Source organism: Serpentinimonas maccroryi (assembly GCF_000828915.1).
In the GTDB taxonomy this organism is placed as follows: domain Bacteria; phylum Pseudomonadota; class Gammaproteobacteria; order Burkholderiales; family Burkholderiaceae_C; genus Serpentinimonas; species Serpentinimonas maccroryi.
On record NZ_AP014569.1, the window covers coordinates 2,195,626 to 2,251,269 of the forward strand.

General features: G+C 65.5%; 53 protein-coding genes, 4 tRNA genes, 1 other RNA gene and 2 pseudogenes (2 of these 60 cut by a window edge). 20 read left to right on the forward strand and 40 right to left on the reverse strand.

Annotation, left to right across the window (positions count from 1 at the left end):
• From SMCB_RS10080 to SMCB_RS10150, 15 genes are all read right to left on the reverse strand, one after another.
• A protein-coding gene (locus tag SMCB_RS10080) for a UDP-N-acetylmuramoyl-L-alanyl-D-glutamate--2,6-diaminopimelate ligase (protein ID WP_045536754.1) crosses the window boundary here: on the reverse strand, nt 1–41 show its 5' portion. The gene continues 1,555 nt to the left of window position 1, outside the view; only the first 41 of its 1,596 coding nucleotides appear in the window; the start codon lies at nt 39–41; its stop codon lies off the left edge, out of view.
• On the reverse strand, nt 38–1,768 hold the full coding sequence (locus tag SMCB_RS10085) for a peptidoglycan D,D-transpeptidase FtsI family protein (RefSeq protein WP_045536755.1): 1,731 nt from the start codon (nt 1,766–1,768) through the stop codon (nt 38–40). The genes SMCB_RS10080 and SMCB_RS10085 overlap by 4 nt, the downstream gene beginning before the upstream one ends.
• Complete coding sequence (gene ftsL / locus SMCB_RS10090) at nt 1,765–2,139, reverse strand: cell division protein FtsL (RefSeq protein ID WP_045536756.1); 375 nt, start codon at nt 2,137–2,139, stop codon at nt 1,765–1,767. Before ftsL ends, SMCB_RS10085 begins: the two co-directional genes overlap by 4 nt.
• The gene (rsmH, locus tag SMCB_RS10095) at nt 2,136–3,074 is read right to left on the reverse strand and encodes a 16S rRNA (cytosine(1402)-N(4))-methyltransferase RsmH (protein ID WP_045536757.1); all 939 of its coding nucleotides are present in this window, start codon (nt 3,072–3,074) and stop codon (nt 2,136–2,138) included. The genes ftsL and rsmH overlap by 4 nt, the downstream gene beginning before the upstream one ends.
• A 10-nt stretch (nt 3,075–3,084) precedes the next feature.
• Entirely contained in the window at nt 3,085–3,513 is a 429-nt protein-coding gene (gene mraZ, locus SMCB_RS10100) for a division/cell wall cluster transcriptional repressor MraZ (RefSeq protein WP_045536759.1), read from the reverse strand.
• A 283-nt stretch (nt 3,514–3,796) separates the two neighbouring features.
• Nucleotides 3,797–4,678 carry a class I SAM-dependent methyltransferase gene (locus tag SMCB_RS10105; protein WP_082027352.1) on the reverse strand — a complete coding sequence of 294 codons (882 nt, stop codon included), beginning with the start codon at nt 4,676–4,678 and terminating at the stop codon, nt 3,797–3,799.
• Nucleotides 4,679–4,710: 32 nt separating this feature from the next.
• Nucleotides 4,711–6,048: an ATP-dependent protease ATPase subunit HslU gene (hslU, locus tag SMCB_RS10110; RefSeq protein WP_045536761.1), complete on the reverse strand. Its 1,338-nt coding sequence runs from the start codon at nt 6,046–6,048 to the stop codon at nt 4,711–4,713.
• Nucleotides 6,049–6,051: 3 nt separating this feature from the next.
• Nucleotides 6,052–6,618, reverse strand: a complete 567-nt coding sequence (gene hslV, locus SMCB_RS10115) for an ATP-dependent protease subunit HslV (RefSeq protein ID WP_045536763.1) — start codon at nt 6,616–6,618, stop codon at nt 6,052–6,054.
• Nucleotides 6,619–6,628: 10 nt separating this feature from the next.
• Nucleotides 6,629–8,374, reverse strand: coding sequence for an STAS domain-containing protein (locus SMCB_RS10120; protein WP_082027353.1), 1,746 nt, complete (start codon nt 8,372–8,374; stop codon nt 6,629–6,631).
• A gap of 39 nt (nt 8,375–8,413) precedes the next feature.
• Nucleotides 8,414–9,169 (reverse strand): RNA polymerase-binding protein DksA, encoded by a 756-nt coding sequence (gene dksA / locus SMCB_RS12540; protein WP_144400337.1) that lies wholly within the window; start codon nt 9,167–9,169, stop codon nt 8,414–8,416.
• Between the two features lie 301 nt (nt 9,170–9,470).
• Nucleotides 9,471–10,643: a CobW family GTP-binding protein gene (locus SMCB_RS10130; RefSeq protein ID WP_045536767.1), complete on the reverse strand. Its 1,173-nt coding sequence runs from the start codon at nt 10,641–10,643 to the stop codon at nt 9,471–9,473.
• A gap of 121 nt (nt 10,644–10,764) precedes the next feature.
• A complete protein-coding gene (locus SMCB_RS10135) occupies nt 10,765–11,784 on the reverse strand; it encodes a tyrosine-type recombinase/integrase (RefSeq protein WP_045536769.1) in 1,020 nt (339 codons plus the stop codon).
• 119 nt (nt 11,785–11,903) lie between these two features.
• Nucleotides 11,904–12,599, reverse strand: a complete 696-nt coding sequence (locus SMCB_RS10140) for a DUF484 family protein (protein ID WP_045536771.1) — start codon at nt 12,597–12,599, stop codon at nt 11,904–11,906.
• A gap of 133 nt (nt 12,600–12,732) precedes the next feature.
• Nucleotides 12,733–13,641, reverse strand: coding sequence for a diaminopimelate epimerase (dapF, locus tag SMCB_RS10145; RefSeq protein ID WP_045536772.1), 909 nt, complete (start codon nt 13,639–13,641; stop codon nt 12,733–12,735).
• Nucleotides 13,642–13,722: 81 nt separating this feature from the next.
• Nucleotides 13,723–14,382 carry a YiaD family glycine zipper/OmpA-like lipoprotein gene (locus SMCB_RS10150; protein WP_045536773.1) on the reverse strand — a complete coding sequence of 220 codons (660 nt, stop codon included), beginning with the start codon at nt 14,380–14,382 and terminating at the stop codon, nt 13,723–13,725.
• Between the two features lie 171 nt (nt 14,383–14,553).
• Here SMCB_RS10150 and SMCB_RS10155 point away from each other — a divergent pair.
• Nucleotides 14,554–15,483: pseudogene (locus SMCB_RS10155) on the forward strand (MBL fold metallo-hydrolase); the annotation flags it as partial.
• On the opposite strand, the gene SMCB_RS10160 reads toward SMCB_RS10155, so the two are convergent.
• On the reverse strand, nt 15,473–16,954 hold the full coding sequence (locus SMCB_RS10160) for a diguanylate cyclase domain-containing protein (protein WP_171820301.1): 1,482 nt from the start codon (nt 16,952–16,954) through the stop codon (nt 15,473–15,475). The pseudogene SMCB_RS10155 and the gene SMCB_RS10160 overlap by 11 nt on opposite strands.
• A gap of 467 nt (nt 16,955–17,421) precedes the next feature.
• On the opposite strand from SMCB_RS10160, the gene SMCB_RS10165 reads away from it, so the two are divergent.
• A complete protein-coding gene (locus SMCB_RS10165) occupies nt 17,422–19,200 on the forward strand; it encodes a diguanylate cyclase (RefSeq protein ID WP_231851289.1) in 1,779 nt (592 codons plus the stop codon).
• 4 nt (nt 19,201–19,204) lie between these two features.
• Here SMCB_RS10165 and rnpB read toward each other — a convergent pair.
• An RNA gene (gene rnpB / locus SMCB_RS12270) (RNase P RNA component class A) lies at nt 19,205–19,550 on the reverse strand.
• A gap of 129 nt (nt 19,551–19,679) precedes the next feature.
• Between rnpB and SMCB_RS10170 the strand changes: the two genes are divergently transcribed.
• Nucleotides 19,680–21,617 carry an NAD(P)/FAD-dependent oxidoreductase gene (locus SMCB_RS10170; RefSeq protein ID WP_045536775.1) on the forward strand — a complete coding sequence of 646 codons (1,938 nt, stop codon included), beginning with the start codon at nt 19,680–19,682 and terminating at the stop codon, nt 21,615–21,617.
• 113 nt (nt 21,618–21,730) lie between these two features.
• Here SMCB_RS10170 and htpX read toward each other — a convergent pair whose 3' ends face one another.
• The 14 genes from htpX to trpE all read right to left on the reverse strand — a co-directional run bounded on the left by htpX (nt 21,731) and on the right by trpE (nt 30,666).
• The gene (gene htpX / locus SMCB_RS10175; RefSeq protein WP_045536776.1) at nt 21,731–22,603 is read right to left on the reverse strand and encodes a protease HtpX; all 873 of its coding nucleotides are present in this window, start codon (nt 22,601–22,603) and stop codon (nt 21,731–21,733) included.
• Nucleotides 22,604–22,745: 142 nt separating this feature from the next.
• Entirely contained in the window at nt 22,746–23,273 is a 528-nt protein-coding gene (gene nusG, locus SMCB_RS10180) for a transcription termination/antitermination protein NusG (protein WP_231851290.1), read from the reverse strand.
• A 66-nt stretch (nt 23,274–23,339) separates the two neighbouring features.
• A complete protein-coding gene (gene secE / locus SMCB_RS10185) occupies nt 23,340–23,720 on the reverse strand; it encodes a preprotein translocase subunit SecE (protein ID WP_045536780.1) in 381 nt (126 codons plus the stop codon).
• Between the two features lie 106 nt (nt 23,721–23,826).
• Nucleotides 23,827–23,902: transfer RNA gene (locus SMCB_RS10190), tRNA-Trp, on the reverse strand.
• An 18-nt stretch (nt 23,903–23,920) separates the two neighbouring features.
• Nucleotides 23,921–25,111, reverse strand: a complete 1,191-nt coding sequence (gene tuf, locus SMCB_RS10195) for an elongation factor Tu (protein WP_045536781.1) — start codon at nt 25,109–25,111, stop codon at nt 23,921–23,923.
• 53 nt (nt 25,112–25,164) lie between these two features.
• Nucleotides 25,165–25,239 (reverse strand) — tRNA-Thr (locus tag SMCB_RS10200).
• 53 nt (nt 25,240–25,292) lie between these two features.
• Nucleotides 25,293–25,366: transfer RNA gene (locus SMCB_RS10205), tRNA-Gly, on the reverse strand.
• Between the two features lie 71 nt (nt 25,367–25,437).
• Nucleotides 25,438–25,523, reverse strand: a tRNA-Tyr gene (locus SMCB_RS10210).
• Nucleotides 25,524–25,560: 37 nt separating this feature from the next.
• Nucleotides 25,561–26,334, reverse strand: coding sequence for a uracil-DNA glycosylase (locus SMCB_RS10215; RefSeq protein WP_045536783.1), 774 nt, complete (start codon nt 26,332–26,334; stop codon nt 25,561–25,563).
• On the reverse strand, nt 26,331–27,128 hold the full coding sequence (gene trpC, locus SMCB_RS10220) for an indole-3-glycerol phosphate synthase TrpC (RefSeq protein ID WP_045536785.1): 798 nt from the start codon (nt 27,126–27,128) through the stop codon (nt 26,331–26,333). The genes SMCB_RS10215 and trpC overlap by 4 nt, the downstream gene beginning before the upstream one ends.
• Before the next feature lie 18 nt (nt 27,129–27,146).
• The gene (trpD, locus tag SMCB_RS10225; RefSeq protein ID WP_045536787.1) at nt 27,147–28,199 is read right to left on the reverse strand and encodes an anthranilate phosphoribosyltransferase; all 1,053 of its coding nucleotides are present in this window, start codon (nt 28,197–28,199) and stop codon (nt 27,147–27,149) included.
• A 47-nt stretch (nt 28,200–28,246) separates the two neighbouring features.
• Nucleotides 28,247–28,816: an anthranilate synthase component II gene (locus SMCB_RS10230; protein ID WP_171820324.1), complete on the reverse strand. Its 570-nt coding sequence runs from the start codon at nt 28,814–28,816 to the stop codon at nt 28,247–28,249.
• A gap of 21 nt (nt 28,817–28,837) precedes the next feature.
• Nucleotides 28,838–29,167, reverse strand: coding sequence for a chorismate mutase (locus SMCB_RS10235; RefSeq protein ID WP_045536791.1), 330 nt, complete (start codon nt 29,165–29,167; stop codon nt 28,838–28,840).
• A complete protein-coding gene (gene trpE, locus SMCB_RS10240) occupies nt 29,164–30,666 on the reverse strand; it encodes an anthranilate synthase component I (RefSeq protein WP_045536794.1) in 1,503 nt (500 codons plus the stop codon). The genes SMCB_RS10235 and trpE overlap by 4 nt, the downstream gene beginning before the upstream one ends.
• A 194-nt stretch (nt 30,667–30,860) precedes the next feature.
• Between trpE and SMCB_RS10245 the strand changes: the two genes are divergently transcribed.
• Nucleotides 30,861–31,451, forward strand: coding sequence for a hypothetical protein (locus SMCB_RS10245; protein ID WP_045536795.1), 591 nt, complete (start codon nt 30,861–30,863; stop codon nt 31,449–31,451).
• A gap of 29 nt (nt 31,452–31,480) precedes the next feature.
• Here the strand turns inward: SMCB_RS10245 and htpG are convergent, their stop codons facing one another.
• A complete protein-coding gene (htpG, locus tag SMCB_RS10250; protein WP_045536796.1) occupies nt 31,481–33,406 on the reverse strand; it encodes a molecular chaperone HtpG in 1,926 nt (641 codons plus the stop codon).
• A gap of 439 nt (nt 33,407–33,845) precedes the next feature.
• Between htpG and SMCB_RS10255 the strand changes: the two genes are divergently transcribed.
• The 7 genes from SMCB_RS10255 to SMCB_RS10275 all read left to right on the forward strand — a co-directional run bounded on the left by SMCB_RS10255 (nt 33,846) and on the right by SMCB_RS10275 (nt 39,152).
• On the forward strand, nt 33,846–35,219 hold the full coding sequence (locus tag SMCB_RS10255) for an IS1380 family transposase (protein WP_045537692.1): 1,374 nt from the start codon (nt 33,846–33,848) through the stop codon (nt 35,217–35,219).
• Nucleotides 35,220–35,621: 402 nt separating this feature from the next.
• Nucleotides 35,622–36,209 (forward strand): WYL domain-containing protein, encoded by a 588-nt coding sequence (locus SMCB_RS12775; RefSeq protein WP_144400339.1) that lies wholly within the window; start codon nt 35,622–35,624, stop codon nt 36,207–36,209.
• Between the two features lie 205 nt (nt 36,210–36,414).
• Nucleotides 36,415–37,266 (forward strand): WYL domain-containing protein, encoded by an 852-nt coding sequence (locus SMCB_RS12780; RefSeq protein ID WP_144400341.1) that lies wholly within the window; start codon nt 36,415–36,417, stop codon nt 37,264–37,266.
• Between the two features lie 274 nt (nt 37,267–37,540).
• The gene (locus SMCB_RS10260; RefSeq protein ID WP_045536801.1) at nt 37,541–37,822 is read left to right on the forward strand and encodes a type II toxin-antitoxin system RelE/ParE family toxin; all 282 of its coding nucleotides are present in this window, start codon (nt 37,541–37,543) and stop codon (nt 37,820–37,822) included.
• 10 nt (nt 37,823–37,832) lie between these two features.
• Complete coding sequence (locus SMCB_RS10265; RefSeq protein ID WP_045536802.1) at nt 37,833–38,132, forward strand: HigA family addiction module antitoxin; 300 nt, start codon at nt 37,833–37,835, stop codon at nt 38,130–38,132.
• A 370-nt stretch (nt 38,133–38,502) separates the two neighbouring features.
• Nucleotides 38,503–38,844: a type II toxin-antitoxin system RelE/ParE family toxin gene (locus SMCB_RS10270; protein ID WP_045536803.1), complete on the forward strand. Its 342-nt coding sequence runs from the start codon at nt 38,503–38,505 to the stop codon at nt 38,842–38,844.
• A complete protein-coding gene (locus SMCB_RS10275; protein ID WP_045536804.1) occupies nt 38,841–39,152 on the forward strand; it encodes a helix-turn-helix domain-containing transcriptional regulator in 312 nt (103 codons plus the stop codon). The genes SMCB_RS10270 and SMCB_RS10275 overlap by 4 nt, the downstream gene beginning before the upstream one ends.
• 6 nt (nt 39,153–39,158) lie before the next feature.
• Here SMCB_RS10275 and SMCB_RS12545 read toward each other — a convergent pair whose 3' ends face one another.
• On the reverse strand, nt 39,159–39,296 hold the full coding sequence (locus tag SMCB_RS12545; protein WP_082027358.1) for an antitoxin MazE family protein: 138 nt from the start codon (nt 39,294–39,296) through the stop codon (nt 39,159–39,161).
• Between the two features lie 169 nt (nt 39,297–39,465).
• On the opposite strand from SMCB_RS12545, the gene SMCB_RS10280 reads away from it, so the two are divergent.
• A complete protein-coding gene (locus tag SMCB_RS10280) occupies nt 39,466–39,750 on the forward strand; it encodes a hypothetical protein (RefSeq protein WP_045536805.1) in 285 nt (94 codons plus the stop codon).
• A gap of 113 nt (nt 39,751–39,863) precedes the next feature.
• On the opposite strand, the gene SMCB_RS10285 is transcribed toward SMCB_RS10280, so the two are convergent.
• The gene (locus SMCB_RS10285; RefSeq protein WP_045536811.1) at nt 39,864–40,646 is read right to left on the reverse strand and encodes a pseudouridine synthase; all 783 of its coding nucleotides are present in this window, start codon (nt 40,644–40,646) and stop codon (nt 39,864–39,866) included.
• A gap of 70 nt (nt 40,647–40,716) precedes the next feature.
• Nucleotides 40,717–41,436 carry a Crp/Fnr family transcriptional regulator gene (locus SMCB_RS10290; RefSeq protein WP_045536813.1) on the reverse strand — a complete coding sequence of 240 codons (720 nt, stop codon included), beginning with the start codon at nt 41,434–41,436 and terminating at the stop codon, nt 40,717–40,719.
• Nucleotides 41,437–41,605: 169 nt separating this feature from the next.
• On the opposite strand from SMCB_RS10290, the gene SMCB_RS10295 reads away from it, so the two are divergent.
• The 7 genes from SMCB_RS10295 (at nt 41,606) to SMCB_RS10325 (ending at nt 50,175) form a co-directional block, all read left to right on the forward strand.
• Nucleotides 41,606–43,552 (forward strand): AMP-dependent synthetase/ligase, encoded by a 1,947-nt coding sequence (locus SMCB_RS10295; RefSeq protein WP_045536815.1) that lies wholly within the window; start codon nt 41,606–41,608, stop codon nt 43,550–43,552.
• A 43-nt stretch (nt 43,553–43,595) separates the two neighbouring features.
• Complete coding sequence (locus SMCB_RS10300; protein WP_045536817.1) at nt 43,596–44,381, forward strand: ABC transporter ATP-binding protein; 786 nt, start codon at nt 43,596–43,598, stop codon at nt 44,379–44,381.
• A 15-nt stretch (nt 44,382–44,396) separates the two neighbouring features.
• A complete protein-coding gene (locus SMCB_RS10305; protein WP_045536818.1) occupies nt 44,397–45,326 on the forward strand; it encodes a branched-chain amino acid ABC transporter permease in 930 nt (309 codons plus the stop codon).
• Between the two features lie 27 nt (nt 45,327–45,353).
• Entirely contained in the window at nt 45,354–46,430 is a 1,077-nt protein-coding gene (locus SMCB_RS10310) for a branched-chain amino acid ABC transporter permease (RefSeq protein WP_045536819.1), read from the forward strand.
• 87 nt (nt 46,431–46,517) lie between these two features.
• Nucleotides 46,518–47,852, forward strand: a complete 1,335-nt coding sequence (locus tag SMCB_RS10315) for an ABC transporter substrate-binding protein (protein WP_045536820.1) — start codon at nt 46,518–46,520, stop codon at nt 47,850–47,852.
• 191 nt (nt 47,853–48,043) lie between these two features.
• Nucleotides 48,044–48,853 (forward strand): ABC transporter ATP-binding protein, encoded by an 810-nt coding sequence (locus tag SMCB_RS10320; RefSeq protein WP_045536823.1) that lies wholly within the window; start codon nt 48,044–48,046, stop codon nt 48,851–48,853.
• A 44-nt stretch (nt 48,854–48,897) separates the two neighbouring features.
• Complete coding sequence (locus tag SMCB_RS10325; RefSeq protein ID WP_045538024.1) at nt 48,898–50,175, forward strand: phenylacetate--CoA ligase family protein; 1,278 nt, start codon at nt 48,898–48,900, stop codon at nt 50,173–50,175.
• Here the strand turns inward: SMCB_RS10325 and SMCB_RS10330 are convergent.
• Entirely contained in the window at nt 50,166–50,819 is a 654-nt protein-coding gene (locus SMCB_RS10330) for a glutathione S-transferase family protein (RefSeq protein ID WP_045538026.1), read from the reverse strand. The two genes, SMCB_RS10325 and SMCB_RS10330, sit on opposite strands and share 10 nt — an antisense overlap.
• A 93-nt stretch (nt 50,820–50,912) precedes the next feature.
• On the opposite strand from SMCB_RS10330, the gene SMCB_RS10335 reads away from it, so the two are divergent.
• Entirely contained in the window at nt 50,913–52,610 is a 1,698-nt protein-coding gene (locus tag SMCB_RS10335) for an HDOD domain-containing protein (RefSeq protein ID WP_082027360.1), read from the forward strand.
• Between the two features lie 50 nt (nt 52,611–52,660).
• Here SMCB_RS10335 and SMCB_RS10340 read toward each other — a convergent pair whose 3' ends face one another.
• The 4 genes and pseudogenes from SMCB_RS10340 to SMCB_RS10350 all read right to left on the reverse strand — a co-directional run.
• A complete protein-coding gene (locus tag SMCB_RS10340; protein ID WP_045536827.1) occupies nt 52,661–53,542 on the reverse strand; it encodes a MotB family protein in 882 nt (293 codons plus the stop codon).
• Nucleotides 53,543–53,551: 9 nt separating this feature from the next.
• Nucleotides 53,552–53,815 carry a MotA/TolQ/ExbB proton channel family protein gene (locus tag SMCB_RS13195; protein WP_197539302.1) on the reverse strand — a complete coding sequence of 88 codons (264 nt, stop codon included), beginning with the start codon at nt 53,813–53,815 and terminating at the stop codon, nt 53,552–53,554.
• A gap of 85 nt (nt 53,816–53,900) precedes the next feature.
• A pseudogene (locus tag SMCB_RS13340) lies at nt 53,901–54,272 on the reverse strand (MotA/TolQ/ExbB proton channel family protein); the annotation flags it as partial.
• Nucleotides 54,273–54,445: 173 nt separating this feature from the next.
• Nucleotides 54,446–55,644, reverse strand: the end of a protein-coding gene (locus SMCB_RS10350; RefSeq protein WP_231851203.1) for a DNA topoisomerase III. Its footprint extends 1,618 nt past the window's final position; 1,199 of the gene's 2,817 nt are visible here — the last part of the coding sequence; its start codon lies off the right edge, out of view; it ends in the stop codon at nt 54,446–54,448.

Sequence of the window (55,644 nt, forward strand, 5' to 3'; positions counted from 1 at the left end):
CAAGCCACGGCCTCGCTCGCCTGCTTAAATTGTTGAATCATCCCGGCTCCTGCACCAAATCGGCCACGATGTGCGGCCGCACGTCCACATCTGGTGCCACCCCCAGCACGCGCAGGGTCTGCTGCACGGTGGCCGAAAACACCGGCGCCGCCACCACGCCGCCAAAGAAACCGCCCTCGGTCGGCTCGTCGATCATCACCGCCACCACCACCCGCGGCTGTTGCGCCGGGGCCAGCCCGACAAAGAAGCTGCGGTGCCGGTTGGCGGCGTAGCCCGCGCCCTCTTGCACGCGCGAGGTGCCGGTCTTGCCGCCGACCGAAAAGCCCACCGTCTGGGCGCGCTGCGCGGTGCCGCCGGGTCCGGCGCTGAGCGCCAGCATGTGGCGCACCGCCTGCGCGCTCGCCGCGCTCATCACCGGCACGCCCTGCGCCGGCTGCTGGCTTTTGAGCAAGGTCACGGGCAGCAGCTTGCCGTCGGTGGCAAACACGGTGTAGGCCTGCGCGAGCTGGAACAAGGAGGTGGACAGGCCGTAGCCGTAGCTCATGGTGGCCTGCTCGATCGGGCGCCAGCTCTCGTAGGCGCGCAGGCGACCGCTCACGGCACCCGGAAACGGCAACTGCGGCCGCTGCCCAAAACCGATGCGCGTGTAGGCCTCCCACATCTGGCGCGGCTGCATCTGCTGCGCCAGCTTGACCATGGCCACGTTGCTCGAGGCCTTCATGGCCTCGTTGAGCGTGACCACGCCCAAGCCCCGGATGTCGCGGATGGTGAAGCGACCCATGGTCAGGCGGCCTTCACCGGTGTCGATCAGGGTGTCGGGGCGCGCCAGCCCGCTCTCCAGCGCCAGCGCAGCCATGAAAGGCTTGACGGTCGAACCCGGCTCGAAGGTGTCGGTCAGGGCGCGGTTGCGCACCTGCTCGCCGCTCAGGTTGCGGCGCTGGTTCGGGTTGAAGCTCGGGTAGTTGGCCAGCGCCAGCACCTCGCCGCTTTGGGCATCGAGCACCACGATGCTGCCGCCGCGCGCCTGGTGCTGTTGCACCGCCTCGCGCAGGCGCTGGAAGGCAAAAAACTGAATCCGGCTGTCGATCGACAGCTGCAGGTCACGGCCATCGACCGGGGGGATGACTTCGCGCACGTCTTCGACCACGCGCCCAAAGCGGTCGCGCAGCACGCGGCGCGAGCCCGGCTGCCCCGACAGGTGGGCGTTGAAGGCCAGCTCGACCCCCTCTTGGCCCACGTCTTCGACGTTGGTAAAGCCCACCACGTGCGCCAGCGCCTCGCCCTCTGGGTACTGGCGCCGGTACTCTTTGCGAAAGTGGATGCCCTCGATCCCCAGCGCGCGCACCTGCGCCGCCCGCGCTTCGTCGAGCTGGCGCCGCAGCCAGACGAAGGTCGGGTGCCGGTCGAGTCGGCGCTGCAGTTCGGCCGGCGGCAGCTCCAGCAGCCGCGCCAGCTCAGGCAGCTTGGGGTGCTGGCGGTCGATGTTTTCTGGAATGGCCCAGACGCTTTGCGCCACCACGCTGGTGGCCAGAATCAGGCCGTTGCGGTCCAGCACCCGGCCGCGGTTGGGCGGCAGCTCCAGCGTGCGCTCGAAGCGGATCTCGCCCTGGCGCTGGAAAAATTCGTTGCCAAACACTTGCACGTAAGCGGCGCGTGCGCCCAAGCCCAAAAAGACGAGCGCAAAGCCGGCCACGATCAGGCGGCTGCGCCAGACCGGGGTGGCGCTGGTGAGCAAGGGGCTGGAGCCGTAAGCAATGGCGCGCTTCATGGCCGCGGCTCCGGCTGCGCCAAGGGGGTGGCAGACGCGGGCGCGGGTGCCGTCACCGGCCCCTGCAGGCGCTGCACCGGCCCGGCGGCGCCGCCTGCCGCACCAGCCACGGGCAGGGCCAGCACCTCGGTGATGCCGGGGTGGATCGGACGCATCTGCAGGCGCTCACTGGCCAACTGCTGCACCCGCGCCGGGGCCGCCAGGGTGCGCTTTTGCACCTGCAGCTGCTCGTGCTCCGAGGCCAAGCGGTCGGCGGCGGCGTTGGCGCGCTCCAGCGCCACGAACAGGCGGCGCGCTTCGTACTGCTGATGCACCAAACTGAGGGCACTGGCCAGCAGCACCAGCAGCAGCACGAGGTTGAGGCGCGTCATGGCAGCGCCTCCCACGCCAGCGCGCTGCGCTGGGCCAAGCGCAGCACGGCGCTGCGCGCGCGCGGATTCGCCGCCACCTCGGCGGCGCTGGGCAGCACGCGCTGCACCTGCGCCAGCGCCAGCGCCTTGGGCGCGGCCAGCGGCTGGCGCCGGTCGTAGGCGTCTTTGGCGTGCTGCGCCATGAACTGCTTGACCAGCCGGTCTTCGAGCGAATGAAAACTGATCACCACCAGCCAGCCGCCGGGCTTGAGCACGCGCAGCGCCGCCTTCAGCGCGTGTTGCAGCTCCTCAAGCTCGGCGTTGATGAAAATCCGAATAGCCTGAAATGTGCGCGTTGCAGGGTCCTTGCCCGGCTGGCGGGTTTTGACCGCGCCAGCCACGATTTGGGCCAGCTCGGCGGTGGTTCCAATAGGGCCCCGTTCCTGTCGGCGACGATCAAGCGCCTTTGCAATCGATTGAGCAAACCGTTCTTCGCCGTATTCACGTATCACCTCTGCTATTTCTGTAACTTCTGCCGTGGCCAGCCATTCGGCTGCGCTCTGGCCCCGGGTGGGGTCCATGCGCATGTCCAAGGGGCCGTCGTGGCGGAAGGAAAAACCCCGGGTGGGGTCGTCGAGCTGGGGTGAACTCACCCCCAGATCCATCAAGATGCCGTCGGCGCTGGCCTCGGGCTGCTCGGCCAGCGCGGCAAAACCTTGGTGGTGCACCGCGTGCAGCCGGGCGTCGCTGGCCGCCAGCTGCTGCGCCGCGGCGATCGCCTGCGGGTCTTTGTCGTACACCGCCAACCGCCCAGCCGCCGACAGACGCGCCAAAATCGCCCGCGCATGGCCGCCGCGACCAAAGGTGGCGTCGATGTAGCGACCGTCTGCTTGCACGTGCAGCGCTTGGACTGCTTCGTTCAACAGGACGGTGCAATGGGCTAGGGGCGGTTGCACCAGCGGCCCCTTAGAAAGAAAAGTCCTTCAGGGCCTCGGGCAACTCGCCCTGCATCGCCTGCGCCTCCTGGGCCGCGTAGGCTTGGGCGTCCCAGAGCTCGAAGTGGTTGCCCATGCCCAGCAGCACCGCCTCTTTGTGCAGGCCGGCAGCGGCGCGCAGCTCGGGCGCGATCAGCACGCGGCCGGCGCTGTCGAGCTCGCAGTCCATGGCGTTGCCCAAAAAAATGCGCTTCCACCACTGCGCCGACAGCGGCAGCGCGGCGATGCGCTCGCGAAACTGCTCCCACTGCGGGCGCGGAAACAGCATCAGGCAGCCGTGCGGGTGTTTGGTGATGGTGAGCTGCCCAGCGGCGCACGCGCCCAGCACCTCGCGGTGCCGCGTGGGCACCGCCAAGCGACCCTTGGCGTCGAGACTGAGAGAGGAAGCACCTTGGAACACAGCGGAATGGCCTTATGACCCACTTATCACCACAAAAACACACTTTTCACCACTGTAGCACCAAATTCCGCCCACGCCTAGCTGGCGTTACAATTTTTTCAAATGAAATCAATCGCCTAGCACCAGACCGAGACACCAATAGGCAGCAAAAATCGAGCCTAATTAAAGGCTTACACGAAACATCAAAAGTTTTTTATGAAGCTTTTGGCCGGCCACGGGGCCCATGCCGCGCTTGCGGCTGAGGCGGTGGCCGCGCGGCGCCTGCCAAGCCGCGCCCTCGGGCTCAAACGCGCAGCGCGTGCATCGCGTACAGGGGCGCGCCGGTCCAGGGCAGGCACAGCGCCTCGAAGGCCGCACCGGCGGCGCCGTAGCATTCCGAGACGCTGCGCATCCCGGCCTGGCGCAGGCGCGGATGCGCTTGCAGCAGCTCGCCCCCATGCTGCAGGCCCCAGCGGAACTCGGCCCCCGTGGGCCCTACGCTGGCGCTCCAGCGCGACTGCCCGATGGCCCGGTGCGACATGGCGTCGAGCACCAGCACCGAGTCGGGCGGGGCACGCTGGGCAAACTCGCGCAGCAGCGCGCGCACCCGCTCGGGCGGCAGGTACATCAGCACCCCCTCGCACAGCAGCCACAGCGGGGCGCCGGCGGCCCAGCGGTCCAATTCCAGCGCGTCCCACCAGCCATCGCCGGAGAGGTCGATGCCGGCGTTGTGGCGGTGCTCGCCCTGCCCCGGCAGCAGCTGCTCGCGCAGCGCCAGCACCTCGGGCAAATCGGCATCGAGCCAGCGGTTGTGGCCGTTGTCGAACCACTGAAAATGGTTCGACAGACCGCAACCCAAGTTCACGCCGGCCGCATGCGGATGGCGGGCAAAAAATTCGCGCCCCCAAGCCTTGAGCACGTGCGTGCGCCACAGCACATTGAGTACCACCAGCCGATCTTGCAGCAGCGTTTCGGCGTCGCTTTGCAGGCAGCTTAAAAGATGCGCCGCGTCGGCGTCGAGGCAGTCGAGCCAAGGGTAGCAGCGGGCGCCGTGGGCGCGCGCCACCAGCGGGATCAGCAGGGTCGCGCGCACGGCCTGCAGCCGCGTCTGGCGCAGCAAGCACTCCGGCGGCACGGCACCGGGTGGGCAATGGCTGCGGCCGCAGCGCCTGAGGCTGGTCTCCATGCCCCCATGTTACGCCCAAGCGGCGCCGCACGCTACAAAATATAACGCGACAAGTCCTCGTTGCGGCTCAAGGCCGCCAGCCGCGCATCGACCATGGCGGCATCGACCACGACTTCGGCGCCGCTCAGGCGCGTGGCGTCGAAGCTCACCTCGTCGAGCAGGTGCTCCATCACCGTGGCCAAGCGGCGCGCGCCGATGTTTTCGGTGCGCTCGTTGACCTCAAAGGCGATCTGCGCCAGCCGCGTGATCGCGTCCGGGCCAAAGACCAGCGTCACGCCCTCGGTCGCCAGCAGCGCCTGGTACTGGCGCACCAAGCTGGCGTGGGTCTGGGTGAGGATGGCCTCGAAGTCGGCCACGGTGAGCGACTGCAGCTCGACCCGGATGGGCAGGCGCCCTTGCAGCTCGGGGATCAGGTCGCTGGGCTTGCTCAGGTGGAAGGCGCCGCTGGCGATGAACAGGATGTGGTCGGTCTTGATCGGACCGTATTTGGTCGACACCGTGCAGCCCTCGACCAGCGGCAGCAGGTCGCGCTGCACGCCTTGGCGCGAGACTTCGGCGCTCGACTGGCTGTCGCTGCGGCTGGTGACTTTGTCGATCTCGTCGATGAACACGATGCCGTTTTGCTCGGCGCTCTGGATCGCTTGCAGCTTGATCTCTTCTTCGTTGAGCAGCCGCCCGGCCTCTTCGTCGATCAGCAGGCGGCGCGCTTCGGCGATTTTGAGCTTGCGCGTCTTGCGCTTGTGGGCGCCCAGTTGCGAGAACACGCCGCGCAACTGCTCGGCCATCTCCTCCATGCCCGGCGGCGTCATGACCTCGAGCTGCGGCTGCGTGGCGGCGAGCTCGATCTCGATCTCGCGCTCATCGAGCGAGCCCTCGCGCAGCTTTTTGCGCAACACCTGGCGCGTGGCGTTGTCGCGCTCGGGTTCGCTCGACAACGGGCCCTCGTGCCGCGGCGCAGGCAGCAGCGCATCGAGCAGGCGCTCTTCGGCGTTGTCTTCGGCGCGGGCGCGCACCTTGAGCGCGGCCTGCTCGCGCGCTTGCTTGACGGCGATGTCCACCAGATCGCGCACGATGCTGTCCACGTCTTTGCCGACGTAGCCGACTTCGGTGAACTTGGTGGCCTCGACCTTGATGAATGGCGCCCCGGCCAGCCGCGCCAGCCGGCGCGCGATTTCGGTCTTGCCGACGCCTGTGGGGCCGATCATTAGGATGTTTTTGGGCGTGATCTCGGGCCGCAGCTTGGGCTCGACTTGCTGGCGGCGCCAGCGGTTGCGCAGCGCGATGGCCACGGCGCGCTTGGCGGCGGTTTGGCCAATGATGTGCGCGTCGAGCTCGGAGACGATCTCCTGCGGGGTCATGGCAAAGGACATGGCTTAGAGCACCTCGACGGTGTGGTTCAGGTTGGTGTAGATGCACAGCTCGCCCGCCACCTGCAGCGACTCGCGCACGATCGCTTCGGCGCCCAGCTCGGTGTGCGCCAGCAGCGCGCGCGCTGCCGCTTGGGCATAGGCGCCGCCCGAGCCGATGGCCACGATGCCGTGTTCGGGCTCGAGCACGTCGCCGTTGCCGGTGATGATCAGGCTGGCGCTGCGGTCGGCCACGGCCAGCATGGCTTCGAGGCGGCGCAGCACGCGGTCGGTGCGCCAGTCGCGCGTGAGCTCGATGGCGGCGCGCTGCAAGTGGCCTTGGTGCTTTTCCAGCTTGGCCTCGAAGCGCTCGAACAGCGTGAAGGCGTCGGCGGTGGCGCCGGCAAAACCGGCCAGCACCTGGTCGCGGTAGAGCTTGCGCACCTTGCGCGCCGTGCCCTTGACCACGATGTGGCCGAGCGTGACCTGGCCATCGCCGCCGATCGCCACCTGCACCCCAGCCGGGGTGAGGCGGCGCACGCAGACGATGGTGGTGCCGTAGAGCAGGGCGGGGTCGTGGGATGGAGTGTTCATGTACAAGGCTTTAATATTGTCTCAAGCGCAAAGTGGCGACTTCATTGATGCCCACCGTGTGCAAATAAGCGGCCAACAGCCTTGAGAGCCCATGCAGCTCCACCGCCACGCCGCGCTGGCGCGCCGTGAGCAGGCACTGCATCAGGGCGCTGGCGGCCACCAGATCGACGCGCAGCAGGCCTCGGCAGTCGAGTATGAAGGGCGTACCGGGCGGGTGTTGCACCAGCGCAGCGTCGAGCGCGCCCAGCAGATCGGCGTTGCCCGCACCCAGCTGGCCCGACAGGGTGGGCGCGGCTTGCGACAACAGGGTCAAGGCGGCGGGCCAATCGGCATGGTGCGTGAGGCCAAATTCGGCTTGTGCGTTGGCCCGCTCTGCTGGCAGATCGGGCCATGCCAGGGGCTCGAGTGCAGCGGCCGCACCAGCTGCAAGCGGCTGCGGAGGCGCTGCTTCAGCGCGTGCCGAAGCCGTGCCTGCAGCCGCAGTCGGCAAGCTGTCGGCAGCCACACAACGGCACTGGGGCTGCACCCACTCCGGCGGCAACACGCCGTAGGTGACGCAGTAGTCGAGTGCGGCCAAATCGAATTCGTCGCGCCGTCGCATCAGGCACAGCAGCGCCAGCCGCAACTGCCACCATACGGCATCGTTTTCGCTGCGGCCAGAGGGCGTGCTGGCTTTGAGGCGACGGCGCAACACCGCCGCCCCGACCATGCGCAGATCGAGCGGGCGCTGCAGCCACCCCTGCACCAGCACCAGCAGAGCCCGGGCCGCTGGCAGGTCGGCCGAGAGCAAACCGGTCCAGTCCAACCACTTGGGCGAACCCGGAGCGGCCATGGTTTGCTCCAGTGCCGCCACGGCCTGAAGATCGAGAAACAACGGGCACACCCAGCTGCCGTCCTGCGTGCCTGATGGCTCCGTTTGCGTGGACGGTTGCAGCACACGCCCGGCCTCGGTGGGCCAGCGTGGCACCGGGGTACCAAAGCGATCGGCAAACTCTGCAGCCAGTTCATCAAAGGGCTCAACCTCGCCGCGCGCATGGAAAAAATCCAGTAAAGCCATCGCGGCCACCCGCGCCGCAAGTGATAGCGGTTTTTGCACCATCAGGGCGCGCAGGGCGCGCTCCACCGCAGCATCCTTGCCTAGTGCAAAGGCCTGCGCCGCCTGCGTCAGCTCGGGCTCGCTCAGGGCGGCTGACAATTCCTGCACCGTGAACGGCTGATCCTCGGTTACGACATCGATCGGCAATGCCGCAGCTGGCTTGGCGCGTGCGCGCAAATGCTTTGACTGCGACAAATCGCGCTCAAGGGTTTGCGCTAGGCGGGTGGAGACTATGCGTGCGCCGCCAGCCTCCGGCCCCAGACCGCGCTGCAACCAGTGCTGCGACATTTGCGACTCGATGCGCGCGATCTCGTTGATGGTACGGTTTCTGAACGCACCCGGCCCGACATCGAGCTGCAGCGAGGACGACAAAGGGGACAGAGTTGACAGGTCGCTCAAGCCCGAGCTCGGGGCTGGCAAACCGTCCCGCTCGTGCGCCGCCCAGCGCGCACGCATGAGCTCACGCAAGTGGTTGAGTTCGTCGTTGCGCACCGCATCGTTGCGGCGCTTGCGCGCCACGGCGGCCTTGAGCAATTGGCGTTCGGAATCACCCCCTGCGGCAGCAGATGGCTCGGGCAACGCGCTGGGCGGCGTCGAAGGCCGAACGATCGCGCCGACGCGATCCAACCAGCTTCGCGGAGGTGGGGCATTCTGACTCATGGCGGCCCGGTCACTGCGCCCGCTTTGCCAGCGCCGTCTTTAATCGCCAAACAGCTTTTGCTTGAGCTCGCGGCGCTGCTGCGCCTCGATCGACAAGCTGGCTGTGGGGCGCGCCAACAGCCGGCCGACGCCGATCGGCTCACCGGTTTCGTCGCAGTAGCCGTAGTCACCCGAGTCGATGCGAGCGATCGACTGCTCGATTTTCTTCAATAGCTTGCGCTCGCGGTCACGGGTGCGCAGCTCGAGCGCGTGCTCTTCCTCAATGGTGGCGCGGTCGGCCGGGTCGGGTACCACCGAGGTGTCTTCGCGCAGGTGCTCGGTGGTTTCACCGGCGTTGACCAGGATGTCGTGCTTGAGCTGCTGCAGCTTGCGCTTAAAGTAGGCCAGCTGCACCTCGTTCATGTACTCGGCATCGGGCATGGCCAGCACGTCGGCGTCGGTGAGCTGCTCGAGCGGCACGGTTTTCCAGTTGTTGCTCAGCTTGGGGTTTTTTTTCGGCGTCGTGGGGGTGATGGCCACCAGCACGCGCTCGGGGCTGGGGCTGAACACCGCTTTGGCGGCCCCCGGGTCGTGCGAGGGCTCCACCGTTTGGCTCATCTGGGCCTGCATGGCGGCCTGGGTGGCGCGCTTGTTGACCGACGGTTGCCGCACTTCGCTGCCGGCCTTGAGCACCTCGTCGGGGGCGGCCGGTTGGTCGGTTTTGACACCGGCCTTGGGGCCAGTCTTGGTGGGGCGCTTGGCAGGCGCGGCGGCAGCTGTGTCCACTGCCTCTGCAATCGGGGCGGGGTCTTTCACTACAGGTTTCCTCTCTGGGGCCGCGATGGCGGCCGATGCGCGTTTTGGGCCCCCAGCAGCGCCAGCAGGCACCGCAGCCGGCGCTGGACCGGGGGCAGGGGCGACAAAAGCCCCGGATTGTACGGCCAGACCAGGGGCGGCTTTGGGTCTTGGCTCTGGGGCGGTTTTGGCGCCGGATGCGGCTGCAGCTACAGGTGTGGCCTGGGCCGTCGGCACCGGAGCCGCTGCAGCGGCGTAGGGCCAATTGGCGTAGCGGTTGCTCGGATTCATGGCGGCGGTCTCCTGCGGTGCCCGGTGGTGTTCAAACCAATGCTTGCTCCAGCCCTTGCACCAAAATGTCGCGCGGCAAGTCGATGCCGATGAACACCATCTTGCTCTGGCGCACCTCATCGGGTTTCCACTCGGGCCCGAGGTCGGAGCCCATGAGCTGGTGCACACCCTGAAAAATCACCTTGCGCTGGGTGCCTTGCATGTGCAGCACGCCTTTGTAGCGCAACATATTGGGCCCATAGACCTGCACGATGGCGCCGAGGAAATCCTCGAGCCGCGCCGGGTCAAAGGGCCGCTGCGCCCGATAGACGAAGCTCTGCACGTCGTCATCGTGGTGGTGGTGATGGCCGTGCGGGGCCTCGTGGCGGTGCGAGGGATGGTCGCAGCCGGGGCCGTGTTCGTGACCGTGTTCGTGACCGTGCTCGTGGCCGTGCTCGTGGCCGTGGCCGTGCTCGTGGGCGCAGTCGGGGCCGTGCTCGTGGGCGCAGTCGGGGCCGTGCACGTGGCCGTGATCGTGCGGCTCGGGTTGGTGCTCGTGCGGCTCGGTGCTGCGCAGAAAATCGGGGTCGATCTCGAGCTTGGCGTTGAGGTTGAAGCCGCGCAGGTCGAGCACTTTGCTCAGCGCCACCTGGCCGAAATGCACCGCCTCCATCGGGGCCCGCGGGTTCATGTGTTTGAGCCGGTGCTGCAGGGCCGCCAGCGCCCCCGGGCTGACCAGCTCGGCCTTGCTGATGAAGATCTGGTCGGCAAAACCCACCTGGCGCCGCGCCTGCTGGTGGGCGTCGAGCTGCGCCCCGGCGTGCACCGCATCCACCAGCGTGATCACGGCGTCGAGCAGGTAGCTCTCGGCCACCTCGTCGTCCATAAAGAAGGTTTGCGCCACCGGCCCCGGGTCGGCCAAGCCGGTGGTCTCGATCACCACGCGCTCGAAATCGAGCTCACCCCGGCGCTTTTTCTCGGCTAGGTCGCTCAGGGTGCTGCGCAGGTCTTCGCGGATGGTGCAGCAGATGCAGCCGTTGCTCATCTGGATGATCTGCTCGGTCGTGTCGGAGACCAGAATCTCGGCGTCGATGTTTTCGGCGCCAAATTCGTTTTCGATCACGGCGATTTTTTGCCCATGCGCCTCGGTGAGCAGGCGCTGCAGCAGGGTGGTCTTGCCCGAGCCCAGAAAGCCGGTCAGGATGGTGGCGGGAATCAAGGACATGGATGGCTCACAGCAGCAACACAGAGGCCGACAAGGCCGATAAAGCCCAGCCTATATCGGACGGGATGGATCGGCCCAGCCGCAGACACCAGACCGATCAACCAACCAGTGTAGTGCAGTTTCAGCTTTTTGGCGCAGTTTTGCGCGCGCGCGGATGGGCCGCCTCGTAGGCGCGGCTCAGGTGCTGAAAATCGAGCCGGGTGTAGATCTGGGTGCTGGCGATGCTGGCGTGCCCGAGCAGCTCTTGCACGGCGCGCAAGTCGGCACTCGATTGCAGCACGTGGCTGGCAAAGCTGTGGCGCAGCATGTGCGGGTGCACCCGGCCCGCCAAGCCCGCGCTGGCGGCGAGCGCTTGCAGCTGGCGCCGCGCCACCTGGGGCGTGAGCCGCGCGCCGCGCGCACCCACGAACAAGGCCGCCGCACCTGCGTCCAGCCCCGCCTGCGCACGCGCCGCCAGCCACTGCGCCAGCGCCTGCAAGGCAGCGGCGCCCACCGGCACCGTGCGCCACTTGCCGCCCTTGCCCAGCACCTGCACCTCGCCCGCTTGGGCATCGACCCAGCCCAGTGCGGCGCTGCTCGGGCGCACGTCGAGCCCCAGCGCTTCGGCGATGCGCAAGCCGCTGCCGTAGAGCAACTCCACCAGGCAGTGGATTTGCAGCACCTGCCAGTCAGGTGCCGTGGCGGCCACCGTTGGGCCAGCGGCTGCTTCGCTTTCTGTGCCTTCAGCGCGGCCCTCTTTGCGGGCAGGGCCGGCAGACTGCGGCAGGTGCGCGGCCAAGCGCAGCGCGTCGTGTACGTCCAATGCCTTGGGCAAGGGCTGCGCCGCCTTGGGCGCGCGCACCGCCTGCAGCGGGTGCGCCGCGATCACCTCTTGGCGGCCCAGCCAGGTAAAAAAGCCGCGCCAGCACGATAGCACCAGCGCGATGCCGCGCGGCTGCCGACCGCTGGCGCGCAACTGCGCCGCCCAGCGCCGCGCATGGGCTGGGCTGACGCTGGCCCAACCCAAACCCTCGGCTGCACAGCGCTGCGCCAACCCTTGCAAGTGGGTGGCGTAGAGCGCTTGGGTGCGGGGCGCGAGCCGTTTTTCGACCCGGATGTGCAGCAGGTAGCGCGCCAGCCAGTCGGCATCGGTCGAGTTCAAGTTGGGGGCCGATTCGGGACCAATCGATCCGCACGGAAGCGCCGCGCCTGCTGGCGCCTGTTTCGGGTTGCGCATGGGGGGCTGGCGCGCCACGATGCCCTCTCGTGCCTCAGTATCTCTCAGGCGGTGCCGATCGGCAGACGCAGGCGGCTCAGGGCCGCTGCCGCCAGCTCGGCGATGCGCTGCAGGAAATCGGTGCCCATATCGTTTTGGAAGCGCAAGGGGTCGTCGGAGGCCAGCAGCAGCAGGCCAAAGCAAGGCTGGCTGGCAGCGGTGCGCAAAGGCAACAGGGCCAACGAAGCCGCCGCTTGCGTGGGGAGCAGCCACTGCGTCACCTCAAAATCCCGGTTCGGGCCGCAGTAGGGTTGCTGCAGCGAATCGGCCAAGGCCCGCGCCGCGGGTGTCACCCCGAGGCAGTACGGTGCCCCGGCATGGGTCTGGCTCAAATCCCACAGGCGCAGTGCCACCTGGGGCAAGGCAAAATCGGCCAGCAAGCCGTTTTGCAACGCCTCGGGCAGATCGGGGGCATTGGGCACCGCCAGCAGGCGGCGCGTCCAGTGGTGCAACAAGCCCTCGATGCGCGCGTTCTCGGAGCCATGGCGAATCATGTCGGCCGCCTTGAGTTCGAGGTGGCGGATCTTTTCGCGCAGCAGCTCGGCCTGACGCTCTTGCAAGCTGACAGCGCGCTGGCTGTGCGGACTGGTCAGCTGCACGTGCGCCAGCACCTCGGCATGGCGCTCAAAAAAATCGGGCGTGTTGAGCAGAAACTGAGCGATGTCGTCTTCGGTGATGGGAGGTACGGGCTGCACAGGCAATTTCCTTTGATGATAAAACCGGGCGCGCCTTGGCAACGCCCTGGGCTGTGTAGGATGGCGCGTCAAGGCATAAAGACGCGATTTTCCGCCAAGCGCCCAGCCGCTGCAGGCCTGTCAAGACCTGCAAGACCGTTCAAGGCCGCTCGGGCAGGTCCGGCAGATCGATCACCCCCTCGTACACCGTCTCGGCCGGGCCGATCAACTGCACGGAAGCAGCCAGGCCGTGGCGCGACAGCGGCCATTCGATGCGCAGGGTGCCGCCGGGCAACTCTACCTCGACGGCTTCGTCGAACCAGCCATGCCGGATGCCGGCGACCACCGCCGCACAGGCTCCGGTGCCGCAAGCCAACGTTTCGCCCACCCCGCGTTCATAAACCCGCAAGCGCGCCTGCTGGCGCCCCAGCACTTGCAAAAAGCCGACGTTGACGCGGCGCGGGAAGCGGGGATGGTTTTCGAGCCAAGGCCCCCACTGCGCCACCGGTGCCTCGGCCACCGAGGCCACGCGCAGCAACGCATGCGGGTTGCCCATCGACAGCACCGACAGCTCGACCTGCTCCTGTTGAGGGGTCGGGGACAGATCGGCCGGCAGCGCCAGCGGCCACACCTGCCAGCCACCCTGCGCACGCGGCTGCAAACCCGCAGCGTCGAAAGGGATGCGCTCGAGCTCGAACACCGGCGCCCCCATATCGACCCCGACCCGGCCGTCGCTGCCCAAGCGCAACTCCAGCACCCCGGCGGCGGCTTGCACCCGCAGCGTGGGGCGCGGGCTCAGGCCGCGCTCGTGCACGTAGCGCGCAAAGCAGCGCGCGCCGTTGCCGCAGTTTTCCACTTCGCCGCCGTCGGCGTTGTGGATCGCGTAGGCGAAATCGACGCCCGCGTGCGGCGCGGCGCGCACGCTCAAAATCTGGTCGGCACCGACGCCAAAGTGCCGGTCGGCCAGCAGGCGGTACTGCGCCGGCGTGAGGCCCAAGCGGCCACGGGTCTCGTCGAGCACGACAAAGTCGTTGCCCGCACCCTGCATTTTGGTGAACGGAATGCGCATGGGCGCATTATCGGCCAGCCGCCGCCCAACTTGGGACCCCCACTCGGGCCTTTGCCGGCCGCTGCGGGCTGCGACTGCGCCTTAGCGCGCGGCCTCTGCCATGAACATCTCGACGCGGCGGTTTTGCGCCCGGCCGGCCGCGGTGTCGTTGCTGGCCACCGGCTCGCGCGCGCCACGGCCGTCGATGCTGATCGCGCCCATCGGCACACCGCGCGCCACCAAGTAGTCGCGCACGCTGGCGGCGCGGTTGATCGACAGCGGGTTGTTGATGGCGTCGGTGCCGGTGCTGTCGGTGTGGCCGATGATGCGCACGCGCGCTTGCGGGTTGCGCAGCATGCCCTGGGCAAAGGTGTCGAGGATCGGGCGGAAGTTGGGCTGGATGTCGGCGCGGCCGACGGCAAACGAGACATCGCTCGGGATGTGGAGCTTGAGCTGGTTGTCGGCCGTCTGCGTGACCTCGACCCCGGTGCCGCGCGTGCTTTCCTCCATGGCGCGGCGCTGCTCTTCCATGCGCGTGGACCAAATGTGGCCACCGATGGCGCCCACGCCGGCGCCGATCACGGCCCCGCGCAGCGCACCGTCGCGGCCGTCGGCGGCGGCGCCGATCACGGTACCGGCCACGGCACCGATGGCGGCGCCGCGAGCGGCGCCTTGCTGGGTTTCGGTCATGGTGGCGCAGCCGGCCGTGAGCACCACAGCGGCGGCCAAAGCGGTGTAGGCGGCATAAGGGGCGAAGCGCATGGTTTTTCCTTGGCAGTTGACAATGCTGCCATTATCAGCCCAGCAATGCCGCACTGCTTGGCCCCCAGACCCAAATTTACAGCCCTTACGATTGCACACCTTTGCCGGCTATTGCCGCCCATCTCTTGGTGACGCCCCAACCGCGCCACCCGCACAACCCGCGCACCATTCCCTGATCCGACCATGATCCACCCCCTGCCCTTGCACGACCCGCCCGACTGGCAACACGAACAACCCGTGGCGCTGCGGCCCCATGTGCTGCGCCTGACGGCTCCCAACGCCGGGCTGATGACCGGCCCCGGCACCAACAGCTACCTAGTCGGCGCGCCCACCAGCGGCTACTGGGTGATCGACCCCGGACCGCTGGATGCCGCCCACGTGCAGCGCCTGTGGCAAGCCACCGCCGGCCAGATTTGCGCCATCGTCTGCACCCATTCGCACCCCGACCACTCGCCCGCCGCCTTGCCGTTGCAGGCGCTGTGCCGCCAAGGCCCTTCGGCGCAACGCCCAGCGCGCCCTTCTGCGCCGATCGCGCCGATCTTGGGCCTACCCAGCGCCCCCACGGCGCGCGAGCACAGTTTTTTCCGCCCCGACCGCACCCTGCACGATGGCGAGGCGCTGGAGCTGCCCCACCCCGACGGGCGCTCGGCGCCGCTGCGGCTGCGCGCCCTGCACACACCCGGCCACGCCGCCAACCACCTGTGCCTGCTGCTCGAAGGCGATGGCCTGCTGTTCAGCGGCGACCACATCCTCGAGGGCAGCACCACGGTGATCGAACCGCCCGACGGCGACATGAGCGCCTACCTCGATGCGCTCGATCGCTTGGCCGCGCTGTGCCTAGACGCGGGCGTGACCCACATCCTGCCCGCACACGGCCATGCGCTGGCGCAACCCCTGCAAGCCATCGAGCGGCTGCGCCGGCACCGCCTGCAGCGCGAGGCGCGGGTGCTGTCGGCCATGCGGGCGCTGCCCAAGGGCCAAATCGACGACTGGCTGCCCGTGGTCTATGCCGATGTGCCTGCGCACCTGTGGCCGGTGGCGCGGCGCTCGCTGCTGGCGCACTTGCAGCGCATCCAGGCGCTGGGCCTGTTCAAGCCTTGAGCCCGAACACCCGGTAGCGGTTGCGCCCCTCCTGTTTGGCCTGATACATGGCTTGGTCGGCGTGGCGCAGCAGGGTATCGGGGTCGGCCGGGTCGTCGGGCGCGGCCGGAAACAGCACCACCCCCACGCTGGCGCTCGAGGCCACCGCGTGGCCATCGATCTGCACCGGCTGCCGCAGCGCCTCCAGCAAGCGCTGCAACACCGGCTGCCACTCGTCTTCGTGGCTCAAATCGGCCAATAACAGCACGAATTCGTCGCCGCCCAGCCGAGCCAGCGTATCGGCGGCGCGCAAACCTTGTTGCAAGCGGCGCGTGATCTCGATCAAGAACCGATCCCCGGCGGCATGGCCCAGCAGGTCGTTGACCGGTTTGAAATTGTCTAGATCGAGGTAGCACACCGCCAAGCGGCTGGCCTGACGGCGTGCGCGCGCCAGCGCCACCTGCAGCCGGTCTTCGAGCAGGCGCCGGTTCGGCACCCCGGTCAGGGGGTCGTAGTGCGCCAGCCGGTCCAGCGCCTCGCGCTGCTGCTGCAGCAAGGCCCGATCCGCCTGCAGCTCGCGCTTGATGCGCACCAGGCGCCGGGTATTGAACCCCAACCCCAGCGCCAGCAGCAGCACCAAGCTGCCACTCAGGCCCAAGGACACGATCCAGAGCTGGTAGCGCAGCCAGACATCGGTCCAGGTCACTGTCGGCAGTTGATCAAAGGGCGGCATGCGCAGCTCGCGCATCACCCGCTCTATCGCAGCGTAGTCGGCCGGGATGCTAAAGCCGTACAGCCCCGCCTGCAGCGCCGCTGGGTCGTAGGGGCGCAAGTCCATCAACGCCAGCGCCACCTGGTGCGAGAGTTCGGGCGGCACATGCACAGCGGCCAAGAAGGGCCATTCCGGGTACAGATTGGTCGAAAGACGCAACGCAAAACCCGGTACCTGCTGCGGGTTCATGTGCACCAATTGCCCTGGCTGCAGCTTGCCCTCGCGCTCCAAGTCTTCCAGCACGCTGGTGCGCACAAAGCCGGCATCGACCTCGCGCTGCAGCACCGCTTCGACCACCCGATCCACCGGCTGTCCGGTTTCGACGATGTGTAACTCATGCAGCGGCACCCCGGCTTGCAGCAACTCGGCCGCCGGGGCCATGTACGACCCCAGACTCTCGCGCCCCGAGACCGCGATGCGGCGCCCGCGCAGATCGGTCAGCGTGGCCAAATCGGTGCGATCGGGTAGGCGCACGATCACCCCGCCGATGCCGTGCACGGGGGTGTCGCCGTGGCGCAGCACCATCGAGGCCAGCGAACCCGACAAGCGACCGCCTTCGCGCAACAAGTGAAAATGCACCGGGTTGGTGAGCACGAAATCGACCCGCCCGGCCTCGATCTCCTGCTCCAGCTCGGGGCCGCTCAAAGCTTGCACTTGGAAGCGGTAGCCCGGCACCCTGGCGCTCAAAAAATCGCCCAAGGCGTTGAAACGCTGGAGCATGACGGGCTTGGGCCGATAAGCAAACACACCCAGCGTCAGCAGCGGCCGCGTGTCGGCCGGTACCGCGCCGGGCGCATCTGGTTTGGGCTGCGCCCAAACCGCGCCCGATACCCCAAGCAGGCACCCAAGCAACAGCCACAGCGCGCGGCGCCAGCATGCACGCACCGAGCAAACGGCCCACAACGTGTTTGATAGTCCCAACTCGCCACCTTTTTTATTTGGCTCCATCTTACTCCGAAGTCGCGGTGCGGAGATGCGCATCTAGACGACGGCAGCCATGCCCGCTGGCACAGAAAAATTCTCTTCCCTTTGGCCTTTGAACGCGGTATATTGCCAAATTAAGCATGTACGCCCTCCTGCCAGCCAAAAATCGCCGAGTATGCCAAGCGTTGTGCTGCATGGGTGTTTGGTGGTCGGGCTGGCTTTTTGCTTTGGGCGCCGGTTTGTCTGCCCGAGTCAGCACCTTGATGGCACCCACCCCGGCGCTGCTTGCAATGTGTGCGTGGCTGCTGATGGGCACGCCGGCCCTAGGGCAAACACAGACCGCAGCCGTGCCGTCCACTGCCGCCGTGGTGCTCGAGCGCCTGCCACACGGCCTGCACCTGCAAGGGCGCGTGGCCTTGTTGGCCGACCCCACCGGTGCCTTAACGCTGGAGCAGGTGCGCCAGCCGGTGCACGCCGCGTCTTGGCTCTACCCAGTGCAGCTGTTGCGCGCCCACGGCCCCACCGTGTGGTGGCTTCGCATCCGCGTCGCGCAACCCAGCCCGGGCGGCCATTGGCTGCTCGAACTGCCCACCACCGCCTTGCGCGACGTCACTTTTTACGGGCCGCTCACGCCCGCCGGTGAGCGCTTGGCCGGGCCGCTCACCACCGGCTTGATCCACCCCTTTGCCAGCCGTGTGCTGGGCAGCGAGCGCGCCGTTTTTCCGGTGGCCCTGCCGCAACCCGGCACCTACACGCTGTATCTGCGGGTGCAATCGAGCATTCCCCAGCACATGACGCCCACTCTGTGGGATGCGCGCGACCACCATCTGAGCCGCCAACACCAGCGCCTGTTCGACGGCTTCATCTACGGCATGCTGCTCACCCTGCTGGCGGCCATGGTTGCGCTTCATCTGGCTTTGCGCGACCCGGTTTTTCTGGCTTTCGGTTTCATGGCGGGTTTTGCCGGGCTTTCACTCATGAGCTTCAACGGCCATGCCGCCCAGTACCTGTGGCCGGCCAGCCCGTGGTGGATCGAGCACAGCTACGTGATTTTTCCGGCCCTCTGGCTGGCCGCCTGCGCTGCATTCGCCCGCAGTTTTTTGCATATTCAAGGCAAGCACCGTCTTGCTAACGGTTTTTTTCTAGGCTTTGTTTTTCTTTGCGCATTGGCTTTGTTGCTGGGTGTGCTGGGGTATACCGTTTGGGCGCAGCACCTCAATGAGGCGGTTGCCCTGTCGGGTAGCGTTTGCCTAACCGCGATTGCGGCGCGCCAATGGCAACGTGGCTACGGCCCAGCACGCTGGTACCTGGCTGGCAGCCTGCTGCCCTTCATGGCCGTGGGTACGGTGGTGGCGGTCAACTGGGGCTGGTCGGAGCAATTGTTTTGGTTGCACAACAGCCTCGAGATCGGCATCGTTGCGCAATCGCTCGTGTTTGCTGCGGCCTTGAGTGCCCGCATCCGTTTCGTCTGGCAGCAAAACACCCAGCTCAAACAACGCAGCATGCACCTGGCGCAGGCGGCTCTGACCGATACGCTCACCGGCCTTAGCAACCGGCGCGGCCTGGATGAGATGGGCAACGCTTTGTTGCGCCGCCCCGGTCGCCACGCGCTGGTGTTGTTTGACCTCGACCGGTTCAAGCCGATCAATGACACCCTCGGCCACGAAGCGGGCGACTGGGTGCTGCGTGAAATCGGCCACCGTTTGCGCCTGCATTCGCGCGAGCGCGATCTGGTGGCGCGCTTGGGTGGCGACGAATTCGTGGTGCTGATCTCCCAGTGCCCAGCAAGGCCCGAGCTTGATGCCGTGGTCGAGCGCCTGCGCGCAGCGCTCGATGCGCCAATCGATTACGGGGCGCAGTGTTTGCAGGTTTCGGCTTCTGCAGGCGTGGCGCTCACACCCGATGACGGCAGCGAACTGTACAGCCTGCTGCGCGCTGCCGACTTGGCCATGTACAGTGCGAAAGCCGGCCTTAGGGGGCAGGTCTTTGCTGCCGATGCTCCCGCGGGCCCCAATCGCACGACCTTGCTGCAGCTGGCTTAAAAAAGTGTGAAGCCTGCCGATACGCCGGATTCTGTGCGCGGCGGTTGCCCGCCGCGTGACCGCCATTTCTCTGGGCCGTGGGTCGCCCACACGGCTCGGTGCCACCTACCCGCCAGCTCCGCGGAACCACGTCAACGCTGGCCTACTTGGTGTTGCTGCGCGCAGAGATTGCCCGTTTCACCCCCCAGGCTCCGGCCGCCGCAGCGGATGGTTCTTGGGGACTCGTCTCTGTTGCTCTGATCCTCACCTCGCGGTGGGCAGCCGTTAGCTGCTGCGCCGTCCTGTGCAGTCCGGACGTTCCTCCAGCGCGCCCTTTCGGGCCTTGCGCCAGCGGCGGTCTGGCAGGCTTCACGGACTCGATTATCCCGGATTGTGCCCAGCGCTTGCACTGCCTGCACCGAATGCTTCAGCCGCCTGCAGCAGCAGCCTCGAGCCGGCGTATCATCCCCATCCCGTTGCTTGATGAATACGAGCCCGCCATGCTGCGCCTATCTGAACTCAAACTGGATTTGTCCGCCCTGCCCGCGTCCGCCGAGGGCGATGCAGGCGATTTGGGCGCTGCACACCCGCTGGTGGCGCTGCGCGCGCTGGCGGCGCAGACCCTGGGTGTGCCCGATGAGCAGATCGCGCACTTGCAGGTGCACAAACGCAGCTTCGATGCGCGCTCGGTGCAGCTGCGCGTGGTCTATGTGGTCGATCTGGCATTGGCTGACCCGGCGCAGGAGGCCGCACTGCTGCAGCGTCTGGCCGGCCGCCCCCACATCCAGCCCAGCCCGGACATGCGCTGGCACCCCCCGGCCTGCGCCCCGGCTGGCTGGCCCGCACGCCCCGAGCTGCGCCCGGTGGTGCTGGGCTTTGGCCCCTGCGGCCTGTTTGCGGCGCTGGCCCTGGCGCAGATGGGGCTCAAACCGCTGGTGCTCGAGCGCGGCCGCCCGGTGCGCCAGCGCACCGCCGACACCTGGGGGCTGTGGCGCAAGCAGCAGCTGCAGCCCGAATCGAACGTGCAGTTTGGCGAAGGCGGCGCGGGCCTGTTTTCGGACGGCAAGCTCTACAGCCAGATCAAAGACCCGCGCTGGCTCGGGCGCAAGGTGCTGCAGGAGTTCGTGGCCGCCGGCGCACCGCCCGAAATCTTGTACCAAGCGCACCCGCACATCGGCACCTTCAGGCTGGTCAAGGTGGTGCAGGCGCTGCGCGAGCAGATCATCGCCTTGGGCGGCGAGATCCGCTTCGAGCAGCGCGTGAGTGCCTTGCTGCTGGAGCCCGATTTGACAGATGTGCCCGATTTGCCTGATTCGACAAGTTTGCCCGACCGTGCCCCGCCGGGGAGCCTGCCACCAGTTGCCGCTGCACCCGCACCCCAAGCCCTGCGGCTGCGCGGTGTGCGCGTACACGATCAAGCCACGGGCGCCGAAACCGAGCTGCCCTGCGAGCGCCTGGTGCTGGCGCTGGGGCACAGCGCGCGCGACACCTTTGCCATGCTGCACGACGCGGGCGTGGCGCTGCAGGCCAAGGCGTTTTCGATCGGCGTGCGCATCGAGCACCCGCAAAGCCTGATCGACCGCGCGCGCTGGGGCCGCCATGCCGACCACCCGCTGCTCGGTGCGGCCGACTACAAACTGGTGCATCACGCGCGCAACGGACGCGTGGTGTACAGCTTTTGCATGTGCCCGGGCGGCACCGTGGTCGCCGCCACCAGCGAGACCGGGCGCGTGGTCACCAACGGCATGAGCCAGTACTCGCGCCAAGAGCGCAACGCCAACGCCGGCTTGGTGGTGGCGATCGAGCCGCGCGATTTCCCGCAAGCATTTCCTGACGACAGCGCGGCCTGGGAGGCCGCTTTTGGCCCACAGCGCGGCGCGCTCTACGCGCAGCAGGCGCAAGCCCTGGCCGAGCGCGGCCAAGTGCACCCCTTGGCCGGGGTGGTGCTGCAGCGCGACCTAGAGGCGCGGGCCTTTGTGGCCGGCGGCAGCAACTACTGTGCCCCGGGGCAGCGCGTGGACGACCTGTTGGCCCAGCGCCCAACCAGCGCCTTTGGCAGCGTGCAGCCCTCGTACCAGCCGGGCGTGCACCCCACCGACCTGGCACGCGTGCTGCCCGACTGCGTGCTGCAGGCGCTGCGCGAAGCCCTGCCGGCCTTTGGCAAGCAGATCCGTGGCTTTGACTTGCCCGACGCCGTGCTCACCGGGGTCGAAACCCGCACCTCGTCGCCGCTGCGCATCCCGCGCGGCGACGACTACCAAAGCCTAAACGTGCGCGGCCTGTACCCGGCCGGCGAAGGGGCGGGCTACGCGGGCGGGATATTGTCGGCGGCGGTGGACGGTATCCGCGTGGCCGAAGCGTTGGCCTGCCACGCGCTGGGACAGCCGGCGCCAGCACCCGACCGGGGTGCGCGGCGCGAGGCGGTAACCTATGGATGAACACCAGCAGAGGGCTGGTCTAGCGCCTGCGGTTTCTGAATCTGAGAGCTTGCAGCCGAAGGCCAAGCGCCTGCGGCTTGGCGCTTTTGCGCAAAGGCAAAGCCGCCTCGGTTTTAACCTTGTTGTTGTTGCAGCGCCGCGATGCGCTCGGCAATCGGCGGGTGGCTCGAGAACCACTTGCGCATGCCGCCACCGCTGATGCCCATGGCCTGCATCTCTTTGGGCAGTTGGCCCGGTTGCAGCCCGCCCAGGCGCGCCAAGGCGTTGATCATGGGTTGTTTGCGCCCCATCAGCTGCGCGGCACCGGCGTCGGCGCGGAACTCGCGCTGGCGGCTGAACCACGAAACGATGATCGCCGCCAAGATACCCAGCACGATGTCCATCACGATCGTCGTCACCCAGTAGCCAATGCCGGGGGCCTCGCTCTGGTTGCGCAGCACCACGCGATCGACGATGTAGCCGATCACGCGGCTCAAAAACACCACAAAGGTGTTCATCACGCCTTGGATGAGGGTGAGCGTAACCATGTCGCCGTTGGCGACGTGCGCCACCTCGTGGCCGAGCACGGCCTCGACTTCGTCGCGCGTCATGCTTTGCAGCAAGCCGGTGGAAACCGCGACCAGCGCCGAATTCTTGAAGGCCCCGGTGGCAAAGGCGTTGGGCGCGCCCTGGTAGATCGCCACTTCGGGCATACCGATGCCGGCCTTGTCGGCAAATTTTTGCACCGTGTGCACCAGCCAGGCCTCGTCGGCGTTGCGCGGCTGTTCGATCACTTGGCACTTGGTGCTGAATTTGGCCATCGGCTTGCTGATCAGCAGCGAGATGAAGGCGCCACCAAAACCGATCACCAGCGAAAACCCAGCCAGCGCAAACAGGTCCAGGCCCTGCGCGGTCAGGAATTGATCCAAGCCCAGCAGGCGCGTCATGACCAACAGCACGACCATCACGGCCACGTTGGTCAGAATCAGCAGCATTACACGTTTCATCGGGGTAGAACTCCTTGGGTTCGGCTAGGGGTGAGCGGGCACAGTGTAAGACACCACTGCCTGCGACTGGGCTTCGACCCCAGCAAAGCCCTCGAGTTCCATCGCACCCTCAAACCGTGGGGGGCATCTGCGCCTAGCGCCCTCAGGCTTTTTCGATCTGGTTGAACTCGAGTTCGACCGGGGTCGCGCGGCCAAAGATGGTGACCGAGACCCGCACCTTGTTTTTGTCGTAGTTGACGTCTTCGACCGTGCCGTTGAAGTCGGTGAAGGGGCCGTCTTTGACACGCACGTATTCGCCGGTGACAAACTCGACCTTGTGGCGTGGCTTGTCGGAGCCCTCTTGCATCTGGCCGATGATCTTTTGCACCTCGGCTTCTGAGATCGGGGTTGGGCGGGTGCGGGCGCCGCCCACGAAACCGGTGACCTTGGCGGTGTTCTTGACCAAGTGCCAGGTGTCGTCGTCGAGCACCATTTCGACCAGCACGTAGCCAGGGAAAAACTTGCGCTCGGTGGTGCGCTTGACGCCGTTTTTGATCTCCACCACCTCTTCGGTGGGCACCAAAATGCGGCCAAACTTGCTCTGCATCCCGGCGCGCTGCACGCGCTCGAGGATGTTGCGCTCGGCCGCCTTTTCCATGCCGGAATAGGCGTGCACCACGTACCAGCGCATGCCTTCGGCAGGCGCGGCGCTGTAGGATGGATCGGGGAGAATGGGAGTTTCGGCAGCGTTCATGGCTTATCTCCAGCCCAGGATCAGGTCGTACAGCACCCAGCTGATCAGGCTGTCGGCCAGCCAGAGAAAGAGCGCGATGACGACAACGAAAGCGAACACGTAGGCGGTCATCTGGATCGCTTCGCGCCGCGCCGGCCAGACCACTTTTTGCGTTTCACGCCACGAGTCTTGGCCGTAGCCGATCAACTGCCGTCCGGGCTCGGAAATGAAGAACACCACCGCGCCGGCGGCCAGCCCGAACAGCAGCGCCGCCCACTGCACCCAGGCGCCTTGGGTTTCGAGCCAGAAAAAGGCCGCAAAGCCGGCCACGGCCAGCGCGGCGGCAGCACCCAGCTTGGCCTTGTCGGCGCCACTGCTGACGGTCTCTACTTCGGGGGATGCCATGAAATCCAGTCCTAAAAATGCGTTCTTTGCAGAAACGCAAGCCCACCAGAGGTCTTGCGACTTCGGCGGGCTTTGTAAAACCAACTCCGACCGCACGCCGGTCAGGTGGCAGGGGCAGTAGGAATCGAACCTACAACCTTCGGTTTTGGAGACCGACGCTCTGCCAATTGAGCTATACCCCTATGCGCAATCAATCCAGATCAATCCAAAATCTTCGCCACCACGCCGGCGCCCACGGTGCGGCCGCCTTCGCGGATGGCAAAGCGCAGGCCTTCTTCCATGGCGATCGGGGCGATGAGTTTGACGGTGATGCTGACGTTGTCGCCCGGCATGACCATCTCTTTGCCTTCGGGCAGCTCGATCGAGCCGGTCACGTCGGTGGTGCGGAAGTAGAACTGCGGCCGGTAGTTGTTGAAGAACGGGGTGTGGCGCCCGCCTTCGTCTTTGGAGAGCACATAGACCTCACCGGTGAAGTGGGTGTGGGGCTTGATGCTGCCGGGCTTGCACAGCACTTGGCCGCGCTGCACGTCTTCGCGCTTGGTGCCGCGCAGCAGGATGCCGACGTTGTCGCCCGCTTGGCCTTGGTCGAGCAGCTTGCGGAACATCTCGACGCCGGTGCAGGTGGTTTTCTGGGTGGTGGCGATGCCGACGATTTCGATCTCTTCGCCGACTTTGATGATGCCGCGCTCGATGCGCCCGGTGACCACGGTGCCGCGGCCGGAGATGGAGAACACGTCTTCAACCGGCATCAGGAAGGCGCCATCGACGGCGCGCTCGGGCTGCGGGATGTAGCTGTCGAGGGCGTCGGCCAGTTTCATGATGGCTTGTTCGCCCAGCGGGCCTTTGTCGCCTTCGAGGGCGAGTTTGGCCGAGCCGTGCACGATCGGGGTCTGGTCGCCGGGGAAGTCGTATTTGTCGAGCAGCTCGCGCACTTCCATCTCGACGAGTTCGAGCAGCTCGGCGTCGTCCACCATGTCGCACTTGTTGAGGAAGACGATGATGTAGGGCACGCCGACTTGGCGCGCGAGCAGGATGTGCTCGCGGGTTTGCGGCATCGGGCCGTCGGCGGCGGAGCAGACCAGAATGGCGCCGTCCATCTGCGCGGCACCGGTGATCATGTTCTTAACGTAGTCGGCGTGGCCGGGGCAGTCCACGTGGGCGTAGTGGCGGCTGGCGGTTTCGTATTCGACGTGCGCGGTGTTGATGGTGATGCCGCGCGCTTTTTCTTCAGGGGCGGCGTCGATCTGGTCGTAGGCCTTGGCCTGTCCGCCAAACTTGGCTGCCAGCACGGTGGTGATGGCCGCCGTGAGCGTGGTTTTGCCGTGGTCCACGTGACCGATGGTGCCCACGTTGACGTGCGGCTTGGTCCGCTGGAATTTTTCCTTTGCCATGCTACAGCTCCGAATTGAAGAATGCCGAAATGATTAAAAACACACCAAAGACTTGGTGCCCATGGGCAGAATCGAACTGCCGACCTCTCCCTTACCAAGGGAGTGCTCTGCCACTGAGCCACATGGGCGTAGCGGCCTTGCGGCCACCCACAAAAAACATCAGCCTATACAGCACCGGCGCTGGAGCGGGAGACGGGAATCGAACCCGCGTCATCAGCTTGGAAGGCTGGGGTTCTACCATTGAACTACTCCCGCATCGAGCCCCGCTTGGGCCGGACGCAGCAGCCACAGTCTGCTCGAGCTCCGGTTTGCCGCATCGGCTTTGCTGGTGGAGGAGGCTGGATTCGAACCAGCGTAGGCGTAAGCCAACAGATTTACAGTCTGCCCCCTTTAGCCACTCGGGCACCCCTCCAGCAAGCCCCGCATTATGCCACGGTGCCAAAGCGTTTTCAGCACCAGTCTATGCTTTTTTCGCCGCGTTGCAACAACCAGCGGTTCACGGCGCCAAAATGGCCGCAGCCGATGAAGGGCTGCGGCGGCCGCCGCGCCGCCAGCGGCGAGGGGTGGTTGGCGCGCAGGCACAGGTGCGGCTGGCGGTCGAGGGCCGCGCTTTCTGCGGTGGCTTGGGCGTGGCGGCCCCAGAGCAGGAACGCCTTGGGCCGGCCGTGGGCGGCGCAAGCCTGCAGCACGGCGTGCGTGAAGCGCTCCCAGCCCCAGCCGGCGTGGCTGCCGGCCAGCCCGGCCTGCACCGTGAGGGTGGTGTTGAGCAGCAGCACGCCTTGGCGCGCCCACGGCTCGAGGCTGCTGCCCAGCTGCGGGCTGCCTTGGTGCACCGGCTGGTCAGCGGGTTGGCAGCACGCCGCTTCGCGCTTCAATTCGACCCAAATGTTGCGCAGCGAAGGCGGCGGCCGCTGACCCGCTGGCACCGAGAAGGCCAGCCCTTCGGCCTGACCCGGCCCGTGGTAGGGGTCTTGGCCCAAGATCACGACCCGCACCTGTTCCAGCGGCGTGAGTGCCAGCGCGCGCAAGGGATGCGCCGGATAAAGCTGCAACCCGGCATCGATCTGCTCTTGCAGGCGCTGGCCCAGCTGCTGCCCATGCGGGCTGGCGAGGAATGCCTGCCACAGCGGCTGCCAGTCGGGAGCGAGGGACCAATCTTGCGGCGCCCAAGCGCTCAGCGATCCCTGCGGCTGTGCCGAGTTTGCGCTGCCAAGCGCGCTCACGGCCCGGGGTCGAACAGCTCGGCCAGCGCCTGCCCCGGATCGGGGGCGCGCATGAAGGCTTCACCGACCAAAAAGGCCGAAACGCCGCCGTCGCGCAGCCGCAGCACGTCGGCGCGGGTGCCGATGCCGCTCTCGCTCACCAGCAGCCGCTGCGGCGGCACGTGGGGGCGCAGCTCGAGCGTGGTCTCGAGCCGAACCTCGAAGCTGCGCAGGTCGCGGTTGTTGATGCCGATCAGCGGCGTGCGCAGGCGCAGCGCGCGCTCGAGCTCGGGCGCGTCGTGCACCTCCACCAGCACCGCCATGTGCAGGCTGTGCGCCAGCGCCTCGAGTTCGGCCATCTGCTCGTCGGACAGGCAGGCGGCGATGAGCAGCACGGCGTCGGCGCCGAGCACGCGCGATTCGTACACTTGGTAGGGGTCGATCAGAAAGTCTTTGCGCAGCACCGGCAAATGGCAGGAGGCACGCGCTTGCTTGAGGTAGTCTGGGCTGCCCTGAAAGTAGTCGCGGTCGGTGAGCACCGACAGACAGGCGGCGCCGTTGGCGGCGTAGCTCTGCGCGATGTCGGCCGGCTCAAAGGGCTCGCGCAGCACGCCCTTGGAGGGGCTGGCTTTTTTGATTTCGGCGATCACCGCCGGCTGGCCGGCGCGCAGCTTGGCGCGCAAGGCGCCGGTGAAGTCGCGCGTGAGCAGGCGGCTTTCGGCGTCGGCACGCACCACGGCCAAGGGGTGGCGCGCCTGCGCCTGTGCGATTTCTTCGCGCTTGGTAGCGACGATGCGCTGCAAAATGTCGTTCATGAGTAGGGGCTCCAGCTTTCAGGTGCCGGCGGCCAGCGCGCCGGTGGTGGCGACGAACTGCTCGAGCTTGGCGCGGGCGGCGCCGCTGGCCAGCGCGGCGCGGGCGCGTTGCAAACCGTCGGCGATTGATTCGGCCACGTCGGCGGCGTAGAGCGCGGCCCCGGCGTTGAGGGCCACGATGTCGCGCGCCGCACCGGGTTGGTCGTCGAGCACCGCGCGCAGCAAGGCCAGCGACTGCGCCGGGCCTTGCACGCGCAAGCTTCGGTGGCTGGCCATGGCCAAGCCAAAATCATCTGGGTGCAGCTCGTATTCGCGGAGGGCGCCGTGGCGCAGTTCGCCGACGCGGGTCGCGGCCCCGAGGCTGATTTCGTCCAGCCCATCTTGCCCATAGACCACCAGCGCGTGCTGCGCGCCCAGGTCTTGCAGCACCCGCAACAGCGCGCCCACCAGCTCGGGGGCAAACACGCCCAGCAGGATGTTGGGCGCGCCGGCCGGGTTGGTGAGCGGCCCCAGAATGTTGAACAGCGTGCGCACGCCGAGCTCGCGCCGCACCGGGGCCACGTGCTTCATAGCCGGGTGGTGGTTGGGCGCAAACATGAAGCCGACGCCGGTCTGCTCGACGCAGCGTGCGATCTGCGGCGGGCTCAGGTTGATCTGCGCGCCCAGCGCCTCCAGCACGTCGGCGCTGCCCGATTGGCTGCTCACGCTGCGCCCGCCATGCTTGCTCACGCGCGCCCCAGCGGCGGCGGCCACAAACATGGCGCAGGTGGAGATGTTGAAGGTCTGTGCGCCGTCGCCGCCGGTGCCGACGATGTCCACCAGATGGCGCCGATCGGCCAGCTCGACCGGGGTGACGAATTCGCGCATCACCCGTGCGGCGGCAGCAATTTCGCCGCTGCTCTCGCCCTTCATGCGCAGCCCGGTCAGCAGCGCCGCCAGCGGCACCGGCGCCACGGCGCCCTGCATGATCTGCTGCATGAGCTGGCGCATTTCTGCGGGCAAAAGCTCGCGCCGTTCAAGGACGCGCTGCAGCGCCTGCTGCGGCGTGAGGGCGGGGAGCACGGTGTCCATGGTGGATGCAATCTGGAAGGGAAAGGGTTGCGCAGGGCTTCAGGGCTTCAGCGCTGCGCCAGAAAGTTTTGCAGCAAGGCGTGGCCGTGCTCGCTCAAAATGCTCTCGGGGTGAAACTGCACGCCTTCGATGCCTAGGCTGCGGTGGCGCACACCCATGATCTCGCCGTCGTCGCTCCAAGCAGTGATGGCCAAGCACTCGGGCAGGCTGGCGCGCTCGATCGCCAGCGAGTGGTAGCGGTTGACGGTGAACTGCGCCGGCAAGCCAGCGAACACGCCCTCTTGGGTGGTGTGGATCAGGCTGGTTTTGCCGTGCATGAGCTGCTGCGCGCGCACGATGCGCCCGCCAAAAGCCGCCCCGATGGCCTGGTGCCCCAGGCAGACGCCCAAAATGGGCACGCGCCCGGCCAGCGCTTGGATGGCCGCCACCGACACCCCCGCCTCGGCCGGCGAGCAGGGGCCTGGGGAGACCACCAAGCGCTCGATCTCGCCTGAGGCCACGCGTTGTTCGAGCTCCTCGAGCCCGATCTCGTCGTTGCGCCGCACCAGCACCTGCGCCCCGAGCTCGCCCAAATACTGCACCAGGTTGTAGGTGAAGCTGTCGTAGTTGTCGATCATCAGCAGCATGAAGCAGCCATCCTAGGGTTGTGCCGGTTGGGCGCGCAAACGCGCAAATTCGGCGCGCTCGAACTCGATGCTGGCCGCGATCAAGGCCCGGTAGGCCGCCCCCAGCACCAGCGCCGGGGCCCCGAGCGCCGTGGCCTGCGCCTGCACGCGCTCAAGGATGGCGTCGATGCGCTCTTGGTCGTAAATCAGGTTTGGGTCTTGCTTGATGCGCCCGGCTTGCGCCACGTAGCCACAGCGCAGCGCCAGCAAAGGCACGATCTGCGCGTCGAGGGCGTCGATGTGCGCGCGCACCTCGGCCATGTGGGAACAATGAACGGGCGCGCTGGTGTGGGTCTGGCTCATTCAAATCCCTCCTGCACCATTTCGGCCGCACGCAGCAGCGCGCGCGCCTTGTGTTCGGTCTCGCTCCACTCGAGTTCGGGCACCGAATCGGCCACCACCCCAGCCGCCGCCTGCACGTGCAGCTGTCCGTCTTTGACGATGCCGGTGCGGATGGCGATGGCCAAATCCATGTCGCCGGCATAGCTCAGATAGCCGCAGGCGCCGCCGTAGAGGCCGCGCTTGACGGGCTCGAGCTGGTCGATCAGCTCCATCGCGTGCACCTTGGGCGCGCCGGTGAGGGTGCCGGCGGGGAAGGTGGCTTTGAGCACATCCATATTGCTCAACCCGGGCTGCAGCAGGCCCTCGACGTTGCTCACGATGTGCATCACGTGGCTGTAGCGCTCGATCACGAAGGCGTCGCTCACCCGCACGCTGCCGGTCTGGGCGATGCGCCCGATGTCGTTGCGCGCCAGGTCGATCAGCATCACGTGTTCGGCGCGCTCTTTGGGGTCGGCCAGAAGCTCCTGTTCGGCGGCGCGGTCCAGCTCGGGTGTGGCCCCGCGCGGGCGCGTGCCGGCCAGCGGCCGGATGGTGACCTTGCAGCCCTCGGGCACGCGCTCTTGGCGCACCAGAATTTCGGGCGAAGCGCCCACCACCTGGAAGTCGCCAAAATCGTAGTAGTACATGTAGGGGCTGGGGTTGAGCGAGCGCAGGGCGCGATACAAACTCAGCGGGCTTTGTTCGTAGCGCTGGCTGATGCGCTGCCCGACCTGCACCTGCATGAAGTCGCCAGCGGCGATCAGCTCTTTGGCGCGCGCCACGGCGGCCAGGTAGTCGGCGCGGGCAAAGGCGCGCTCGGGCGGCTGCACCGGGCTGGGCTGCAGCGCCGGCGCGGCTACTGGGCGTTGCAGCGCCGCCAGCAGCGCTTGCAGGCGCTGGCGCGCCAAGGCGTAGGCATCGGGCTGGGCCGGATCGGCATAGACGATCAGGTGCAAGCGGCCCGAGAGGTTGTCGATCACCGCCAGCTGTTCGCACTGCAGCAGCAAGATGTCGGGGCAGCCCAAGGGGTCTGGCGGGCAGCTGTGCAAGAGCTTGTGCTCGATGTGGCGCACCGTGTCGTAACCAAAGTAACCGGCCAGCCCGCCGCAAAAGCGCGGCCAGCCCGGCGGCAGGGCGACCTTGAAGCGCTGCTGGTAGGCGGCGATGAAATCGAGCGGGTTGCCGCTGGCCTGTTCGACCAACACCCCGTCGTGCAGCACCTCGGTGCGTGCTTCGGCCCCGAAACCGCTGGCGCGCAACACCGTGCGCGCCGGCAGGCCGATGAAGCTGTAGCGCCCGAAGCGCTCGCCACCCACCACCGATTCGAGCAAAAAGCTGTAGCGCCCAGCCTCGGGGCCACCGTGCGCCAGTTTGAGGTAGAGCGAGAGCGGGGTTTCGAGGTCGGCCAGCGTCTCGGCGCTCAGGGCGATGCGGTTGTAGCCCTGGGCCGCCAGGTGCTGGAATTCGGGTTCGGTGATCACGTCGAGGGGCTTCCTTAGCGCGCTGCTCTGGCGCGGGCGCGGCGGGGTAGGGTTTGCGGCCGATCAAGTGTAGCAAAGGCGGCGCGCACCCCAGCGCGCCCAGTGGTAGGATGCGCGTTTTGCGGCCCCTCACTTGCGCAGGCGTCGGGCTTGGCACCTGTGCACTCAGTTTCCCCCTTTTACCGGAGACACACATGAGCACCAGCGTCACCTACGTCGACCCGATCCAGCCCGAGAACAAGATGCGCCTGTACCGCACCAAGGTGATCAACATCATCGGCGGGCCGAGCTGCGACAAATCGCTGTTTTCATCCAGCATCGTGCTCAAGCTGCACCTGATGGGTAAAACGGTGGAAATGGTGCCCGAGATCGCCAAAATCCGCGTCTGGCAGCGCGATTTCGCCGCGCTGCGCAACCAGTACGCCTTGGCGCTGGAGCAGTTTCAAATGCTCGAGGTGCTCAACGGCCAAGTGCAGTACCTGGTCACCGAGGGCTCGCTGCCGCAACTGTTGTACTACAACCAGACCTACGCCGACAACATCTGCGACGTAAAAAAAACCCACGCCCAGATCATGGCTTGGTACCGGCAGTTTGACAACATCAACATCTTTGTGCAGCGCGACCTGGACAAAAAATACATCCGCAGCGGCCGCCTGCAGGACGAAACCCAAGCGCGCGAGATCGACAGCCAGATGCGCACCCTGCTCGCCAACGACGGCATCCGCTACAAGCTGCTGGCCCCAGATCACCGCGCCATCATCGAGTACGCGGCGACCTTGGAGTAAGAGGCTGAGCGGGCGGCCCCCAGCCTCCCCTAGACCAGCAAGGCGTTGACGCGGCGCACGTAGCCGGCCGGGTCTTGCGGCAGCCCGCCTTCGGCCAGCAGCGCCTGGTCAAACAAAATGTGCGCCAAGTCGTCGAACTGCGCCGACTGCTCGAGCTTTTGCACCAGCGCGTGCGCCGGGTTGAGCTCCAGTATCGGCTTGGCATCGGGGGCTTTTTGCCCGGCCGCCTTGAGCATGCGCGTGAGCTGGTTCGACAGCTCGCCCTCGCCCACCACCAGGCAAGCGGGTGAATCGACCAAGCGCGCGGTCATGCGCACGTCGGACGCCTTGTCGGCCAGCACCGTTTTCAGGCGCTCGAGCAAGGGCTTGTACTGCTCGGCGGCGGCCTCGGTGGCCTGCTTTTCGGCTTCGTCTTGCAGCTGACCCAAATCCACCGCGCCCTTGGCCACGCTCTGCAGCGCGGTGCCGTCGAAATCGTGCAAAAACGACAGCGCCCACTCATCGACCCGATCGGTCATCAGCAGCACCTCGATGCCCTTTTTGCGAAACAGCTCGAGCTGCGGGCTGCTCTTGGCCGCGTCTAGGTTGTCGGCCGTGAGGTAGTAGATCGCTTTCTGGCCCGCTTTCATGCGCGCTTTGTAGTCGGCCAGGCTCACGGCCACGGCGTCGCTTTGGGTGGAGGCAAAGCGCAGCAGGCGCGCGATGCGCTCGCGGTTGCCGAAGTCCTCGCCCAGCCCTTCTTTGAGCACGGCGCCAAACTCGGCGTAAAAGCGGCGGTATTTGTCGTTGGATGGCGCGGCCTCGGCATCAGCCGTGGCGTCGGTTGCATCGGCGGCGGCGGGCTCCACCCCCTGCTGCGCCAAGTCTTCGAGCAGCGCCAGCACGCGCCGGGTGTTGCCCTCGCGTATGGCTTTGACGTCGCGGCTCTCTTGCAGCAGCTCGCGGCTGACGTTGAGCGGCAAGTCGGCCGAATCGATCACCCCTTTGACCCAGCGCAGGTAGCTGGGCAGCAGCGCCTCGACCTCGTCCATGATGAACACGCGCCGCACGTAGAGCTTGACGCCGGGTTTTTTGTCGCGGTTCCAGAGGTCGTGCGGGGCCTTGGCCGGGATGTAGAGCAGCTGCGTGTACTCGGTTGTGCCCTCGACGCGGTTGTGGCTCCAGGCCAGCGGCGCTTCGTAGTCGTGGCTGATGGCTTGGTAAAAATCGCTGTACTGCTGTTCGCTCAGGTCTTTTTTGGGCCGCGTCCAGAGCGCGCTGGCGGCGTTGACCTGCTCCCACTCGTCGCGCAGCACCGATTCACCTTTGTCGGCGTCCCATTCCTCTTTGCGCATCAAGATCGGCAGGCTGATGTGGTCTGAGTATTTGGCGATGATGCCTTTGAGCTTCCAGCGCGTGAGGTATTCGCTGGCGTCGTCGCGCAGGTGCAAGGTGATGCAGGTGCCGCGCTCAGCCCGGGTGAGGGCTTCGGTCTCAAACTCGCCCGTGCCTTCGCTGACCCAGCGCACCCCTTGCTCGGGCGGCAAGCCGGCGCGGCGGCTCTCGACCGTGATGCGGTCGGCGACGATGAAGCCGGAATAAAAACCGACGCCAAACTGGCCGATCAGTTGCGCGTCTTTTTGCTGGTCGCCGCTCAGGCGGCTCATGAAGGCCTTGGTGCCGCTCTTGGCGATGGTGCCCAGGTGCTCGATCGCCTCGGCCTCGCTCATGCCGATGCCGTTGTCGCTGATGGTGAGGGTTTTGGCCTCGGCGTCAAAGCCCACACGCACTTCCAGCGCTGGCGCGTCTTCAAACAGCGCCGCGTGGTCGAGCGCCTCAAAGCGCAGCCGGTCGCAGGCGTCGGAGGCGTTGGAGATGAGCTCGCGCAAGAAGATGTCTTTGTTGGAATACAGCGAATGCGTGACCAAGTGCAGCAACTGGGCCACTTCGGTCTGGAATGCGTGATGGGTGCTCATGGGGTGCGGATGGGGTTCGGTAACGGTGGATGATCGGGTACTGGGTGTGCGCTGTTAGCGCAGCGGCTTGCTAGTTTGGGGCTAGTGGGGGGATTTCAAGCTGCAGTGTGGGTGGGCTGGGGCTGGCAGGGGCTGCCGGCCTCATACCGTCCGCTGCGCGGCCAAAAATCGGCCAACAGCCCCTGCCAGACCCAGCCCTCTTTGCGACCCTTTACAGCGCGTGGGGGCTGTATACAATGCCACAAGCGGTTTGAGGGATGGCGTGGACCATGCGCCGATCAATCTTTGCGGATTGCTTCCCCTAGACTTGGCACACAGCGAACGCCACTTTTTAGCATCCTGAATCCGTGACCTGAACCCCACAAACCCAACGTTTTTCGATTATAATCAACGCACTACCAACATCCCACCGCGCACCCAGCAGGTGCAAGCGCCGCAAATGACTGACCCAGTCGAGTTCGTTGTCAAAAAGCTGCCCTACGACTTGTCCAGCCACGGTGGCTTGGCCTTGGTGGGGCGCTTGTTCAAGCGCATCAACCTGCCGGCCATGGTCGATCCCCAGTATCCCGTGCGTGCCGGAATTGCCAACAGCGACATCCTCAAGTGCTATGTGGCCATGCTCACCTTGGGCAAGAACGACTTCGAAGCCGTCGAAGCCTTTCGCAAGCAGCGCTTTGCCCACCAAGCCTTGGGCCTGCGCGCCGTGCCCTCCAGCGCCACCTTGCGCCAGCGCTTCGATGCCATGGGCTGCGAGTGGAGCGTACTGGCCGACTCGATCAACCGCGCCCTGCTGGGCTTGCACATCGATGGCGCAGCGATCGACTTCGGGGCCCTGCCCAGCGGCCACCTGCCACTGGACATCGACACCTTCGTCATGGATCAGAGCGACAGCGCCAAAGAAGGCGTGTCCTACACCTACGCCGGAGTCGATGGCTACTGCCCCATCGCCCTGTACCTGGGCACCCGCGGCTACTGTCTGGAGCTTGATCTGCGTCCGGGCAGCCAGCACAGCGCGCGCGAGAGCGAATACAACATCGAACGGGCCCTGAGCACCGCCTGTGCGGTGGCCCAAGCGCCCTTGCTGCTGCGCGCCGACTCGGGCTTTTGCTCGCAGCACCTGATAGCGCGCACACAAGAACAAGCGGCCAAGCTGGGGCGCCAAGTCGATCTGCTGATCAAATGGAATCCGCGCGCCGCGCCGGTGGAGCAGATTGCCGCCCAGCGCTGCGCCGATGCCCACACCGTCTGGAACCCGCTTCGAGCCGGCAAGCGCGAATGCCTGTGGAGCGAAGCGCTGCTTGGCATTGAAACCCAAGCAGAAAGCAGCCGCGCACTGCGCCGCGTCTATCGTCTGACCGAGCGCACGCTGGACAAGCGGGGCCAGCCCTTGCTCTTTCCCGAGTACGTGCTGGAAGGCTGGAGCACCACGCTGGGGCCGGAGGTGGCACACGAGCAGGTCATCGCCCTGTACCGTGACCACGCCACGCACGAGCAGTTTCATGCCGAGTTCAAGACCGACATGGACTTGAACCGACTGCCCTCGGGCAAGTTTGCCACCAACCACCTGGTGTGTGCGCTGGCCGCGCTGGCCATGAACCTGTTGCGCATCGTGGGGCAGTACACGCTGCACGAGAGCGACAGCCCGATGCGCAAGACCGCGCTGCGCCGGCGCATCAAGACCGTGATGCAAGAGCTGATGTACAAGGCCGCGCGCGTCATCAGCCATGCGCGGGGCTGGGCATTGGGCATCTCGGGCTCGGACTCGGGCTTTGCGGTGTTTGAGCGTGCCTTTGGCAAGATGAAGGCAGCTTAAGGTTGCTGGCTGGGTCAGATCGGGCTCAGCGAACTCACGGATTGCGAAAAACGCGGGGTTCTGCGGGGCTAAGGCTGCGCTGGTGGTGGCGAAAGCGGGCGAAAACACGGTTAGATGGGCTTGCAAGCGCCTTGTGCGGGGTGTTTGTGAGCGCCGATGGGTCTTCGCGCGGCCCGCTGGGCGGGAAAAGTGCGAGAAATCTCAGTTTGGGGCGGCGGTTGGGCGGGCATGTCGTGATGCGGGGATTGAGGTCACGGATTCAGGAGCATGTGAAGGCAGGTCAGAGTGGTTGTCACGTCCTAATACCCGCCCAGTTCTTGCGCGGCGCGAAGATGGAAAATTTTTGCCCGATCATGTTTTTATTCTAAGCTGACGTCAGACTTTTTCTTCTTGGGAGCCGCCATGATTGCTGAAAATCTGCAAAATGCTATTGCTAGCGGGGCAAGCCTTCGAGTCCGGTACTTTGGCGGCTCCACACCAGGCAGGGAGCGAGACATACAACCCATTTCCGTAAAAGACGGCAAGGTTCGTGCTCGCTGCCTGCTATCCGATGAAATAAAAACATTCATCATCGAAAAAATTGAGCTTGTCGTCGACGGCGAACCATCTCAATTGGCATCCATCCTACCACAGCCCATTGTCACATTTCAAACAGTTGATGTATTGACTTTCTTTAAGACGGCAGCGCTGCAAGCGTTGGGTTGGGCCGTTCAGCGCGAGGGAGAAAACATTTCCCTGCATCGCACGCTTAAGAACGGAAAGATGATCCAAAAACCCGACGTATCTCTTCGGTACGAAGCCATTGCCTATGATCTGGTCTTCGATGGAGAGCAAGTCAGAGAGACCAATCACCGAGAAAGGTCGCGTCCTTGGATTGTTAGCGCGAAGAAGCAAGCGACAAAAACCTATGGAGATTTTGGCAAGGCTCAAACGTCTTTTCTTGAGTTCGCAAAATCGCTCTCCCCATTGGGTCCGAGCCACAACACCTAGCCCGGCAGTCAAGCTTCAGGAAATCGGAAATCAGGTGCAGCCATGGTTTTCCTTGAGCACGTTTGTTTGCACTGGCTGTTGCGCTCTTGGTCGACTGATTTCAAGCCTCGCACTGCGATTCATAATATTACTGCGTGCCAATACCGGGCAGTGCCAGTGACTTATATGTTGGGCAAAACTTGAACCGTCTGCGCAAGGAACGAATATGGAACTTCTTTATTTGCTGGTTGCTGGCGTCGTCATTTGGTATGCATGCAAGCTCATTGCGAAATCCGGGAATGCCTCTGCAAAGCATAATGGCTCAGTCAACCAAACGCCAATTACACCGGCTACGAGCCATAACGAAAATTGCGCCAGCCAGCATCCAATCGATGTTGAAGACCGAGATGAGTGGGAGGGCAGCTTTTGGGAGGTTGCACAACCGCTCCCCGCAAAAGCAAAGCTCAGACTTTCGTACACAGATGGAGCTGACCGAAAAACCGAGAGATCGGTAGAAGTTCGCCAGTTTGGCGCATTTGGTGAACATGTCTTGATTATCGGCCACTGCGCCAAGCGTAACGCTACGCGAACATTCAGAAGTGATCGTATCTCTTTCTGCATCGACGAGGATACGGGTGAGATTGTGAGTGACATTCGCACATATTTGCAGTCTAAGTACAATGACTCGCCAGATCGCACCAAAGATCAGCTACTCGTAGATGAGTACGATACCTTGCGAGTGCTTCTGTACATTGGAAAAGCAGATGGCCAACTCCGATCTGCCGAGAAGGCTGTTATTCGTGACACCTGCGTCGCCCTCACCAGAGACTCCCGCCTCACAGACAAATCAATTGATGAGTTGCTTCTCAGCATGAGCGTCCCAACTCCACAGGCTTTCAAGCTTGCTGTTGGTCGCCTCAGCAAACGAGATGCTGGAACTCAAGCTGTTGTCATAGCCGCTGCGGAGAAAATGGTTGCCACACAGAAGGCTGTTCATGCATCAGAGCAGGATGCGATTGACTACATGAGAAAGCGTTTCTCTGGCAATGCAGGCATTGCCCAAATTTCACATCCCTGACGATCATAATGGAGGTCGAAATTGGGGCAGGCAACGATGCGCGCGGGACTGAGGCGCTGGGGGCGGTTAGCCGATTTTTGGCTGCGCAGCGGACGGTATGAGGCCGACTGCCGCCAGCGCCCCAGCCCTTACCCCCACGGAGGTTCACCGTGGTCGGAGAACGATTTTCTGGCACATGGCACGGCTCGGCCTAGTACGCAACGCACCCTGATTCCATGTGGCGTGCGCAGCTCGGTCTTGACACTACTCACGCTCCGCGTTAATATCGGCACCCGTGCCTATCAAAAACTTCAAGTGCAAAGACACGCAAGCCCTCTTCGAGGGCGAGCGCGTCAAGCGCTGGGTGAACATTGAGCGGCCTGCCCTGCGCAAGCTTGCGCTGCTGGACTGGTCTGCGGTGCTGGACGATCTGAAGGTGCCGCCCGGCAACCGGTTGGAAGCGCTGAAAGACGATCGTCAAGGACAGCACAGCATACGAATCAATCAGCAGTGGCGCCTGTGCTTCGTTTGGACCGCGGATGGGGCCGCAGATGTTGAGATCATCGATTACCACTGAAGGAAACACCATGCGCACCGTGCCGCCCGTTACGCCCGGCGAGATGCTTGAAGAAGAGTTTCTCAAGCCCTTGGGCCTTACGAAGTACCGCCTAGCCAAAGACATCGGCGTGCCTGCACAGCGGATCGGCGAAATCGTGGCGGGAAAACGCGCCGTCACGGCCGACACAGACCTTCGGCTTTGCCGCTACTTTGGCTTGAGCGACGGCTGGTGGTTGCGCGGCCAAGCCGCCTACGACACCGCCATTGCCAAACAGTCCCTGCAAAAGGAGCTGGCCGCCATACAAAGGTGTCCCCTGTTGGCGGCGTAACTTGGCACGCGCCCAGCGCAGCGTGGCGATGTTGCGGCGCTAGGTTTTGCCGGGCCCTATGCACAACGGCGACGTTACATGCAACCAAGTGTCCTGCACGTTGCGCCCATTTTGCAGCAGGAAAATCGGGGGCAGACTATGTGCCTGATGTCAGGCCTAGCTGGGCGTGGGGCGCCCAAGGCGGCCGGTCGATATCATGAGTTGGGGCCGCTGGGGGCTTTGGCCGATTTTTGGCCGCGCAGCTAAACGGCATGAGGCCGGCTGCCCCCAGCGCCCCAACCCCCACCCCGCTTTCGAAGTCATGGTCGCCCCACGGTTGTGGATAGCCCAAACAGCTTGACCGTGTTTCGCTTTTAAGCGACAATCAGCCATGTTCGAGATCAGGCACTACATCACCGACGACGGCCGCGACGTGTACGCAGACTGGCGCGACGAGGTGAAGGACATCAAGGCAATGATCGCCATTGACCGACGCGTGTACCGCCTCGAGCTGGGCAATTTCGGCGACCACAAGCCATGCAGAGATGGTGTGTGGGAGCTTCGTATCGACGTAGGGCCAGGCTACCGCGTCTATTACGCGCAAGCCGGGAAAACTGTGGTCTTGCTGCTTTGCGGCGGCAGCAAGCGTTCGCAGGACGCCGACATAGCACAGGCGTGCGCATACTGGAAGGACTGGCAGCGAAGCAACTTGAAGCAGGAGAAAAGGCGATGAAAGATCGAGCACATGACGACGCGATGGCTGAAGCCTTTCGCCAAGACCCGGCCTATGCGGTCGAACTGCTGAACAGCATCCTCGAGGACGGCGACCAAGGCGAGCTGTTGATCGCGCTGCGCCAGATGACGAAAGCGTTTGGCGGCGCCTCGAAAGTGGCCGAGCAAGCGCAGCTCAACACTACGCACATTTACCGCACGCTGTCGGCCAAGGGCAATCCGGAGCTTCGCAGCCTGTCGGCGATACTCAAGACCATGGGCTTGCGCCTCGCGGTGCAGCCTATCCACAGCCCAACCGCGCACGCTTGAGCAAGGCTAGCTTTGGCGGCGGCATTCCTGCGCAAAGTCGGGGCGGCGTGTTTCGGGCACCCAGATTTGCACCGGGCGCAAGCCCGCCATGGGCATCGCGTCGCGGTGCTTTTGGACGCGTGCATTGACATGCGCGGTTCCCATGTGAAAGCCCTCATTCAAGTGGTCTTGCCACTATACACAACGGCGACGTTACATGCAACCAAAAGCCATGCACGTCTGCCGCCCCCACATTCCCCACGCATTAACCTTAAACTTGTCCGAATGCCTTGTGCACAGTAGCATCAAGCGCATACGACCAAAGGAAACTGCCATGGGCCCGACACTCACTCTGCAACGCTTCAAGCGCGCACACTTGCAAAACCCCGCCGCCGCCTTCAATCACCTGATGTTTGCCATCTTGGCTTTCTTCATGATTCAGCAGCAACTGGTGGACCTGCGCCCCGCGATGACCAGCGGCCCTTGGGTGGCGCAGGCCCTGCACTACCAGCCTCGCACCCCGCCGCCCGTGTTCGAGCCCGACCAGATTTACACGGAAGAAGCGCTGTTGGAGCAGTACACCAGCCAATCTCATGGCGCTGGGGCGCCGGGGGGGTAGTTGGCCGATTTTTGGCCGCGCAGCTAAACGGCATGAGGCCGGCTGCCCCCAGCGCCACAGCCCCACAACCCCTACCCAGAGCACCCGCCCCGCTCCCACGCCGCCCCACCCGATCAAAACCGCTCGCTGGGCCCCAGATAGCGCCACTGCCCCAGCGGCAGCTGCCCCAGTTGCACGCGCCCAATGCGCACGCGCTTGAGCCCCACCACGTGCAGCCCGACTTGCTCGCACATGCGCCGGATCTGGCGCTTCATGCCCTCGCGCAGCACGAAGCGCAGCTGCTCCGGGTTTTGCCACTGCACCTGCGCGGCTTTGAGCACGCGGCCGTCGATCTGCAGCCCGTGGCGCAGGCGCTGCAGCAGCTCCGGGGCAAACACCGCCTGCACGTTTTGCGCCACCACCCCCGGCCCCTGCGGGCCGTTGGGGGCCCAGTGCACGCGCACCAGGTATTCTTTTTCCACCCCGGAATCGGCCCCGATCAGCGCCTTGGCCACGCGCCCGTCTTGGGTCAGCACCAGCAGGCCGGTGGAATCGATGTCCAGCCGGCCCGCTGGCGCTAGGCCGCGCGTGTGGCTGGGGGCAAAGCGGCGCGGGCTGCGGTCCTCGCGCCAGCGCGTGCCGGGCTGCACCAGCACGGCGGCGCTCTGGTGCCCGTCTTCGGGCAGGCCGCTCACGTAGCCCACCGGCTTGTGCAGCACGATCGTCACGCGCTCGTCTTGCTGCTGGCGCGCCGCCGGGGCCACCTCAATCTGGTCGGCCGCCGTCACCGCCTGCCCGGTCTGGGCCGGTTGGCCGTTGACCGTGACCCAGCCGCGCGCCACCCATTCGTCGGCCTCGCGCCGCGAACACAGGCCCATTTCGGCCAGCCGTTTGTTGATGCGCACACTCTCTTGCATGGCAGCGAGTGTAGTGCGCCGGTGCACCGGTTCACGCCGCCGCACACCGCACCGGCCCGAACCGTGCCGATCAACCCTCGCTGGGCAGGGCATAGGCGCGCAGCGCCGCAAGGTCGAGCACCCGCAAACCGCCATACGTGACCTCAATCAGACCCTGCTCATGCAGCGTGGCCAGCGCCAGGTTCACGCGCTGACGCGACAAGCCGACCAAATAAGCCAGCTCCTGCTGCGTGATGCGCAGCAGCTGCCCCACACCCGGAAACAACCCAGGGTGAAACAGATTGGCCAAGCTGCGCGCCACCCGCACCTCGGGCTCGCTCAGGCGGTCGATCTCGCGCGCGGCGATGAACTGCCCCAAGCGCTCGTTGAGCTGGCACATGACAAAGCGGTTGAAGCCGATCGAATGATCCAGCAGCCAGTGAAAGGTCTCGACCGGCAGCCCCGCCACCAAGCTCTTTCGCAGCGCCTGCACGTTGTAGCGGTAGGGCTCGCGCTTGAGCGCCGTGCCCTCGCCAAACCAGCCCCCGGGGGCCAGGCCGGCAAAGGTCATGATCGGGCCCAGGCTGTCGTCGTTGCTCATCTTGAGCAAGCCCTCGACCAGCCCGAACCAGAACGTCACCGGTCGCCCGACGCGGCAAATCGAGTCGCCCGGCTGCGCCAGCGTCACCATCAGTTCGCTGCGCACGCGCTCGCGTTCATCCGCGCTCAGGCGCGGCACCCAGACGATCGCCGCGAACTCCGCATCGCTCAAAGTCCGCGCCCGTTGCCGCAAAGCATCCCGATAAACCATCGCTGCCTCCAGTCGCGCCACACACCCTAGGGTAAGTCCTAGCAGGGCCGCACCCTAGATTGTCGTCGCAAGGACAACATGGCGTCAAACCCTGGCGTACAGTGCGCAACAGATTCAAGCCGATATGAAGCCCGCTCATGGGCCGGGCCGCCAGATTAGAGGAGACGACATGCAGACCACCTTCCCGCGTTTGTTGCTTGAGCACGCTGCCAAGCGCCCCACCGCGCCGGCGATGCGCGAAAAAGAGTACGGCATCTGGCAGAGCATCGACTGGCGCGGCATGGCCGACTTGGCCAGCCACATCGCCGCCGGCCTGCACCAGTTGGGCTTGCGCCGCGGCGAACACCTGATCGTCATCGGAGCCAACCGGCCGCGCCTGTACGCCTCCATGCTGGCGGCGCAGGCCCTGGGTGCGGTGCCGGTGCCGCTGTACCAGGATGCGGTGGCGGGCGAATGCGTGTTCCCAATCACCAACACCGAGGTGCGCTTCGTGGTCGTCGAAGACCAGGAGCAGGTGGACAAAATGCTCGAAATTCGCGCGCAGTGCCCGCTGCTCGAGCACATTTTGTACGACGACCCACGGGGTTTGCGCAACTACGACGAACCCGGCTTGGCCGGCTTGCAAGAAGTGATCGCCGCCGGGGCCGTGTTTGTGCAGCAGCACCCCGAGTTTTTCAAAAACGAAGCCGAGCAGGCCCGCGCTGAAGATGTGGCGGCGATGTTCTACACCTCGGGCACCACCGGCAACCCCAAGGGCGTGGTGCACACCCACGCCTCGCTGCTCGATCGCGCCGCCGCCGGGGCGCGCTTTGACAAACTGACCGAAAGCGAAGAGGTGCTGGCCTACCTGCCGCCGGCTTGGATCGGGCAAAACATTTTCAGCTACGCGCAGTGGCTGGCGTGCGGCTACGTGGTCAATTGCCCCGAATCGACCGCCACCGTGACCATCGACCTCAAAGAAATCGGCCCCACCTACTACTTCGCGCCGCCACGGGTGTTCGAGGGCCTGCTCACCAACGTCACCATCCGCATGGAAGACGCCGGCGCGCTCAAGCGCAAGCTCTACAGCAGCTTCATGGAGCACGCCAAAAAGGTCGGCCCGGCGCTGATGGACGGCAAAAGCATCGGCGCCGCCGACCGGCTGCTGTACGCGCTGGGCAACCTGATGGTCTATGGGCCGCTGCGCAACACGCTCGGGTTTTCACGCGTGCGCGTGGCCTACACCGCTGGCGAGGCCATCGGCCCCGATCTGTTCACCTTTTACCGCTCGATCGGCATCAACCTCAAGCAGCTCTACGGCTCGACCGAAACGGCGGTGTTCGTCTGCTTGCAGCCCGACCACGAGGTGCGCGCCGACACCGTGGGCGTGCCCATCGACGGCGTCGAGATCAAGCTGGCCGACAACGGCGAAATCTTGGTCAAATCGCCCGGGCTGCTCAAGGAATACTACAAAAACGAAAAAGCCACGCGCGAGGTGCTCACCCCCGACGGCTGGTACCACACCAGCGACGCCGGCTTCATCGACGCCAGCGGCCACCTGAAAATCATCGACCGCGTCAAAGACGTGGGCCGCATCAAGGGCGGGGCCAACGACGGCGCCCTGTTCGCGCCCAAATACGTCGAGAACAAGCTCAAGTTCTTCCCCTACATCAAAGAGGCGGTGGCCTACGGCGACGGGCGCGAGCGCGTGTGCGTGTTCATCAACATCGACCTCGAGGCCGTGGGCAACTGGGCCGAGCGCCGCAACCTGCCCTACGCCGGCTACACCGACCTGGCCGGCAAGCCCGAAGTGCTGCAGCTCATCAAGGGCTGCGTCGAGCAAGTCAACGCCGACCTGAGCCGCGACGCGCTGCTGGCGGGCAGCCAGATCCACCGCTTTTTGGTGCTGCACAAAGAGCTCGACCCCGACGACGGCGAGCTCACCCGCACCAACAAGGTGCGCCGTGGCTTCATCGGCGAGAAGTACGCGGTGCTGGTCGATGCGCTCTACGGCGGCAAGGCCGAGCAGTTCATCGAAACCCAGGTCAAGTTTGAAGACGGGCGCACCGGCAAAGTGAGCGCCACGCTCAAGCTGCTCGACGTGCAGACCTACGCAAACGTCAAGGCGGCCGCATGAAGCACACCACCCTGCACTGGGCACTGGGACTACGGAGTTTGGCATGAGCAAGAAAAAAATCGGCGACGTCATCCTCGACGTCAACAACATCAGCCTGCGCTTCGGTGGCGTGAAGGCGCTGAGCGACATCTCGTTCGACGTGCGCGAGCACGAAATCCGCGCCATCATCGGCCCCAACGGCGCCGGCAAGAGCTCGATGCTCAACTGCATCAACGGCGTCTATAAGCCGCAAGAGGGCTCGATCACCTTCCGCGGCCAGACCTTCAAGCACATGAACAGCCGCCAAGTGGCCGAACTCGGGGTGGCGCGCACCTTCCAGAACTTGGCGTTGTTCAAGGGCATGAGCGTGATCGACAACCTCATGACCGGGCGCAACCTGCGCATCAAAAGCAACCTGCTGCTGCAAGCGCTGCGCTGGGGCCCGGCCGAGCGCGAGGAAAGCGAGCACCGTGAGAAGGTCGAGCGCATCATCGACTTCCTCGAAATCCAGGCCCACCGCAAAACCCCGGTCGGGCAGCTGCCCTACGGCTTGCAAAAGCGCGTGGACCTCGGGCGCGCGCTGGCCATGGAGCCGCAGGTGCTGCTGCTCGACGAGCCCATGGCGGGCATGAACGTCGAAGAAAAACAAGACATGTGCCGCTTTGTGCTCGACGTCAACGACGAATTCGGCACCACCATCGTGCTCATCGAGCACGACATGAGCGTGGTGATGGACATCTCCGACCGCGTGGTGGTGCTCGACTACGGCAAAAAGATCGGCGACGGTGTGCCCGACGAGGTGCGCGCCAACCCCGACGTGATCAGCGCTTACCTCGGCACCAGCCATTAAAACAGGAGACCAGACATGGGATTTTTCCTCGAAACCATCATCGCCGGGCTGATGAACGGCGTGCTCTACTCGCTGGTGGCGCTGGGCTTTGTGTTGATCTTCAAGGCCTCGGGCGTGTTCAACTTTGCCCAAGGCGCGATGGTGCTGTTTGCCGCGCTGGCCATGGCGCGCTTTGCCGAATGGCTGCCCGAGTGGCTGGGCTTTGAGAGCCTGCTGTTGGCCAACGTCTTGGCTTTTGCCATCGCCGCGTTCCTGATGCTGATTTTTGCTTGGGCGGTCGAGCGCTTCGTGCTGCGCCACCTAGTGAACCAAGAAGGGGTGGTGTTGCTCATGGCGACGCTGGGCATTACCTTCTTCATCGACGGTTTTGGCCAGACCATCTTTGGCAGCGACATCTACGCCATCGACCTGGGTCTGCCGGCCGAGCCGATCTTCATCCTCGAAGGCCTGTTCCCCGGCGGCTTGCTGATCAACCAAGACGACCTCGTCACGGCCCTGATGGCGATGGCCATGGTCGCGCTGCTGACGCTGTTTTTCCAGAAAACCGGCACCGGCCGCGCCCTGCGTGCCGTGGCCGACGACCACCAAGCGGCGCAGTCGGTCGGCATTCCGCTGGGCCGGATGTGGGTCATCGTCTGGTTCATGGCTGGCTTGACGGCGCTGGTGGCCGGCATGATCTGGGGCGAGAAGATGGGGGTGCAGTTCGCCCTCACCTTCGTGGCGCTCAAGGCGCTGCCGGTGATCATCTTGGGCGGCCTGACTTCAGTCCCGGGCGCGATCGTGGCCGGCCTGATCATCGGCGTGAGCGAGCAGTTGGCCGAGGTCTATATCGGGCCGATGGTCGGCGGTGGCATCCAGATCTGGTTTGCCTACGTGCTGGCGATGGTGGTGCTGCTGTTTAGACCGCAGGGCCTGTTTGGCGAAAAAATCATCGACCGCGTATAAAACTCGCTCAGGAAGAACGGAACCATCATGTTTTACCGCGAAAACGGTCAGTTCAAGACCACCTACAAATCCGACCAGCAGATTTTTGCCGTCAAGCAAGACCGCATCGCTATCATCGCCATCATCGCCTTCGCCTTCATCGGCGTGCCGATGCTGGCCGACGAGTACCTGTTTCGCGCCATCTTGGTGCCGTTTCTGATTCTGGCGCTGGCCGCCATCGGGGTCAACATCTTGGTCGGTTATTGCGGCCAGATCTCCCTCGGCTCCGGCGCTTTCATGGCCGTGGGCGCCTACATGGCCTACAACGTCTTCATGCGCGTCGAGGACATGCCGCTGATCGTGGCCTTGCTCTCGGGCGGCTTTTTCGCCATGCTGGCGGGCATCATCTTTGGCATCCCCAGCCTGCGCGTCAAGGGCTTGTACTTGGCCGTGGCCACGCTGGCGGCGCAGTTCTTCTTTGACTGGCTGTTTGTGCGTGTGCGCTGGTTCACCCTCGACAGCCCGGCCGGCACCGCCGAAGTCAGCAACCTGAGCGTGTTCGGCTGGCAGATTGCCACGCCGATGGACAAGTACCTGTTCGTGCTCGGCTTCGTGGTGGTGTTTGCCTTGCTGGCCAAAAACCTGGTGCGCGGCCCGATCGGGCGCGAGTGGATGGCGATCCGCGACATGGACGTGGCCGCTTCGGTGATCGGCATCCGCCCGATGTACGCCAAGCTCACCGCCTTTGCCGTCAGCTCCTTCATCATCGGCGTCGCGGGGGCGCTGTGGGCCTTCGTCCACTTGGGTTCTTGGGAGCCGCTGTCTTTTGACATCAACCGCTCGTTCCAACTGCTGTTCATCGTCATCATCGGCGGCTTGGGTTCGATCATGGGCTGCTTCTTTGGTGCCGCCTTCATCGTCATCACGCCGATCGTGCTCAACCAGCTGCTGCCTTGGATCGGCAGCCTGTTCGGGGTCGAGATCTCGACCGCCATGGTGGGCCACGCCGAGTTCATGATCTTTGGTGCCCTGATCGTTTGGTTCCTGATCAAAGAACCGCACGGCTTGGCCAAGTACTGGAGCATGGCGCGCCACAAACTGCGTCTGTGGCCGTTCCCACATTGAGTTGCTTCCTTTGGTGGCTGGCGCCCGACACCTCGCCAGCCGCCCTCGTCCCTGTGTGAGTTAGGTGTTGGATTAAGGAGACATTCCATGAGATTGCGACAACTCGCACTATCAGCCGTGGTGGCAGTGGCCGCGCTGACCAGTGCCCTCACCACCAGCTTGGCCATGGCCCAAGCCCCGGTGCAGTTCTTCCCCAGCCTGACCGGACGCACCGGCGCCGTGGCCCCGAACGCGGCGCCCTTTGCCAACGGCTACGCCGACTACATGAAGCTGGTCAACGCGCGCGGCGGCATCAACGGCGTGCAGACGCTGGTTGAAGAATGCGAAACCGCCTACGCCACCGACCGCGGCGTGGAGTGCTACGAGCGCCTCAAGGCCCGCCACGGCGGTGCCACGGTGTTCCAGCCGCTCTCGACCGGCATCACCTTCGCGCTCATGCCGCGCTTGGCGGTTGACAAGATCCCCATGATCACCTCGGGTTACGGCCGCAGCGACACCGCTGACGGCGCCATTTTCCCGTGGGTGTTCCCGTTGCTGGGCCACTACTGGATCGCTGGCGACGTGGTGTTGCAACACATCGCCAACCGGTCTGGTGGCTGGGACCGCCTGCGCGGCAAGACCATCGCCGTGGTCTATCACGACAGCCCGTTTGGGCGCGAGGTGCTGCCGATCATCAACCGCCGCGCCGAAATGCACGGCTTCACGGTGCTGGCGCTGCCGGTGCCGCCTCCCGGCGTGGAGCAGCGCGCGATCTGGCTGCAAATCCGCCAGCAGCGGCCCGACTTCGTGATCATGCAGACTTGGGGCGTGATGACCGCGACCGCGATCCGCCAAGCGGTGGCCACCGGTTTTCCGCGCGACCGCATGTTTGGCACCTGGTGGAGCGGTGCTGAGCCCGATCTGCGCGACATCGGCGCCGACGCCCGCGGCTACAGCGCGGTCATGATGCAGCACGGCCAAGCGCGTGACTCCGAAGTGGTGCGCCAGATTCTGGCCCAGGTGCACGACCGTGGCCAAGGCACCGGCCCGCGCGCCGAAGTCGGCGACGTGCTCTACATGCGCGGCGTGGTCGGCGCGATGCTGGCGGTCGAAGGCGTGTTCCGCGCCCAGGAACGTTTTGGCCGTGGCCGCCACGTCACCGGCGAGCAAGCGCGCTGGGGCTACGAGAACCTCAACATCACCCAAGCGCGGCTGGACCAGCTCGGCTTTGCCGGGGTGCTGCGCGGCCCGATCGTGACCTCGTGCCGCAACCACGTCGGTACCGCCATGATGCGCATCCACACCTGGAACGGCAGCGGCTTTGACTGGTCTTCGGACTGGCTGCAAGCCGACATGAACGTCATCAACCGCATGGTCACGGCATCGGCCGAGTCGTTTGCGCGCGACAACAACATCACGCGCCGCACCGAGCCGGGCTGCTAAGCCAGCTGCCCCTAGCTGCCGCTGTGGCCTTTGGGTTGCAGCGCAGCGCGGGGGCTGACGGGTTGCCGTGGCGGGTGCTCTGGCCGTGCACCTAGGCAGCCCGCAGTCGCTTGGCCGACCCGCTCTGATTGGAGCGCTGCGGCCAGCCGACTGCCCTACCGCCAACCGTTTCCCCCTGTCGAGGTTTACCCATGAGCACGCCTTCCATCGTCATCAACGTCAACGGCATCGAGGTCATCTACAACCACGTGATCTTGGTGCTCAAGGGCGTCTCGCTGCAAGTGGCCGACGGCCAGATCGCCGCCATTCTGGGCGGCAACGGCGCCGGCAAGACCACCACCCTGCGCTCCATTTCAAATTTGCTCAAGGCCGAGCGCGGCGAAGTCACCAAAGGCAGCGTGGAGCTGCGCGGCGAGCGCATCGACATCCTGAGCACCTCCGACCTGGTCAAACGCGGCGTGGTGCAAGTGATGGAAGGGCGCCACTGCTTTGCCCACCTGACGATCGAAGAAAACCTGCTCACCGGCGCCTACACGCGCAGCGGCAAGGCCGAGATCGCGGCCAGCCTCGAGAAGGTCTATAACTACTTTCCGCGCCTCAAGACCCGGCGCACCAGCCAAGCCGCCTACACCTCGGGCGGCGAGCAGCAGATGTGCGCCATCGGCCGCGCCCTGATGGCCAACCCCAGCGTGCTGCTGCTCGACGAGCCCTCCATGGGGCTGGCGCCGCAGATCGTCGAAGAGGTGTTCGAGATCGTAAAAGACCTGAACCAGAAGGAGCGCGTCACCTTCCTGATCGCCGAGCAAAACACCAACATGGCGCTGCGCTACGCCGACTACGGCTACATCATGGAGAGCGGGCGCATCGTCATGGACGGCAAGGCCGACGACCTGCGCAACAACGAAGACGTGAAAGAGTTCTACCTCGGCATGGGCGGCACCGAGCGCAAGAGCTTCAAAGACGTGAAAAGCTACAAGCGGCGCAAGCGCTGGCTGGCTTGAGCCCCGGCCCGAGCGATCAAAACGACACAGAAAGCCCTGCCGCCATGCCTGCACACTACGACGCCTTGGAAACCCGCGCCCCAGCCGAGCGCGAGGCCGCTTTGCTGGCGGCTTTGCCGGCGCACGTGCGCCATGCGCAGACCCACAGCGCGGCTTATGCTGATTTGCTGGCCGGCGTCAGCCCCGAGGCGATTTGCAGCCGCAGCGCCTTGGCGCAACTGCCGCTGCTGCGCAAGAGCGAGCTGCTGGCGCGCCAGCAAGCCAGCCGGGCCGCCGGTGGCGACCCCTTCGGCGGTTTTTCCACCATCGGCTGGCTGGGCCTGCGCCAAGCGGCCACCGCGCGGCGCGTCTATCAGTCGCCCGGCCCGATCTACGAACCCGAAGGCTTGGCGCCCGACTACTGGCGCGTGGCGCGGGCGCTGGTGGCGGCGGGCTTCGAGCCCGGTGAGCTGGTGCACAACTGCTTTAGCTACCACCTCACACCCGGCGCTTGGATGATGGAAAGCGGCGCCCAGGCGCTGGGCTGCACCGTGATCCCGGGTGGCGTGGGCAACACCGAGCAGCAACTGGCAGCGCTTGCCGACCTGCGCCCCAGCGCCTACACCGGCACCCCGAGTTTTTTGCGCATCTTGGTTGAAAAAGCCGAGCAAGCCGGGCAAAAGCTGTCGATCAGCAAAGCCTTGGTCTCGGGCGAGGCCTTTCCGCCGTCGCTGCGAGACTGGTTGCAAGAACGCGGCATTGCCGCCTACCAGTGCTACGCCACCGCCGACGCTGGCGTGATCGCCTACGAAACGGCTGCGCGCCAAGGCCTGGTGCTCGACGAGCAGGTGCTGCTCGAGATCGTGCGCCCGGGCACCGCCGAACCCGTGCCCGAGGGCGAGGTGGGCGAGGTGGTGGTCACGGTGTTCAACCCAGACTACCCGCTGCTGCGCTTTGGCACCGGCGACCTGTCGGCCATCCTGCTTGGGCCCTGCCCGAGCGGACGCAGCAACGCACGCATCAAAGGCTGGCTGGGGCGCGCCGACCAGACCACCAAGATCAAGGGCATGTTCGTGCACCCGGGGCAAGTGGCCGAGGTGCTGCGCCGCCACCCCGAGCTGCACAAAGGCCGCTTGGTGGTCAGCGGCCAGATGGCCGACGACCAGATGCTGCTGCGCGCCGAGCTGCGGCCGGGCTTTGCTGCGGCGTCTGCAGACTTGGCCGAGGCGCTGGCGCACAGCCTGCGCGAAGTCACCAAGCTGCGCGGCCAAGTCGAGCTGCTGGACCCCGGCACCCTGCCCAACGACGGCAAGGTGATCGAGGACGCCCGCCGTTACGACTGAGACTGATACAGATTGAGCGTCAGGCGCTCGCGCTCGATCACCCGCGCCACCGCCGGCAGGGCAGCAAAGTCTTGCACCAGCGCCCAAGTGGCGGGCAGGCTTTGCGGGTCGATCCCGGCCAACCCACCCCAGCGCAGCAACGTGAGCGCATAGGCGTCAACCGCGCCCGGCTGCTCGCCACTGAGCCACGGCGTGGCCTTGTGCGCCACCCACTGCTCGATTTCGGCCAGCTCTTTGCGGTACTGCCCCGGCGCGTGCGCCTTGATCAAAGCCTGGCAGGCGGCGTCGTCGCTGAACTTTTGGGGGGCAAAAAAGCGCCCAAAGGTCGGGTGCACGGTGTTGTTCATCCACAGCAGCTTTTCCAACGCCCGGGTGCGCGCCAAGCCCGCAGGCGGCAACAGTTGCGCCTGGGGAAAGCGCTGGTCCAGGTGCAACACGATGGCCACGATCTGGCTGATGGCGTCGGAGCCATCGACCAACACCGGCACCTGACCGTGCGGGTTGAGGGCCAGAAACTCGGGGCTGCGCTGCTCGCCGCGGTGCAGCTTGAGCAACACCGGCTCGAAGGTGGCGCCAGCCAACTCGAGCGCGGCGTGTGCCACGAAAGAACAGGCTCCGGGCGAAAAATACAGCTTGAGGCTCATGCGCATCTCCAAAAAACAGGTTGTAGGTCGCGACGCATCATAAACCGGGCACACAATGGCTTACAGTAGCCGGCAGCCCAATGCCGCCCCAAGATGAGCAGCCCACACACCCCACCCGCCCCTGCAGCCCCGCTGGGATTGTCCGCCTGGCGCAAACGCTTGGCAGCGGTGCGGCTGCCCTTGGTCAGCCCGCCCGAGGTGCTCAAAGCGCTGCAAGACCCAGACCTGCCCGGCCCTCGCCTGCTCGAGGCCCTGAACCGCGACTTGCCGCTGGGCTTGGCGGTGATGCGCCACGCGCAGAGCGCGATGCCCAAGGGCCAGCGCGTCAGCGACTTGGCTCACGCCGTGGGCATACTGGGCCTCACGCGCCTCTACAAGCTGATCGACACCCTGGGCCAGCAGCGCTTGCAGCTGGACAAACCGGGCCATCTGCGCTTGGCCGAAGCGTTGCAAACCAGCCGCCTAGCTGGGCATTTGGCACTGCAGTTTGCCCAGATCGAGCCGGGCAACACCGGCTTGGCGCGCATGGGCGCGGTGCAGGCACAAAACGTGGCCGAGTGGCTGCTGGCGGTGGCGGCGCCCGCCTTGGCCGACACCTTGGCGCAGCGGGTGCAGGACAACGAACGCCCGGCACGGGTCGAGCAGGAGCTGCTGGGCTGCACGCTGATGCAGCTCAGCGCCGCCGTGGCGGTGGATCTGGGTCTGTTTCAGGCCGACAGCGCGACCTTGTTGCATGCGGTAGAGCCAGCGCTGCTCGGCCGCGCTGCCCGGCTGGCTTGGATGGGCACCAACCCGCCTGAAATCCTGCCCGAAATCGGGCGCTGGCTGCACCGGCCCAGCACCCTGCCTTCGCTGCTGCAAATGCTGGCGCACGAGCTCATGCACGACTGGTACAGCCGACGCAGCACCCTCCTGTTTAAGGCGCTCTCGGCGCACCGCCACCTTAAGCTCGACCAGGTGCTGTACGCGACCCGGCGCGCCGCCGTGCAAGCCAGCCAGGAACCGCATTTGTGGGCCTTTTGCGCCGCCCCGGCCGCGCGTCTGCTGTGGCCACCCAAACCCCGCCAGCGCCGCGTGCGCGCCGCCGCTCCAGCGGCCGAGTCCGTGCGCAAGCCCGCGCCACTTGAGCCAACGGCTCGCGTGCCACAGCCGGCTCACCTCAAAGCCCCCAGCCCAGCCCCAGCGCCCGAGCCACACCCAAAGCCCCCGCTCCAGCACCCCAGCTCCATCGAGCCCGGCAGCCGCGCCCGCAACCTGATCGACCTGTTCGTAGAAGACTGCCGCAGCGGCCGCCACGCCGACCTGCGCACTTTCTTTCGCGCCTTCAAGCTCAGCCTGGCCGACGGCTTGGGGCTGGAGCGCTACGCGCTGTTTTTGAAGATGGCGCAGGGCGACAAACTGGTGTGTTTTCTGGCGCGCGGTTTTGGCTCCGAGATCGAGCCGCGCCGCTACAGCCTGGCGCTGGATGGGCACAACCTGATCGCCAAGGTATTTTCACAGCCCAACGGCTTTTACATGGCCGAACGCGGCCGCGTGGCCGGGCTGCGCGCCCTGCTGCCCGAAAAGCTGCGCCCCGAGCTGCTCGACAGCGGCGCGCTGTGGGGCGCGGCGCACGTGAACCAGCGCTCGGTCGGGGTGCTGTGGGCCGACGGTGGTGCCGCCGGCGACGACCTCGACCCGGTGCAATATGCCGGATTCAAGCTGCTGGTGCGCCACTTTGGCGACGAGCTCACGCGCCTGATGCGGGTGCAAAAGAGCCAAACCGTGTTTGCCGACTCGCAAGGGCGCTAAACCGGCCGCAACCAGCGGCCCAAGCGCTGCCGGCCCCGCTCTCTGCCAGCCTACTGCCAGCCGACCTGGAACGCCTCCTCGGCGCGCCCCTGCTCGAGCAAACTCAGCACCTTGGCTTGGTACTGGGCAATGGGCTGCTCCAGATCGACCACGATCTCGACGCGCCGGTTCTGTGCCCGGTTTTCGGGCGTGAGGTTGTCCTGCACCGGCCGCGTTTCGGCCAACCCACTGATGCGCAGGCGATCCATCGCCACCGCGCCCTTGGCCAGCAAGGCGTTGGCCACCGAGGCCGCGCGCGCCGCCGACAGATCCCAGTTCGAGGCATAGCGCGCCGAGCGCATCGGGATGTTGTCGGTGTGGCCCTCGATCGAAATCCGGCCCGGCACTTGCGCCAGCGAATCGCCAATATCGCCCAAAATGCCCTGAAACTCACCTGACAACTGCGACGAGCCGGAACCAAAGGAGCCGCGCTCCTCGATGCGGATGATGAGCCGGTTTTCTTCCTGCAACAGCTGCAGCTTTCCGGCCTGTATTTCTTGCTCCAGCGCTTGCGCCAGCTGCTGTGCCGTGCGTGCAACTTGCTGCTGCGTGGCTTGCTCGAGCTGCGCCAACACCTGGGCGGTGTGGGTTTTGAGGCGCGGGTCATCTTGCTGGGTTTGCTGGCGCACCTCGTCGAGCAGCGTGGGCTCGGGGCGGCCCGGCGAGAAATGGTCGAACACCGGGCTCGTGCCCATGGGGATCTCCATTGCCGGCACCTCGCGCTGCACGCCAAAGGCTTGCTCCAGCGATTCGGCGATCTGCTTGAATTTGGTGGCGTCGATCTCGGCAAAGGAGAGCAGCAGCACAAAAAAGCACATCAGCAGCGACATCAGGTCGGCAAAGGTCATGACCCAAGCCGGCATGGAGCGCTTTTCCTCTTCGGGTTCCTCCATGGCCACGGCTCAGTCCTCGGCCTTGCGCTGCTTGGGCGGCAGGTAGCTGTTCACGAGCTGCTCGACCACGCGCGGGTTGCTGCCGCTTTGTATGGCGGTGACGGCGTCGATCAGCATCGCGTTCATGCGCGCCTCTTCGGTCATGCGCAGGTTGAGCTTGTCGGCCAGTGGCAGAAAAATCATGGTCGCCAAAATGGCGCCGTAGAGCGTGGTCAGCAAAGCCACCGCCATCGCCGGGCCGATCGAGGCCGGGTCTTCCATGTTGGCCAGCATCTGCACGAGGCCGATCAGGGTGCCTGATCATGCCCATGGCCGGGGCCACGTCGCCCATGGCCGAGAACACCTTGGCACCCCAGCGGTGCCGGTCCAGCGTCAGCAGGCGCTCTTTTTCCAGCTTGGAGCGCACGACCTCGGGCGCGTGGCCATCGACCATCATCTGGATGCCCATTTTGAAAAACGTGACCTCGGTGTCGTGGCCGTCGAGCGCCAAAAAACCGTCTTTGCGCGCGATGCGCGAGACTTCGAGAATCTCTTCGATCAGGGCGTCGGTGGCGGGCAGCTTGAACTTGAAAGCCTTGACGGCAACCTTGAAGGCCCCCAAAAACTGCTGCAGGCTAAACTTGGACAGCACCACGAACACGCTGCCACCGATCACAATCAGCACCGAAGCCGGATCGAGAAAGCCGCCGGGGTCGGCGCCCAAAATGATGGCGGCCATAACGATGGCCATCGCGCCGATGAGTCCGATGAGGGTAGCGAGATCCAAAGCGTAAACTCCAGTTTGTGGCCGCTGCGTGGCCTCCAGCGGCCCATGCTGTTTCAGGCGTTGCACGCTGCGGTGCAACAACTGCACCGAGTATATTGAGCTTCGATGAAAGGCGGCCTAAAACCCGACCGCTTTTTTCAGTTTGCTGAGCCTGTGCTGTTGCGCACCGCCGACTTGCGCACCGTTGTTTTGCGCGCAGCGGCGGGCTTGACCGCACGGGTGCCTTTGGCCGCCGCAGCCGCCTTGGCAGGCACGGCCGCCGTCCCCGGTTCGGCCTTGGCTGCTGGGGTGGGCTTGGCCGCCGCTGGCTTGCGCGCCGCTGTTTTGCCGGCAGGGCGGGGCTCGAACTCGAAGCCCACCTTGCCCGCGGCCGCGTCCCACACCAGATAGGCTTTGAAGGCGCGCCGGGTTTTGTTCGAGACGAAGCGCTGCAACAAATCGGTCTTGCCGCTGTGCAGCAGCTTGCTCATCTGCGCCGGCTCGATCACCTGCTGCAAGATCACGGCCCCGCTCTTGAAGTCGCAGTTCGGCTCGGCCTGCAGCGTGCTGGGCACGGCGTGGCTGCACACGTACTGGCTGCCGTGGGCATAGACCGGGCTGGCGCACTTGGGGCAGGGCCCGAGCGGCTCGGCGGCGCTGAAATCGGCCAGCTCACCGCTGCCTTCGGCCTTTTTGTCGTCGCCAAAGTCGAATTCCAGCTTCCAGTTTTGCCCCTCGGCGTCGAAGGCCAGCGCCAGCTCGGCCACAAAGGGCCAGCCGGCCTTGGAGCGAAAGCCCTGCAGCGGCCCGATGCGCCGGTCGCGCAACAGGGCTTCGGCCTCGGCCAGCTCAAAGGTGCGCCCGGCGGGCGACTTGCCAAAAGAAAAACCGCAGCCCTGGCCGGACTCGGCAGCGGCTTCGGTCGCGCCCTCGGCCGCGCCGGGCCCGGTGCAGGCGTAGCGGCGGTAGTTTTCGCGCACCACGCCGCCGCAGTTGGGGCAGAGGGTGCGCAGGGTGGCGTAGTCGCCGGGCACGCTGTCGCGGTCGTACTCTTTGGCCTGGCGCACCATGCGCTCGGTCAGTTCGGCGATCTGGCGCATAAAGTCGGCGCGGCTCAGCTGCCCGCGCTCCATCAGCGCCAGCTTGTGCTCCCATTGGCCGGTGAGCTCGGGCTTGCACAGCTCTTGCACCTGCAGGCCGCGCAGCAGCGTCATGAGCTGAAACGCCTTGGCGGTGGGAATGATCTCGCGGCCCTCGCGCAGCAGGTAGTTTTCGCTCAGCAGGCCCTCGATGATGGCGGCGCGCGTGGCCGGGGTGCCCAGCCCCTTGTCGGCCATAGCGCTGCGCAGTTCCTCGT

Bases quoted from the DNA above. Each gene is read 5' to 3' on its own strand.
- SMCB_RS10285 (WP_045536811.1), bottom strand. From the start codon at position 40,646: ATGCAAGAGAGTGTGCGCATCAACAAACGGCTGGCCGAAATGGGCCTG.
- SMCB_RS10120 (WP_082027353.1), bottom strand. From the start codon at position 8,374: ATGAGTCAGAATGCCCCACCTCCGCGAAGCTGGTTGGATCGCGTCGGC.
- SMCB_RS10230 (WP_171820324.1), bottom strand. From the start codon at position 28,816: ATGATCGACAACTACGACAGCTTCACCTACAACCTGGTGCAGTATTTG.
- SMCB_RS10165 (WP_231851289.1), top strand. From the start codon at position 17,422: ATGGCACCCACCCCGGCGCTGCTTGCAATGTGTGCGTGGCTGCTGATG.
- SMCB_RS10320 (WP_045536823.1), top strand. From the start codon at position 48,044: ATGAGCACGCCTTCCATCGTCATCAACGTCAACGGCATCGAGGTCATC.
- SMCB_RS10310 (WP_045536819.1), top strand. From the start codon at position 45,354: ATGTTTTACCGCGAAAACGGTCAGTTCAAGACCACCTACAAATCCGAC.
- SMCB_RS10265 (WP_045536802.1), top strand. From the start codon at position 37,833: ATGCGCACCGTGCCGCCCGTTACGCCCGGCGAGATGCTTGAAGAAGAG.
- SMCB_RS12780 (WP_144400341.1), top strand. From the start codon at position 36,415: ATGGAACTTCTTTATTTGCTGGTTGCTGGCGTCGTCATTTGGTATGCA.
- SMCB_RS10235 (WP_045536791.1), bottom strand. From the start codon at position 29,167: ATGAGCCAGACCCACACCAGCGCGCCCGTTCATTGTTCCCACATGGCC.
- SMCB_RS10315 (WP_045536820.1), top strand. From the start codon at position 46,518: ATGAGATTGCGACAACTCGCACTATCAGCCGTGGTGGCAGTGGCCGCG.
- SMCB_RS12545 (WP_082027358.1), bottom strand. From the start codon at position 39,296: ATGGGAACCGCGCATGTCAATGCACGCGTCCAAAAGCACCGCGACGCG.
- SMCB_RS10295 (WP_045536815.1), top strand. From the start codon at position 41,606: ATGCAGACCACCTTCCCGCGTTTGTTGCTTGAGCACGCTGCCAAGCGC.
- htpG (WP_045536796.1), bottom strand. From the start codon at position 33,406: ATGAGCACCCATCACGCATTCCAGACCGAAGTGGCCCAGTTGCTGCAC.
- SMCB_RS10330 (WP_045538026.1), bottom strand. From the start codon at position 50,819: ATGAGCCTCAAGCTGTATTTTTCGCCCGGAGCCTGTTCTTTCGTGGCA.
- tuf (WP_045536781.1), bottom strand. From the start codon at position 25,111: ATGGCAAAGGAAAAATTCCAGCGGACCAAGCCGCACGTCAACGTGGGC.
- hslV (WP_045536763.1), bottom strand. From the start codon at position 6,618: ATGAACACTCCATCCCACGACCCCGCCCTGCTCTACGGCACCACCATC.
- SMCB_RS10340 (WP_045536827.1), bottom strand. From the start codon at position 53,542: ATGGAGGAACCCGAAGAGGAAAAGCGCTCCATGCCGGCTTGGGTCATG.
- SMCB_RS10280 (WP_045536805.1), top strand. From the start codon at position 39,466: ATGGGCCCGACACTCACTCTGCAACGCTTCAAGCGCGCACACTTGCAA.
- trpD (WP_045536787.1), bottom strand. From the start codon at position 28,199: ATGGACACCGTGCTCCCCGCCCTCACGCCGCAGCAGGCGCTGCAGCGC.
- SMCB_RS10245 (WP_045536795.1), top strand. From the start codon at position 30,861: ATGAGCACCAGCGTCACCTACGTCGACCCGATCCAGCCCGAGAACAAG.
- SMCB_RS10255 (WP_045537692.1), top strand. From the start codon at position 33,846: ATGACTGACCCAGTCGAGTTCGTTGTCAAAAAGCTGCCCTACGACTTG.
- SMCB_RS10105 (WP_082027352.1), bottom strand. From the start codon at position 4,678: ATGGAGACCAGCCTCAGGCGCTGCGGCCGCAGCCATTGCCCACCCGGT.
- secE (WP_045536780.1), bottom strand. From the start codon at position 23,720: ATGGCATCCCCCGAAGTAGAGACCGTCAGCAGTGGCGCCGACAAGGCC.
- SMCB_RS10275 (WP_045536804.1), top strand. From the start codon at position 38,841: ATGAAAGATCGAGCACATGACGACGCGATGGCTGAAGCCTTTCGCCAA.
- SMCB_RS10335 (WP_082027360.1), top strand. From the start codon at position 50,913: ATGAGCAGCCCACACACCCCACCCGCCCCTGCAGCCCCGCTGGGATTG.
- SMCB_RS13195 (WP_197539302.1), bottom strand. From the start codon at position 53,815: ATGCTGGCCAACATGGAAGACCCGGCCTCGATCGGCCCGGCGATGGCG.
- ftsL (WP_045536756.1), bottom strand. From the start codon at position 2,139: ATGACGCGCCTCAACCTCGTGCTGCTGCTGGTGCTGCTGGCCAGTGCC.
- SMCB_RS10170 (WP_045536775.1), top strand. From the start codon at position 19,680: ATGCTGCGCCTATCTGAACTCAAACTGGATTTGTCCGCCCTGCCCGCG.
- SMCB_RS10325 (WP_045538024.1), top strand. From the start codon at position 48,898: ATGCCTGCACACTACGACGCCTTGGAAACCCGCGCCCCAGCCGAGCGC.
- hslU (WP_045536761.1), bottom strand. From the start codon at position 6,048: ATGTCCTTTGCCATGACCCCGCAGGAGATCGTCTCCGAGCTCGACGCG.
- SMCB_RS10270 (WP_045536803.1), top strand. From the start codon at position 38,503: ATGTTCGAGATCAGGCACTACATCACCGACGACGGCCGCGACGTGTAC.
- trpC (WP_045536785.1), bottom strand. From the start codon at position 27,128: ATGAACGACATTTTGCAGCGCATCGTCGCTACCAAGCGCGAAGAAATC.
- SMCB_RS12775 (WP_144400339.1), top strand. From the start codon at position 35,622: ATGATTGCTGAAAATCTGCAAAATGCTATTGCTAGCGGGGCAAGCCTT.
- SMCB_RS10085 (WP_045536755.1), bottom strand. From the start codon at position 1,768: ATGAAGCGCGCCATTGCTTACGGCTCCAGCCCCTTGCTCACCAGCGCC.
- SMCB_RS10150 (WP_045536773.1), bottom strand. From the start codon at position 14,382: ATGCGCTTCGCCCCTTATGCCGCCTACACCGCTTTGGCCGCCGCTGTG.
- nusG (WP_231851290.1), bottom strand. From the start codon at position 23,273: ATGCGCTGGTACGTGGTGCACGCCTATTCCGGCATGGAAAAGGCGGCC.
- dapF (WP_045536772.1), bottom strand. From the start codon at position 13,641: ATGCGCATTCCGTTCACCAAAATGCAGGGTGCGGGCAACGACTTTGTC.
- htpX (WP_045536776.1), bottom strand. From the start codon at position 22,603: ATGAAACGTGTAATGCTGCTGATTCTGACCAACGTGGCCGTGATGGTC.
- SMCB_RS10290 (WP_045536813.1), bottom strand. From the start codon at position 41,436: ATGGTTTATCGGGATGCTTTGCGGCAACGGGCGCGGACTTTGAGCGAT.
- SMCB_RS10305 (WP_045536818.1), top strand. From the start codon at position 44,397: ATGGGATTTTTCCTCGAAACCATCATCGCCGGGCTGATGAACGGCGTG.
- SMCB_RS10160 (WP_171820301.1), bottom strand. From the start codon at position 16,954: ATGCTCCAGCGTTTCAACGCCTTGGGCGATTTTTTGAGCGCCAGGGTG.
- SMCB_RS10130 (WP_045536767.1), bottom strand. From the start codon at position 10,643: ATGTCCTTGATTCCCGCCACCATCCTGACCGGCTTTCTGGGCTCGGGC.
- SMCB_RS10300 (WP_045536817.1), top strand. From the start codon at position 43,596: ATGAGCAAGAAAAAAATCGGCGACGTCATCCTCGACGTCAACAACATC.